Annotated in this window: 47 protein-coding genes, 1 tRNA gene and 1 other RNA gene (2 of these 49 cut by a window edge); 30 read left to right on the top strand and 19 right to left on the bottom strand. The window is 35.9% G+C overall.

What is annotated here, in order from left to right; genetic code table 11:
- Together ACFILN_RS02630 and ACFILN_RS02625 are read left to right on the top strand one after the other, a co-directional pair.
- On the top strand, window positions 1-337 hold the 3' end of the coding sequence (locus tag ACFILN_RS02630; protein ID WP_273790823.1) for a Gfo/Idh/MocA family protein. 620 nt of this gene lie to the left of the window's left edge; only the last 337 of its 957 coding nucleotides appear in the window; the start codon falls outside the window, past its left edge; its stop codon occupies window positions 335-337.
- 49 nt (window positions 338-386) lie between these two features.
- Window positions 387-1,505: a DegT/DnrJ/EryC1/StrS family aminotransferase gene (locus ACFILN_RS02625; RefSeq protein WP_375660761.1), complete on the top strand. Its 1,119-nt coding sequence runs from the start codon at window positions 387-389 to the stop codon at window positions 1,503-1,505.
- Between the two features lie 325 nt (window positions 1,506-1,830).
- Here ACFILN_RS02625 and ACFILN_RS02620 read toward each other — a convergent pair whose 3' ends face one another.
- Genes ACFILN_RS02620 through ACFILN_RS02610 form a run of 3 tightly spaced genes read right to left on the bottom strand, consistent with a single transcriptional unit; the run spans window position 1,831 to window position 3,097 of the window.
- On the bottom strand, window positions 1,831-2,097 hold the full coding sequence (locus ACFILN_RS02620; protein WP_375631198.1) for a hypothetical protein: 267 nt from the start codon (window positions 2,095-2,097) through the stop codon (window positions 1,831-1,833).
- A complete protein-coding gene (locus ACFILN_RS02615) occupies window positions 2,087-2,473 on the bottom strand; it encodes a hypothetical protein (RefSeq protein ID WP_375631197.1) in 387 nt (128 codons plus the stop codon). Before ACFILN_RS02615 ends, ACFILN_RS02620 begins: the two co-directional genes overlap by 11 nt.
- A 27-nt stretch (window positions 2,474-2,500) precedes the next feature.
- The gene (locus ACFILN_RS02610; RefSeq protein WP_273790821.1) at window positions 2,501-3,097 is read right to left on the bottom strand and encodes a DUF1134 domain-containing protein; all 597 of its coding nucleotides are present in this window, start codon (window positions 3,095-3,097) and stop codon (window positions 2,501-2,503) included.
- A 213-nt stretch (window positions 3,098-3,310) separates the two neighbouring features.
- Between ACFILN_RS02610 and chpT the strand changes: the two genes are divergently transcribed.
- The gene (gene chpT / locus ACFILN_RS02605; protein WP_273790820.1) at window positions 3,311-3,949 is read left to right on the top strand and encodes a histidine phosphotransferase ChpT; all 639 of its coding nucleotides are present in this window, start codon (window positions 3,311-3,313) and stop codon (window positions 3,947-3,949) included.
- Between the two features lie 223 nt (window positions 3,950-4,172).
- Here chpT and ctrA read toward each other — a convergent pair whose 3' ends face one another.
- Entirely contained in the window at window positions 4,173-4,874 is a 702-nt protein-coding gene (gene ctrA, locus ACFILN_RS02600; RefSeq protein ID WP_273790819.1) for a response regulator transcription factor CtrA, read from the bottom strand.
- 564 nt (window positions 4,875-5,438) lie between these two features.
- Between ctrA and ACFILN_RS02595 the strand changes: the two genes are divergently transcribed.
- On the top strand, window positions 5,439-5,825 hold the full coding sequence (locus ACFILN_RS02595; RefSeq protein WP_273790818.1) for a flagellar export protein FliJ: 387 nt from the start codon (window positions 5,439-5,441) through the stop codon (window positions 5,823-5,825).
- A gap of 146 nt (window positions 5,826-5,971) precedes the next feature.
- Here ACFILN_RS02595 and ACFILN_RS02590 read toward each other — a convergent pair whose 3' ends face one another.
- Window positions 5,972-6,247 (bottom strand): DUF1153 domain-containing protein, encoded by a 276-nt coding sequence (locus ACFILN_RS02590; RefSeq protein WP_273790817.1) that lies wholly within the window; start codon window positions 6,245-6,247, stop codon window positions 5,972-5,974.
- A 391-nt stretch (window positions 6,248-6,638) separates the two neighbouring features.
- Here ACFILN_RS02590 and mnmA point away from each other — a divergent pair, with 391 nt between their 5' ends.
- Window positions 6,639-7,862 (top strand): tRNA 2-thiouridine(34) synthase MnmA, encoded by a 1,224-nt coding sequence (gene mnmA, locus ACFILN_RS02585; protein ID WP_375621388.1) that lies wholly within the window; start codon window positions 6,639-6,641, stop codon window positions 7,860-7,862.
- A 279-nt stretch (window positions 7,863-8,141) separates the two neighbouring features.
- On the opposite strand, the gene ACFILN_RS02580 is transcribed toward mnmA, so the two are convergent.
- On the bottom strand, window positions 8,142-8,951 hold the full coding sequence (locus tag ACFILN_RS02580) for a TrmH family RNA methyltransferase (protein ID WP_375637667.1): 810 nt from the start codon (window positions 8,949-8,951) through the stop codon (window positions 8,142-8,144).
- A 767-nt stretch (window positions 8,952-9,718) separates the two neighbouring features.
- On the opposite strand from ACFILN_RS02580, the gene ACFILN_RS02575 reads away from it, so the two are divergent.
- A complete protein-coding gene (locus tag ACFILN_RS02575) occupies window positions 9,719-10,627 on the top strand; it encodes a cation diffusion facilitator family transporter (RefSeq protein WP_375631194.1) in 909 nt (302 codons plus the stop codon).
- A gap of 1,293 nt (window positions 10,628-11,920) precedes the next feature.
- Here the strand turns inward: ACFILN_RS02575 and ACFILN_RS02570 are convergent.
- Entirely contained in the window at window positions 11,921-12,760 is an 840-nt protein-coding gene (locus ACFILN_RS02570; protein ID WP_375670788.1) for a DUF1460 domain-containing protein, read from the bottom strand.
- A gap of 768 nt (window positions 12,761-13,528) precedes the next feature.
- On the opposite strand from ACFILN_RS02570, the gene ACFILN_RS02565 reads away from it, so the two are divergent.
- Entirely contained in the window at window positions 13,529-14,749 is a 1,221-nt protein-coding gene (locus tag ACFILN_RS02565) for an MFS transporter (RefSeq protein WP_273790812.1), read from the top strand.
- A gap of 854 nt (window positions 14,750-15,603) precedes the next feature.
- On the opposite strand, the gene carA is transcribed toward ACFILN_RS02565, so the two are convergent.
- Window positions 15,604-16,800: a glutamine-hydrolyzing carbamoyl-phosphate synthase small subunit gene (gene carA / locus ACFILN_RS02560; RefSeq protein WP_375631192.1), complete on the bottom strand. Its 1,197-nt coding sequence runs from the start codon at window positions 16,798-16,800 to the stop codon at window positions 15,604-15,606.
- A gap of 258 nt (window positions 16,801-17,058) precedes the next feature.
- Here carA and ACFILN_RS02555 point away from each other — a divergent pair, with 258 nt between their 5' ends.
- The gene (locus tag ACFILN_RS02555) at window positions 17,059-17,511 is read left to right on the top strand and encodes a GatB/YqeY domain-containing protein (protein ID WP_273790810.1); all 453 of its coding nucleotides are present in this window, start codon (window positions 17,059-17,061) and stop codon (window positions 17,509-17,511) included.
- Window positions 17,512-18,184: 673 nt separating this feature from the next.
- Here the strand turns inward: ACFILN_RS02555 and ubiC are convergent.
- The 4 genes from ubiC to ACFILN_RS02535 all read right to left on the bottom strand — a co-directional run bounded on the left by ubiC (window position 18,185) and on the right by ACFILN_RS02535 (window position 23,870).
- Window positions 18,185-18,691 (bottom strand): chorismate lyase, encoded by a 507-nt coding sequence (ubiC, locus tag ACFILN_RS02550; RefSeq protein WP_375660014.1) that lies wholly within the window; start codon window positions 18,689-18,691, stop codon window positions 18,185-18,187.
- A gap of 1,091 nt (window positions 18,692-19,782) precedes the next feature.
- Entirely contained in the window at window positions 19,783-20,034 is a 252-nt protein-coding gene (locus tag ACFILN_RS02545; protein WP_273790808.1) for a GlsB/YeaQ/YmgE family stress response membrane protein, read from the bottom strand.
- Between the two features lie 856 nt (window positions 20,035-20,890).
- Window positions 20,891-22,582: a Na/Pi cotransporter family protein gene (locus tag ACFILN_RS02540; protein ID WP_375670786.1), complete on the bottom strand. Its 1,692-nt coding sequence runs from the start codon at window positions 22,580-22,582 to the stop codon at window positions 20,891-20,893.
- Between the two features lie 70 nt (window positions 22,583-22,652).
- On the bottom strand, window positions 22,653-23,870 hold the full coding sequence (locus ACFILN_RS02535; protein WP_375631190.1) for a mechanosensitive ion channel family protein: 1,218 nt from the start codon (window positions 23,868-23,870) through the stop codon (window positions 22,653-22,655).
- 135 nt (window positions 23,871-24,005) lie between these two features.
- Here ACFILN_RS02535 and dnaG point away from each other — a divergent pair, with 135 nt between their 5' ends.
- From dnaG to ACFILN_RS02520, 3 genes are all read left to right on the top strand, one after another.
- The gene (dnaG, locus tag ACFILN_RS02530) at window positions 24,006-25,943 is read left to right on the top strand and encodes a DNA primase (RefSeq protein ID WP_375637664.1); all 1,938 of its coding nucleotides are present in this window, start codon (window positions 24,006-24,008) and stop codon (window positions 25,941-25,943) included.
- 390 nt (window positions 25,944-26,333) lie between these two features.
- On the top strand, window positions 26,334-28,349 hold the full coding sequence (gene rpoD / locus ACFILN_RS02525; protein WP_375637663.1) for an RNA polymerase sigma factor RpoD: 2,016 nt from the start codon (window positions 26,334-26,336) through the stop codon (window positions 28,347-28,349).
- A 610-nt stretch (window positions 28,350-28,959) separates the two neighbouring features.
- On the top strand, window positions 28,960-29,421 hold the full coding sequence (locus tag ACFILN_RS02520) for a YcgN family cysteine cluster protein (RefSeq protein WP_273790803.1): 462 nt from the start codon (window positions 28,960-28,962) through the stop codon (window positions 29,419-29,421).
- Between the two features lie 27 nt (window positions 29,422-29,448).
- Here ACFILN_RS02520 and ACFILN_RS02515 read toward each other — a convergent pair whose 3' ends face one another.
- Window positions 29,449-30,192: an SIMPL domain-containing protein gene (locus tag ACFILN_RS02515; RefSeq protein ID WP_273790802.1), complete on the bottom strand. Its 744-nt coding sequence runs from the start codon at window positions 30,190-30,192 to the stop codon at window positions 29,449-29,451.
- A 170-nt stretch (window positions 30,193-30,362) separates the two neighbouring features.
- Here ACFILN_RS02515 and ACFILN_RS02510 point away from each other — a divergent pair.
- Window positions 30,363-30,439, top strand: a tRNA-Ile gene (locus ACFILN_RS02510).
- Window positions 30,440-32,161: 1,722 nt separating this feature from the next.
- On the top strand, window positions 32,162-32,344 hold the full coding sequence (locus tag ACFILN_RS02505; RefSeq protein WP_273790801.1) for a hypothetical protein: 183 nt from the start codon (window positions 32,162-32,164) through the stop codon (window positions 32,342-32,344).
- Here the strand turns inward: ACFILN_RS02505 and ACFILN_RS02500 are convergent.
- Window positions 32,268-32,582: a helix-turn-helix domain-containing protein gene (locus ACFILN_RS02500; RefSeq protein WP_007347852.1), complete on the bottom strand. Its 315-nt coding sequence runs from the start codon at window positions 32,580-32,582 to the stop codon at window positions 32,268-32,270. The genes ACFILN_RS02505 and ACFILN_RS02500 overlap by 77 nt on opposite strands.
- 755 nt (window positions 32,583-33,337) lie before the next feature.
- Here ACFILN_RS02500 and ACFILN_RS02495 point away from each other — a divergent pair.
- The 3 genes from ACFILN_RS02495 to ACFILN_RS02485 all read left to right on the top strand — a co-directional run bounded on the left by ACFILN_RS02495 (window position 33,338) and on the right by ACFILN_RS02485 (window position 34,424).
- Window positions 33,338-33,622, top strand: a complete 285-nt coding sequence (locus tag ACFILN_RS02495) for a hypothetical protein (RefSeq protein ID WP_375645318.1) — start codon at window positions 33,338-33,340, stop codon at window positions 33,620-33,622.
- Window positions 33,623-33,889: 267 nt separating this feature from the next.
- Window positions 33,890-34,201 carry a hypothetical protein gene (locus ACFILN_RS02490; protein ID WP_273790799.1) on the top strand — a complete coding sequence of 104 codons (312 nt, stop codon included), beginning with the start codon at window positions 33,890-33,892 and terminating at the stop codon, window positions 34,199-34,201.
- Between the two features lie 52 nt (window positions 34,202-34,253).
- The gene (locus ACFILN_RS02485; RefSeq protein WP_375631186.1) at window positions 34,254-34,424 is read left to right on the top strand and encodes a hypothetical protein; all 171 of its coding nucleotides are present in this window, start codon (window positions 34,254-34,256) and stop codon (window positions 34,422-34,424) included.
- A 531-nt stretch (window positions 34,425-34,955) separates the two neighbouring features.
- Here the strand turns inward: ACFILN_RS02485 and ACFILN_RS02480 are convergent.
- Both ACFILN_RS02480 and ACFILN_RS02475 read right to left on the bottom strand, forming a co-directional pair.
- The gene (locus ACFILN_RS02480) at window positions 34,956-35,135 is read right to left on the bottom strand and encodes a DUF1508 domain-containing protein (RefSeq protein WP_273790798.1); all 180 of its coding nucleotides are present in this window, start codon (window positions 35,133-35,135) and stop codon (window positions 34,956-34,958) included.
- A gap of 389 nt (window positions 35,136-35,524) precedes the next feature.
- Window positions 35,525-36,064, bottom strand: a complete 540-nt coding sequence (locus tag ACFILN_RS02475; protein ID WP_273790797.1) for a helix-turn-helix transcriptional regulator — start codon at window positions 36,062-36,064, stop codon at window positions 35,525-35,527.
- Between the two features lie 360 nt (window positions 36,065-36,424).
- On the opposite strand from ACFILN_RS02475, the gene ACFILN_RS02470 reads away from it, so the two are divergent.
- Complete coding sequence (locus ACFILN_RS02470; RefSeq protein WP_375658186.1) at window positions 36,425-37,477, top strand: DUF475 domain-containing protein; 1,053 nt, start codon at window positions 36,425-36,427, stop codon at window positions 37,475-37,477.
- A gap of 441 nt (window positions 37,478-37,918) precedes the next feature.
- Here ACFILN_RS02470 and pncA read toward each other — a convergent pair whose 3' ends face one another.
- Both pncA and ACFILN_RS02460 read right to left on the bottom strand, forming a co-directional pair.
- Complete coding sequence (gene pncA / locus ACFILN_RS02465) at window positions 37,919-38,527, bottom strand: bifunctional nicotinamidase/pyrazinamidase (RefSeq protein ID WP_273790795.1); 609 nt, start codon at window positions 38,525-38,527, stop codon at window positions 37,919-37,921.
- A gap of 46 nt (window positions 38,528-38,573) precedes the next feature.
- On the bottom strand, window positions 38,574-39,110 hold the full coding sequence (locus ACFILN_RS02460; protein WP_375666928.1) for a hypothetical protein: 537 nt from the start codon (window positions 39,108-39,110) through the stop codon (window positions 38,574-38,576).
- A 161-nt stretch (window positions 39,111-39,271) separates the two neighbouring features.
- On the opposite strand from ACFILN_RS02460, the gene ettA reads away from it, so the two are divergent.
- From ettA to ACFILN_RS02445, 3 genes are all read left to right on the top strand, one after another.
- Window positions 39,272-40,921: an energy-dependent translational throttle protein EttA gene (ettA, locus tag ACFILN_RS02455; protein WP_273790793.1), complete on the top strand. Its 1,650-nt coding sequence runs from the start codon at window positions 39,272-39,274 to the stop codon at window positions 40,919-40,921.
- A 672-nt stretch (window positions 40,922-41,593) separates the two neighbouring features.
- A complete protein-coding gene (locus ACFILN_RS02450) occupies window positions 41,594-42,532 on the top strand; it encodes an ArsR/SmtB family transcription factor (RefSeq protein ID WP_375637661.1) in 939 nt (312 codons plus the stop codon).
- Between the two features lie 2,608 nt (window positions 42,533-45,140).
- On the top strand, window positions 45,141-45,518 hold the full coding sequence (locus ACFILN_RS02445) for a hypothetical protein (RefSeq protein ID WP_375631184.1): 378 nt from the start codon (window positions 45,141-45,143) through the stop codon (window positions 45,516-45,518).
- Window positions 45,519-45,624: 106 nt separating this feature from the next.
- On the opposite strand, the gene ACFILN_RS02440 is transcribed toward ACFILN_RS02445, so the two are convergent.
- Entirely contained in the window at window positions 45,625-45,780 is a 156-nt protein-coding gene (locus ACFILN_RS02440) for a hypothetical protein (RefSeq protein WP_375670784.1), read from the bottom strand.
- Between the two features lie 1,095 nt (window positions 45,781-46,875).
- On the opposite strand from ACFILN_RS02440, the gene ACFILN_RS02435 reads away from it, so the two are divergent.
- From ACFILN_RS02435 to ACFILN_RS02390, 10 genes are all read left to right on the top strand, one after another.
- Complete coding sequence (locus tag ACFILN_RS02435) at window positions 46,876-47,385, top strand: lytic transglycosylase domain-containing protein (protein WP_273790789.1); 510 nt, start codon at window positions 46,876-46,878, stop codon at window positions 47,383-47,385.
- 83 nt (window positions 47,386-47,468) lie between these two features.
- An RNA gene (gene rnpB, locus ACFILN_RS02430) (RNase P RNA component class A) lies at window positions 47,469-47,859 on the top strand.
- A 264-nt stretch (window positions 47,860-48,123) separates the two neighbouring features.
- On the top strand, window positions 48,124-49,122 hold the full coding sequence (gene rsmH, locus ACFILN_RS02425; RefSeq protein WP_375643449.1) for a 16S rRNA (cytosine(1402)-N(4))-methyltransferase RsmH: 999 nt from the start codon (window positions 48,124-48,126) through the stop codon (window positions 49,120-49,122).
- Complete coding sequence (locus ACFILN_RS02420; RefSeq protein WP_375670782.1) at window positions 49,119-49,523, top strand: hypothetical protein; 405 nt, start codon at window positions 49,119-49,121, stop codon at window positions 49,521-49,523. Before rsmH ends, ACFILN_RS02420 begins: the two co-directional genes overlap by 4 nt.
- Window positions 49,523-51,265: a peptidoglycan D,D-transpeptidase FtsI family protein gene (locus ACFILN_RS02415; RefSeq protein ID WP_375670780.1), complete on the top strand. Its 1,743-nt coding sequence runs from the start codon at window positions 49,523-49,525 to the stop codon at window positions 51,263-51,265. The genes ACFILN_RS02420 and ACFILN_RS02415 overlap by 1 nt, the downstream gene beginning before the upstream one ends.
- A 23-nt stretch (window positions 51,266-51,288) precedes the next feature.
- Window positions 51,289-52,740 carry a UDP-N-acetylmuramoyl-L-alanyl-D-glutamate--2,6-diaminopimelate ligase gene (locus tag ACFILN_RS02410; RefSeq protein WP_375631181.1) on the top strand — a complete coding sequence of 484 codons (1,452 nt, stop codon included), beginning with the start codon at window positions 51,289-51,291 and terminating at the stop codon, window positions 52,738-52,740.
- Window positions 52,737-54,158 carry a UDP-N-acetylmuramoyl-tripeptide--D-alanyl-D-alanine ligase gene (gene murF / locus ACFILN_RS02405; protein WP_375631180.1) on the top strand — a complete coding sequence of 474 codons (1,422 nt, stop codon included), beginning with the start codon at window positions 52,737-52,739 and terminating at the stop codon, window positions 54,156-54,158. Before ACFILN_RS02410 ends, murF begins: the two co-directional genes overlap by 4 nt.
- A 21-nt stretch (window positions 54,159-54,179) precedes the next feature.
- Window positions 54,180-55,250, top strand: a complete 1,071-nt coding sequence (mraY, locus tag ACFILN_RS02400; RefSeq protein ID WP_273790783.1) for a phospho-N-acetylmuramoyl-pentapeptide-transferase — start codon at window positions 54,180-54,182, stop codon at window positions 55,248-55,250.
- A gap of 4 nt (window positions 55,251-55,254) precedes the next feature.
- Complete coding sequence (gene murD, locus ACFILN_RS02395) at window positions 55,255-56,649, top strand: UDP-N-acetylmuramoyl-L-alanine--D-glutamate ligase (RefSeq protein ID WP_375637657.1); 1,395 nt, start codon at window positions 55,255-55,257, stop codon at window positions 56,647-56,649.
- A gap of 145 nt (window positions 56,650-56,794) precedes the next feature.
- Window positions 56,795-57,671: the 5' portion of an FtsW/RodA/SpoVE family cell cycle protein gene (locus ACFILN_RS02390; protein WP_273790781.1), read on the top strand. It continues 278 nt past the right edge of the window; only the first 877 of its 1,155 coding nucleotides appear in the window; the start codon lies at window positions 56,795-56,797; its stop codon lies beyond the right edge, outside the window.

The following is a 57,671-nucleotide window of genomic DNA, read 5'->3' as shown; positions in this document are numbered from 1 at the left end:
TGTGCGTAGTCATCTTTTTACTTCACGCTTAAGTTCTTATCGTGAGAGGCGTTTAATTGTTGTTGGAACAAAGGCTATACTCGTTTTTGATGATATGGAACCGTGGAGTCGTAAATTGGCAATGCACCATTTTGCTGTTTGGAAAGAAAATCAAGAGTGGGCTTTTAGCATGGATGAGCTGAATTATATTGATGTTTGTGAAGACTTGCCGCTTACTTGCGAATTACGGCATTTCCTTCATTGTATTGAAACGCGTCAATCACCTCGTACAAATGGTGATGATGCTATTGCTGTTTTACGGATTTTAACAGCTGCTGATGTCAATTATGATAGATAAAAGAGATAGGTAGCGCTTTTGCATTCTTGTGATGATCAATGGAGTTAATATGCAATTCATCGACCTTGGGGCGCAGCGTGCGCGTATTGAAGATAAAATTAATTCTGCAATTGCGCATGTAGTCGCTAGTGGTAAGTATATTTTGGGGCCAAAAGTAACAGAATTTGAAGAGAAATTGGCAGAATATCTTGGCGTTAAACATGTGATTGCATGTGCTAATGGAACAGATGCTTTGAAGATGCCTCTTATGGCTAAAAATATTGGTCTAGGGGATGCTGTTTTTTGTCCTAGTTTTACATTTTCAGCAACGGCTGAAGTGGTTGCTTTGGTGGGGGCTGAACCTGTTTTTGTCGATGTTTTACCTGATACATTCAATATTGATGTTGAAAAACTTTCTCACGCTATCGAAATGATAAAAAAAGAAGGACGTCTAAAGCCAAAGGCTATTATTGCTGTTGATTTATTTGGGCTTTCTGCTGACTATGTGCAAATTGCTCAAGTGGCTGCCAAGGAAAATCTTTTTGTAATTGAAGATGCTGCTCAATCTATGGGGGGGAGAAGCGGTAATACTATGTGTGGTGCTTTTGGTGATGTGGCTGCTACAAGTTTTTATCCTGCAAAACCATTAGGATGTTATGGCGATGGAGGCGCTATGATGACCAATGATGATCATTTTGCAAAACTTTTACGCTCTATTTTGTTTCATGGTAAAGGTGAAACGCAATATGACAATGTACGTATTGGTATGAATTCGCGCCTAGATAGCATTCAGGCTGCAATTTTACTAGAAAAGTTTGTGATCTTTGAAGATGAAATGGAAAAGCGTGTAGAAATTGCTCAACGCTATTCCAATGGCTTAAGAGATATTGTTACAGTTCCAGAAATAGGAGAAAATATTCGTTCTGCTTATGCACAATATACGATTAAGGTAAAAGAACGGGATAAATTAAAAGATTTTTTACAAAAAAATTCTATTCCTACAATGATTTATTATAAAACTCCTTTACATCAACAGCCAGCTTATAAACACTTCCCTTATGTAAAAGATTCCCTTTCTGTTTCAGAATCTTTAGGAGAGTGCGTTTTAAGTTTACCAATGCATCCTTACTTGACACAAACGGATCAGGATATGATTATCCAAAAAATAAGAGATTTTTATCACTCTTGAGAGCGTGTTTTTATCCTTAAAATTATGGTCAAATCTCTATTGGTGATCCATCTTAGAAGGTATTTTTTGTTAGAGTGTGTGACCAATGTCTTTGGTATTATTTGCTTTCTAGAACCTATGAAATGTTGTTCTTTAGAGCGGTGATATGATTAGAAAGTGAATCTGCTAGACAAGAAGATATTTTTTAACAGAACGGTATAGGCTAAAAAACTTTGTTCTTTAGCTTAGCAGAAAAGTCACGTTTAATAAAAAGGATTTGGGTTATGAAAGTTACAATGAACCTTTGTTGATTTTACTCTTCATTTAAGGTGTTTTAAAAGATAACTTATTTAACAGGGCTTTGGGAGAGAAAAGTTATTTTTTTGCGAATACGTGAGGCTAGGTCATTTTTGTTTTTTGATTTTTGAATCAATGTGTTGATGGGTGATGTATTCCCCTCTTGTAGCGCTATTTGAGCTGCCAATGTTGCTGCAAGTTCTTTTGTTTCTTCACGGAGTTCTTCCAGCAATTGGTGGTTAGCAGTCGGGTCAAGCTCATGAGTTTGGATTTTTTGTAAGCGTTGCTGATAGAGTGCGATTTTTTCACGCATCATTTTTCTTTCCTTTGAAAGTGTGTAGTGTGGCGATATTTTGTTTGATTGCTATCGCTTCTTTGGTGAGAGTATCTTTTGTGGGGAGGCATAGCCGATAAAATTGTTCTGTTACTTGGCTCAGTTGTATTTTTTGTTGGGCATATTTTTTTTGCAAAAATTCATACTTTTGTTGGTTGTTTGCTAATTCTACAGCATGTTGTGCACGAAGAAAATCGTGATTTGCTTCTATTTCCGCGAGTGATAATGGCATTTTCGCACAAACATCTTTATACGCAAAATGAACGGCTTTCCGCCAAATAAAAGGAGATAAAAGCACCAGTAACCAAGAAGTGAAAGCAACTCCGAGTATAAAAAAAAGAAATGATTGAATAAGCATAATATCCCTTTTCAAATAAGAATACGTTTAAAACGGATTCCATGTCGGTTTAGGTGTTAATTTTAAATATCCTACATTGATACCAAGGCGTGCGCCGACTCCTGTACGTATTGGGATTAACAAGGTATTATGGTATTTTAGGACATGAAAACCAACACCTGCAATTAAATAGGCCGAACCTGAAATACCACCATAGCGTCTCCATAAATTATTTATGCCATTAAGATTGTAAACTAAGATCATTAAACGGGAGCCTTGGCCGCCAAAATCCCATCCTACTGAGGGACCTTGCCAAAAAACTTTATGTTGACCATAGCTTTTGGTAAAAACCCTTCCTTCGCCATAGGTTAATCCAGCAAAAAAGGCACCAGAAGCTTCTTCTCCTAAAATATAGGCATTGGGATAACCGTATTTTGAAAAAATATTTTGAATTGCAACAGCCAAACCACTGGCTGTTTTTCCAAAAAAAATATGACCAGAATCAATAATTTCTTGGAGTGAATAATGAGGCTCGTTTTGCTCTATTGGTTTTAGTTGAGCATGTGTGGTGTTTATGGTGATGAATAAAAGGAAGATTAAAGATATAATATTTTTGTACCAGTATTTGAGCAGAGAGAGAGCCATGGAGTTTTCTCCTTTTATTAGTGATAAACAAAAAGATAATATTAGAATTTTCATGCTATTCAAATAAAAAATAAGATATAAGGTTATTTAAATTCTTGAATTTATTTCTGATTTTTTAGCATGATTGTTAATATTTCCTATTATGCATCAGATGTTAAGAGTTTTTCTTTAAAATAAAGTTTGTTTTTTTGAATCTAGGAGTTTTCAATCATTATGACGTTAGATATTTCTTTGAAGCCTATGGATCTTGCTGCTTTGCTTTGTAGTCGTATTTGCCATGATTTGATTTCACCTGTGGGGGCTATTCAAAATGCAATGGAGCTTTATGATGAAGGAGGAGCTGAAGAAGATGCTTTACAATTGGTGCGTTTATCCGTTGCAAGTGCTGCTGCACGTCTACAATTTGCGCGATTGGCTTTTGGTTTTGCTGGTGCAAGTGGAGGACAAATAGATACACGGGCTGCAGAGCAGGTTGCTCAACAATATATGAAAGAAGAAAAAGCAACATTAAAATGGCAAGCTTCTTCTTTATTGTTAGAAAAAGATGAAGTTAAACTTTTGCTTAATTTATTATTGATTGCAAATGCAACAGTTTCTCGTGGTGGTGAAATTGTTGTTATGATTTTGCAAGAAGAAAATAAACGTTCTTTTCGATTTGAGGTTTTCGGTAGAACTCTCCGTATACCCCCTCATTTTCTTGCGTTATTCCGTGGAGAAGTTCAAGAAGAGCTTGTTGATGCACATGTCATCCAATTTTATTACACAATGTTACTTGCTCAGATGACAGAGATGAAAATAAATATTGATGAAAGTGATGGTTGTATTGTTTTAGAAAGTATAAAAAAGCTTTGAATAAGAGAGAAGCGCTTAAGCTGTGTTGGGAAAAGTGGCTTCGATTGAATTTATGAGCGATAAGGTTATATGTGTAAATTTGGTGTGGTTACTTCTTAAGCTTTAAGCGCTTTCTATATGAGATTTTTGGTGTGCGAGTTTTCTACTTTTAACAGAGAAAAGATCTCGGGAAAAAATCTCGGCCCGCTACACTCCGAGATTTTACAATGTGCATGTTCACTGCTTAAGCGGTTTTTCGTACGTTCTCTTCAACTGGATCACGTAATACATAACCACGTCCCCAAACTGTATCAATGTAATTTACACTAGAAGAGACTGCTTCCAATTTTTTCCGCAATTTACAGATAAAAACATCGATAATCTTTAGTTCTGGTTCATCCATTCCACCATAGAGATGATTGAGAAACATTTCCTTGGTAAGGGTGGTACCTTTGCGTAAAGAGAGAAGCTCTAACATTTGGTACTCTTTACCGGTTAAATGAACAGGGCGCCCTGCAACTTCGACAGTTTTTGTGTCAAGGTTAACGGTGAGATCTCCGGTAACAATAACCGATTGTGCATGTCCTTTAGAACGACGAACAACTGCATGGATACGTGCAATGAGCTCATCTTTATGAAAAGGCTTCGTCATATAGTCGTCTGCTCCAAAGCCAAAACCACGAACCTTGTCTTCAATGGCATTCATACCAGAAAGGATTAAGACAGGAGTTTTTATTTTTGCCAATCTTAGAGTCCGCAAGACATCATACCCTGACATGTCAGGCAAATTCAGATCAAGCAAAATGATATCATAATCATAGAGTTTTCCTAAATCGATACCTTCTTCACCCAGATCAGTGATATAAACATTAAAGTTAGCCGACTTTAACATCAACTCAATGCTTTGAGTAACTGCTCTATCATCTTCAATTAATAATACGCGCATTTTAGATCCCTCACTTTGCTCCTTCACGAATCATAAGGAGCATTTCTATTTTATATCAGTTAGCAAAACCACTGTTATAAAAACAATTCATTAAATCAAACACTTATGACAAAGTGTTTATGAACATTTCAGTAGTACGCGTAACAATCACTACTAAATTCCCCACTATCCATGATAGTGGTTAACAAAATATTTTTATTTTTGAAAGAGGCTACAAAATTATTTTAGAAAAATCCCATATTTTTTAACATAATAAACAAAGAAGGGCTTTTTCTATAAACTTTAACTTAAAAAAAATTGTAAAAGAGCGTTATAAATTACTTTTTTACAATTTCAGTGTTTATTTACTGAGCTTTAAACCTCTTCATTTATAATGGGGGGAAAAGTTAAAGAAATAGTTATTGCTCTTTAAAGCAGATTGTATTTTCAGATGCTTTAATGCAAGGCAAAAATTATTATAATTTCAAGTTAATAGACTGTTTTTGTCGGATAGACATATAACTAAAAGATATTTATTGGGTGTGAATGCGAGTTTTGAGTTGGCGCAATCAAGGAGTAGTGAGTATGAAGCCACGAGAAAATATGGTGCGATTGAGGATGTTTCAAGTGCGTGGAAAGCGCCGTGAAATTGCACAGCTTGAGATGATGATCGCAGAATTTGAACGAATGGTGTTAGAGTTGGAAGCACAGATTACTCATGAAGAACGTAAATCTGGAAACAATGATGTTCACCATTTTGCTTATTCTGCTTTTGCGCGTGCAGCGCGGCAAAGACGTGATAATCTGATCAATTCAATTCGTGATTTAGAACTTCAAAAAACAAACGCTGAAATTGCTCTCCATGAAGCTAATACAGAGCTGCAACGTGCACAGCTTTTGGAAGCACGAGAAAAGAAGATTGTTGCGGATGATAAGGATATTTTGATTCAATCTAATTCAATGGTTGGCTAATGCAATGGTTGGCTAATAAAAGCAATTATTGAAGAATCCATTCTTTCAGGTTTATCTTTTGGATATAGTATAAAACAGCCAAACTTTTATCAAGTTTGGCTGTTTTATAGATTGCTTTATGTTATCAAATCGTAATCAATGGCAACTTAATGCCTGTAGTGTTGAATCTTGGTCGTTCGTAATCCCGCTAAACCGTGTTCATCGATTAAACTTTGCCATGAAAGAAATTCTTCTACAGTCAAAGTATAACGGTGGCACGCTTCGTCAAGACTTAACAATCCACCTCTGACAGCCGCAACAACTTCAGCTTTGCGACGAATCACCCAGCGCCGTGTTGTTTGCGGCGGTAGGTCGGCAATTGTAAGCGGACTTCCATCTGGCCCAATAACATATTTCATTTGTGTTTTTATCAAGTTGCTCATTCGTATCCTCTACCTTTAGTCAAGGACTTGATTCGTTTATAGAGCATGAAATTTAAAAAAGAGCTAAAAGCGCTGAAAGAAAAAATTAATAAAGTGATTGGGTATGTAAAAAGAAGCTCAAGTTGAAGTGTGTAGAAGAGATTCTTGCAATATTTTACCGGATTTTTCAAAAGAGCAAAAAAGGATTTCTCCTAAACGATTGCCATTATGCCTTATTTCCATCATTCTTTTTTTGTTTGCAGCAGCTCTTAAGAAAATAATGCCTATGGTTGTGGAAAGGATAAAAAAATAATATAAAGACAATCAATCGTGTAAAAGTGCTGAAGAGCGTGCATCAGAATGTCAACATATGGGTAGCCATTAAACAGAGCATTAAATAGAGAATGAATACATGTTTTTAAACAGTCTTGATTTACCAGGACAACCTGAGGATTCTCGCATTGTTGTTGCGATGTCGGGGGGGGTTGATTCATCGGTTGTTGCAGGTCTTTTGAAAAAGGAAGGGTATAATGTTATTGGCATTACGTTGCAGCTTTATGATCATGGGGAAGCAACGCATCGGGTGGGGGCGTGTTGTGCAGGACAAGATATTGAGGATGCACGCCGCGTTGCAGAAACACTAGGAATTCCTCATTATGTTCTTGATTATGAAAAGCGCTTTCGCGAAGCTGTTATTGATCCTTTTGCAGAAAGTTATGCTCATGGAGAGACCCCAGTACCATGTATTGCATGTAATCAAACGGTTAAGTTTGCTGATTTATTAGCAACGGCACGCGAATTGGGGGCAGATGCTTTGGCTACGGGACATTATATTCGTTCGCGTTCCAACGGAGCGCATCGAGCACTCTTTCGTCCTCTCGATAATGATCGTGATCAGAGTTATTTTCTCTTTGCAACGACACAAGAACAGATTGATTATTTGCGTTTTCCACTTGGTGACCTTCCAAAAGCCCGCGTTCGTGAAATGGCAGCAGAAATGGGCTTTGTGGTTGCCAATAAGCATGATAGTCAGGATATTTGTTTTGTTCCACAAGGAAAATATTCAGATGTTATCGCAAAACTGCGTCCAGAAGCAGCTAATCCTGGCGTTATTGTCCATATTGATGGAAAGATTTTAGGTAAACATTCGGGAATTGTTAATTATACGGTTGGTCAACGTCGTGGTATTGGGGTATCAACGGGTGAAGCGCTTTATGTGGTTTATCTCGATGTGGAAAATGCACGTGTTATTGTTGGACCGCGTGAAATGTTAGAAACGCATAAGCTTTTTTTACGTGATGTGAATTGGCTTGGTGATGAGTCGTTAGATAATTTCCCTTCTCAAGGTATTGAGGTGGCTGTAAAGGTGCGTTCAACGCGTCCTCCTCACCTTGCGCGCTTACATTATAAAGAAGGTATTTTTTCCGTTGATTTATTGGAATGTGAAAATGGTGTGGCACCAGGGCAAGCTTGCGTTCTTTATGATGGAAATGGTCATGAGGCGCGTATTCTTGGGGGAGGATTTGTAACACATTCAGAACGTGCAGCTGATACTGAAATGATGTTGAAGCGCGTTTTATGCAATCTCGAAACAAAAGATCCTGTTTCCTCAGAACTAAAAACAACAGCTTTATAAAGCATAGTAAATTGATTTATAATGATATTTTTTAATCTTAAACTTGAATGAGAGACTTCCGGAAGATTTTTTCATTGAAAGTTTGTTTTATGATTGAATCCATCAAAATTATATCTTTTGCACGTCATAAGTGGGTTAGGGTGTGGAAAGTGATGATAAAGAAAATGTAAAAATGTTTTTTATCAATGCTTTCAAAGGCTAGGGAACGGCAATATTATTGGAGACTGATAGATAACATACAACATTGGGTATGTTTTATAACTTGAAGTGTTATCATCTTTAGTGGTCAAAGTTGGTAAAATGAGCAAGTGCAATACCTGAGGCTGTGGCAACATTAAGGCTGTCAAAACCGTCAGTCATGGGAATACGTAAGGTGTTTGATTGTTGTAGTATATGGGGTGGTAAGCCATCGCCTTCTGTTCCAAAAATAAGTGCCATTCTTTTGGTTTTGTTGGCTTGCTTGAGAGTGTGTGAGGCAGAAGGGGAGAGTGCATAAAGATGAAAGTTTTCATCGTTTAGAGCAGCTATAATGTCATTTATATCAGCGTCTTGCGTATAGGGTACTTTTAAAGCAGCACCGGCAGACACTCTTATTGATTTGCGATAAAGTGGATCGCATGAGGTTTTGTCGACAATAATGCCATTACTGGCAAAGGCTGCTGCATTACGAAAAATTGATCCCATATTATCGTGATTCGAGATACCACATAAAACAAGAATCAAAGCTTTTTCTGGAAGATGTTGTAAAAAACTTTGTAAGGATGGCAGTATTTTGCGTTTACCAATACCCAGAACACCACGATGAACATGGAAGCCGGTGATATTATCCATAACTTTTTGTGGAACGCAATAAATGGGACATAGAGGCTGTGTTTTTTCTAAAAGCGGTAGAAGTCCAGAGAGACGGTTTGCTACGATGAGCAGTGAGATGGCAGAAAACTCTTTCGAATGTAGTAATGCGGACAATGTTACTTTGCCTTCAGCAATAAATTGATGTTGCCGTCCAACAAGATCTTTTTCACGGATATTATGATAGGCTTTTAGGCGTGGATCATCTGTTTCATTGATTGTTGTGATATTCAAATGCATGCGAGATTTTTAGTGCTTTTTTCTTATGATTTCCAGATGTTAGAATTTGTTTTATTTAAAAAAAAGAGATAAAAAAACATTATTTTAAAACTTATGGTAGAATTTGTATTGACAATATGCAACCATAGGTATAATGTAAAAATACTGATACGGAATCATATATTTTTTCTCGTATCGGGTGCAGTGTCTTGGGTCCCCGCTATTTCCCAAGTTCTGTATGCCCTTAATTTCTAAGGGAAAAGAATCTGGGTCCCCAATGCCCAGATTCTTTTTTTTTGAGGGTAATCATTGTTCTTCTTTTTATATCTAAATTTTTTAGTAAATCATATTTTAAAATCCAGTTGACCTGTAAAGTTACCGTAGAGTGCTAAGATATTTTTTCTAAGGTGCAACGATGGCTTATAAATGGGGTATAATGCACATCATAAGACTGAAAAATAATGCATGATCATGATAGATTTGAGCAAAAAAAGTTTTTCGTTTATGAGAAGTGAGATGGCTTTAAGTTATTCAGAAAACGATTAATAATGAAGGTTATGTGTTTGATTGCTCTTGGGAAAGCTCTTTTTTCTATTATTTTCTCTCTTCTTTATTTATTGGTGCTGTTCGTGTAACTGAGCAGTTTTTACGATAATAATGGTGAGCTGAGGCGTTTATTGTATGATGAAGCTTCTGTAATATTGAGGAAAGATCGTCGTTATGCCAAAAGTATAATGATATGGTTGAAAATATTAATTCCCTATTTCGTGAAGAAAAGGATGAGGTTCATGGATGTAAAAATCAATATACAAAGCTTGACTTTATACTCTATTTTTATTGCGTGTATTGTTTTTGCTTTGAAATATTGGACATATCACATCACAGGTTCGGTTGCACTTTATTCTGATGCATTGGAATCAATTGTTAATATCCTTGCGTCATTGGCAGCATGGTGGGCTGTTAAAGTGAGTATGAAGCCAGCAGATCATGATCATCCCTTTGGGCATCATAAAGCGGAATATTTTTCCGCAATTCTTGAAGGGGTACTCATTATTATTGCCGCAATTGTTATTTTAAGAGAAGCATGGATAGCTCTTTCTACCGTTAAATTGTTGCAGAAACCTGGAATATGGCTTGTTATTCATCTTATTGCAACTGTCATAAATTGTATGTGGGGAATGGTTCTTATTTGGCAGGGAAAACTCCATCGCTCACCGGCTCTTAAAGCTGATGGAGTGCATTTTATAACAGATGTTTTTACTTCGCTTGCAATTTTAATTGGTTTGATTGCCGGTTTTGTCGGAGGATGGGGAGCTTTAGATCCAATTTTAGCGATAATCGTTGCCGTTAATATTCTCTTACAGGGCTGGAAGGTGATTAGAAATGCTGTTCAGGGATTAATGGACGTTGGTGTTGAATTGAATGAAAGCATGCGGATTCGGGAACTGATTTCTGCAAATGCATCGGGTGCGCTTGAGGTCCATGATTTACGGACGCGTGTTGCTGGAAGGGTTACTTTTATAGAGTTTCATTTGGTTGTGCCTGCTGTAATGCAGGTAGGAGAAGCACATAAAATTTGTGATAAAATCGAAGCTGTTCTTCAAAAAGAATTTGATAATGTGCGTATTTCTATTCATGTCGAGCCTGAAGATGAGGCAAAATTGCCTCCCGGTACAACGGTAATCCCTTTTATATAAAAAGATTTTTCAAATTGTCTGTTATGTTAGACTGTTTTTTTATGATAGGGTGATTCATACCTCTCGAAAATACAATGATGCTCTTTTGTTGATTTAATTTTTGCATCAATCAAGTATACAAGGTTAAACAGAGTATTTAAGGCAAGATTTATTCTATTTCGTTAAAACACTGTCATTTAAGGTGTGGTGAGATAAGGCATATAAAATTTGATCTATTAAGTGTTTTTAGAGTATGGAGTAAATATTCAAAATAGGACTTGCCGGTGTATTCTTTTGTAAGTGAATCTCATGAAATGGTTAGCAGCTTAAATCCATTTAAGAAAACGGATCGTTTACAGACTGTCGGGAGTAGATGTTTCGTTTCTTAGGGCGAGGAGGAGTGAAGCCTTCGTAATAAGTTTAATGAGATTTAATTATAAATTTTGTATAAAAGTTATGAATAGGGTTTTAAAGTTTGTGACCATAGATTAATCGTCATTATTGTTGCTAATAAATGTGTTGTTTTATCGATACAATGTGTTCTGTTTAGAGTGTTCTTTATTGCATGAAGGATGGGGGACTCATTAAAAGATGAAAAAACAAAAATCATGCTCATAACTCTACTCTTTAAAGGATATTATTGTCGTTACTGTAGAAAATTGTAAAGCTGAACTAAAGAATGATGCTAAAGATAGAAACTGTTTTTTAATTGATGCCTTCATATTTTCATTCCAATCTGGCATCAAAATTTTACAAGGACTCGTACAGTACTGGTGCATCCTAATCATAATATGCTGCTATATCAGGGCTATTTTAATTTATAGATAATAACAAAAAGCAAAGACTTTATAAGGAAAAAAAAGCTATAAAGTCAAAAATTTATATGCAATAAATTAGAGAGGTAGATCGAATTTTTATAGAATACTTTATGAAACAACCACCAAACATATCTGGCTTTACTTTTACTTATTTTTACAAACGTTCGTTTGTGTCTTTTGCGTTATATTCGTAAAGATCAGATTAGCGGTAATCTAAAGATAACTCTTGGTTGAGAATATGAAAGGAAAGCGTGATACTATAATAGAGTTTTTTCTGTCTTTATCGTTCAACCAGTAAAAGTGATTACAAATCCGTAATTTCTCCAAAAATGATTTTGTCATACTTATAAACAAAGTTAGATCAAAACGACTTTTTTCTCTTAAAACTGTAAACAAATATATTGTATCCGTATAGCTTGAACGAAGTTAGATGTTTACCTGAATAACGACAGTATATATTTTAAGAATAGAGAAGATATTTCATATCGCTATGATGTTATTCAAGAGCTCTTAAAACAATGATTCCTGGTGTTTTTTCAACATAATTCATAAAAGGAGAATCAACGACTTTTTCGTTTTCTTTTCGTGAAGAAGCATTTCTTAACATTGGCCCTTTATCTGTCATGATAAAGAAGCCCACATGTGTTACATCCAATCCAGCAAGTTTCGTATAAATACCAATGAAATCACCAGACTGTAAACGACCTATAACCTCCTCATTAATAAAGTTACTTGGAATATACGTTATTGTGCGTTTCACAACTGGCAACCCAGGTAGATAGCTTCCACCATCAGCTTTTTTATTGAGATATTTTTCTATTTTTACCGCATGGGGACTTATTTCAGCGGTAATATCAGTGGCGAGTTTATATTCTCTATAAGCCCAATCCGTAAAAAAATGTTTCCGATTTAAAAAATGAACATTACCGTTAATATAACGCGTTTTTATGACGTTATTTATGAATTCTGTTTGGGATGTTGATTTGCGCAATGCTTCAACATAATCCAGATAAGTGAAGCAATCTAAGCCTCTAAAATCAATAATCAGTTTTTCTGGTGTATTTTCTGAGCCATGTAACATATTTGCTTGGTAAGGTGTCCCTAAAAAAGCTTCAGAAAGAAAGTCAATTAGTGCCCCTTTTTCCTGATAATTTGTTTCTGAACGTTTTTTGAGAAGAGCATTTAATTTATTTAGAGTATAGGGATCTAGGTTTACGTTGGTTGTTTGTTGTGTTTTTATTTTATTTTCTACAGTACTCTCTTGTGAATCAGAATCCTGAACATCACATCCTGTTACCCACATTAATATGAGAATTAATAGGGATATTTTTCGCATTTTATACACCATTTTGAATTAAAAATTCATGACGAACTATTTCTAAAAGTGCTATTTTTTAAATGCTTATCATGATCATCGTTAGATTTAATGCTAGCATACAATCATTAAGAGTATCAATGAATATAAAGATAAAATCATGGTTTTTAAGGTTACACAAATTGCAAACGATATGAATCTTTTCTAAGATTATAGAATTAAAGGATTTTTCTCTATAATATACTTATTTTTTAATCAAAATTATTGTCAAATAAATATTTTTAAAAATATGATGAGCTTTTTACGTTGTTAAGCTATTCTGGTGTTGCTGCTTTAACTTTATAGCATATTCTGAGGGTAAGAAAATTTTTTAAGAGCTTATCTTTTAAAAGGTTTCAATTACTATAGGATATCTAACGTATCCAATGGAATTGAGATTCCTGAAAACGGTGGGATGAGAGGGTAAAATGATGTCTGATAAAATTCATCGTAATGTCTCTAAAACTATTGGAAATACTCTGTGTTTCATGAAATTTTGTTCATGAGTTTGTCGCACAAATATTTTGTTCGTATAATGCAAAAAAAATTTTTATTCTTTGACAATGAGATAGCAACTAAAGATACACCAATTAAAACGTAATTTTACAGTTTTATCTTGACTCTTACTTAAATTTTTACTTTGTTATTATTTTGTATGTGAAAAGTATACGGTATAGAATACTTTTAAAAGGAAAAGGGAGTTAAAAGATAGCGGGGGAGTCATTGTATGCGTAAAATAGTGTGTATGTTATGCAAGACCAAATGCTCAATCCGAAATTTGTTCAGCGTGGGCTCATTTTAGTGTTCATCACTTTATTGTTAGATATTCTTTGTATTGCGATCATTTGTCCTGTTTTGCCTGAATATTTTTCTCAATTAACTGGAAAAGAGGTTAGTACATCTTTTGTAGAAAGAGGAAAATTACTTGCAGCTTATTCAGTGATGCAGTTTTTATTTGCTCCTGTTATTGGCAATCTCTCTGATCGTTATGGTCGTCGTCCTATTTTGCTTCTCTCTATTATCTGCTTTGCTCTTGATAATCTCATATGTGCTATAGCATGGAGCTATTCTATGTTATTTATCGGGCGTCTTTTGTCAGGGATAAGTGGCGCTAGTTTTGCAACTTGTACAGCTTATCTTGCGGATATATCTGATGATAAAACCCGTACACGCAATTTTGGTCTGTTAGGCATTGCATCCGCATTGGGGTTTATTTTAGGATCGTTTATTGGTGGTTTTTTAGGTCAGTTTGGTCCGCGTATTCCGTTTTATTTTGCTGTTGGTTTTTCACTCATTAATTTTATTTTTTCTTGGGTTATGCTTCCAGAAACCCTTTCTTTATGGAATAGGCGCTTTTTTGATATTAAGCGGGCAAATCCCTTAGGTGCTTTTTGGCATCTGAAACAATATCCGATGGTTCTTTGGGTGTTATTGGTCTTTTTTCTTTATTGGTTTGCGGAATCTGTATGGTTAAGCATTTGGGCGTTCATTGCAAAAGAACGCTATGATTGGAGTTCTTTTTCTATTGGACTCTCCTATAGTGTTTTTGGGATAGGCCAATTTATTGTAGTCGCTCTCTTTTTGCCTTATTTTTCTAAACGATGGAGTGATTGGCATATTGTTATAGTGGGGCTTTTGTTTGCCTCCGTTGCTATGCTGGGCTATACATTCGCGACGCAGGGGTGGATGGTTTATATGGTTTGTATGTGTACAATGCTTGAATATCTTGTTCATGCACCTATACGTGCGATTGCTTCAGCGCAGGTACCGACAAATGTACAAGGAGAACTGCAAGGAGCGATGACATCTGTTATTTCATTAAGTTTAACATTTGGTTCTGTTTTTTATGTGTTTCTTTTTGAATGTTTTACAGATAAAAATGCACTGTTTTATTTTTCAGGTGCTCCTTTTGTTGGAGGCTTTTTTCTTCTTGTCGTTGCGACAGTTATTTTTGCCTTGCGGGTACGTTAATTTGTTGAGAGAGGCCGGTACGTACTATTTTGCTAGAAGAATGCACAAGATAAACAAAATGTATCATTTTATAGGCAGAAAGTTTTTTGTGATATTTGTTTAACAAAGTGTTATATAAAATATCGATATCTCCTTTTCATTTAGTGCAAATAATTTTTTTATTTTGTGATATTGTTTGTATAGGGGAGTCCGTATTTTTTCTATTGCTTGCAAATTAATATCCAGTGCTAATGCAGCAGCATATTGAAAACAAAAGATTAAAACGTATCTGCGTTAGATGTATCAGTATTGTATGAACAATTCCAAATTTTATATGGCAAATTGGAAGTAAATATTGCTTATATTTGTTGGCATAACTTCTGGAATCGAAAGAAAACCTCATTTTGGAAGAATATAAAGTTGTAAAATTGAAAAGATGTTTTCTGTTTTGCTATTACTTTTTTATTCGGCTTTACAGTTTTCAAAACCATCTACGGCAATATCTTTTAAAAAGTAGAGATTTGTTGCATTGTCTCACACTTTAATTTCTTTATTCTTTAGGAGGAGTTATGCTTCTCATGCAAAATAGAATGCTTAAAATTGTATTTTCGAAGGTTAGACACTTTACTCTTTTTAAAAATAGTTTTTATCGATACACTTACCTTGCTTGGGGGGAGAAGCCAATGATTTTGATGGATACGACCTTAAGAGAAGAGGAAGGAGAAAAATTTAAGCTATTCAGTGTGCTCTTTTTAGTTTCAGAATGATAAATAATAATACAACTTCAATAAGTTGTAGGTATAAAAATAATATAATTGTGCGTAGGAAGATGATATAATTTAAAGGAGAGAAGTTAAAAGGTGAGGCTTTTTATTTTAAGATATTTTTTTATAATTCATAATGAGATCACAAAAATGCTGAAAGAGGTAGTGGCTATCTTGTGGTCCAGGAGAAGCTTCGGGGTGATATTGAACAGAAAAAACAGGTTTTCCAATGATTCGAATACCACAGTTTGAACCATCAAAGAGAGAAATATGTGTTTCTTGAACATGTTGTGGTAAAGAGGAAGAATCTACGGCAAAACCGTGATTCATCGATACAATCTCAACTTTTCCAGTGTTAAGGTCTTTAACTGGGTGGTTGGCACCATGATGTCCTTGGTGCATTTTCACGGTTTTTGCACCAACCGTAAGAGCGAGAAGTTGATGACCAAGACATATTCCAAAAATTGGCAAATTATGATCAATTAATGTTTTAATCGTTGGAATGGCATATTGAGCTGTAGCTGCGGGGTCTCCTGGTCCATTAGAAAGAAAAACGCCATCAGGGTTCATTGCCAGAATTTCTTTTGCAGTTGTGTGGGCAGGCACAACAGTAATGCGGGCTTTTTGTGTTGCCATAAGGCGAAGAATATTGCGCTTAATACCGTAGTCAATTGCAATGATATGAAGATTGTGCACATTGTTTGTACCGTATCCTTTATTCCAACTCCATGGTTTTTCATTCCATTGCATTGATGATTGAGATGTCACGTCTTTCGTAAGGTCAAGATTGACGAGACCGTGCCATTTTTGCGCACGTTTCTTTAAAGAAGGAATATCAAAGTTTCCATTAGCATCATGTGCAATGACAGCATTTTGTGCACCTTTTTCACGAATAAGAATTGTGAGTGCACGTGTATCAATACCACAAAGTGCAATAATTTTACGCGTTTTAAGCCATTGATGAAGATTTTCATTGGATCGATAATTTGAGGGATGTGTAATATCTGCTTTGAAAATAGCGCCAACAGCACCATGACAATTGAGAGGAGAGAGATCTTCAATATCTTCGCTATTTGCCCCTACATTTCCTATATGAGGAAAAGTAAAATTAACGATTTGTTGTGTGTATGACGGGTCGGTGAGGATTTCTTCATAGCCTGTGATGGCGGTGTTAAAACACACTTCAGCTTCAGCGATACCTGTAGCACCTGCTCCTTTGCCTTCAATAACGGTTCCATCTGCTAAGACTAAGAGGGCTGTCGGTTTTTTGATACTCCAAGGGTGGCTGGGTGAAGTTGCTTGTATCATAGTATGTATCCACAATTTATTCTCTGAAAGGTATAATGACCAACTTTACACAAAAATCATACCTTTAACAGATGCTGTGTATATTATTCTGGTAACGTTTCGCTTGAAATAGGCAGTATAAGTACATTCCATGAAGAGGTAAAGTCTTGTTTTAACTTTTCGAAGATCGAGTCCTTAATTATTTTTTTATCTTCCATTGCAAGATGGATAAAGATTGGTTAAAAGGCATATTCTTCTTGAACAAAATTGGATAAATTTATGTTGCGTAACCAGATTGATGGGGCTCTTAGGGCTGCTTTGAAAGTGCAAGATAGTGCGCGTCTTGCTACACTTCGTTTAATGAATGCTGCAGTTAGGGATCGTGATATTCTTTATTATGATGAGGGGAAGCTAGAAGTGGATGATCAGCAGATACAGTCTGTTTTCACTAAAATGCTTCAACAGCGTGAAGAATTGATGCGAGCCTATAAAGAGTCTGGTTGCTTGGAATTGGCAGAGAGAGGACAAGCAGAAATAGAAGTTATTCGTGAATTTCTTCCCTATCAACTTAAGGAGATGGAAGTAGAACAGGTTCTTTGTGAAGCTTTAGCACAAACAAAGGCTGAAAAATTACGCGATATAGGTAAGGTGATGGCGTGGCTTAAGGAACGGTATGCGGGGCAAATGAATTTTTCTAAAGTGTGCAATAGTCTTCGTAAAAAATTGCAATAGATCTTGTTAATTCAAGGGGATGGGAAAATATTTTTTATTGTGTGTCACCTTTATAAATCAGTAGGATGTTGATAAATATCATTTATTTTTTATATACATACTATTATCAAAAAATATTTTTTTGAAATAAACGAAACTTTTTTGGAGCTCATAGAGCAGTAAAACATCTTTTAAGTATTATATTTTCTGTTCTTCAAAGCTGTTAGATCATTAAAAAACAAAAAGGTTATAGAGTTTTTACTTTTAAAAAAAATCTATTATTTGCACTGTTAAAAATTTTAAAACAGGATGATTAAGTTAATCGATACAGATTTCCAATTTTGGGGAGTGTATTATTGTCTTTTTTGCTGTTTCAAAGCATTTGTTTGATAAAGAGTTACCATATTTAGAGTAGTGATTATTCGGTAAGAAATTTAAATATAGATGGTTTTATCAATATGGCGTGTATCTTTTTAATTCAAGTGCTGGTTTTAATGATAAGAAAATCAGAATTTTAGAACGTTTTTTCTAGGGGAGACATTTTTAAGCTGAGTTTATGAAATAAAAAGATATTTTGAAAAGAAGTCTTTGTTTTTAATGTGTTCTTGAGATAATTTTGAAATTCTTTTCTCTGATTAAATCCCTTATAAGCTATATGAAATCTATAAGTTATGCAGAATAAAATGAGTAACCTCTATTTGTGGGGATACAGTGGTGAATCTGTTAAAAATAGTTCAGTTAGCAACAATGGCTTACCCGTTAACCGCAAACGGGAACGGCGTGCCCATAGCGCACCTTGTTGACCAATATGAATGTAATCGCGGGTTAATTTGTCATTGTTAAATAAATAATGTCCTAGAGGTACAGTTCCCAAATGCATCAAGGCTTGATTGTGTAGGAGGGTTTCTTGTGGAATTACAGTGCGTCCAAGGAGCCAAGGTTTATTATCTCCCATTAATATGATTTCGCGTAGCCAATAACGCGCACTTTCGGGGAGATGCTCTGCTTCTTCTGTTAATTTATCTCGCGTAATAAAACATTCGCGTTGTGGTTGAACTTGGAGGCAGGTACAATATTTCTTTAATCGAAGCGTCATCGAGCCCGATTCCATGAGCCAATCGCGAACGCTTTCTGGTATTGGAGGATTTTGATCAGAGAACCACTTTAGAGGCGGTAAGATGGAATCTTCAAGATCAGACATCGTTTTACTCCACAGCTAAAGTCTTATTCCATATGTTATGTTGGGTTAAATAGATAGCTCTATTGTAATACAAGGAGAAGCAGCAAGATTTTAACAGGAAGATATCAAAGGGAAAGTCGATTGCAAAGGTCTTTAAAAGAAGATATGCGGGAAGTATATATTATAGGATTATTTTCATTAAAAAAGCAAAATAAGGTATTATGTTTTATCCAAGGCGCTTTCACAATGCGTTACGGAAATTTCTTTATCGCATGAGAGCAATGGGAAAAATGTTTCGTACTTTAAAATTCGTTTGTAACGCATATAAAGAAGAGCTAAAAATTCATCTATGCAAGATGATATAAAGAGGAAGTTTTAAGAGGAACAAAATTTTATTTTATACTTTAGAAAGTGAAGAGATATTCAAATCTTTTGAATTGAGATGTAAAGGGGATCGTATTCTTTATAATCAAGAAGTTTATATTAATGCATATATTTTTGAAAAATTTAAAATATATTATATTATTAAAATTGTTAAAAATTACTTCACATAACATAATGTGTAGTAATTCTATAATAAAGTTACATTAATATTATTTCATATTTATTTTATATACTATTTTATTTCATAGATTAGAAAAAATTCTTTATCATTTTGTTCTTACCGTCTCTCTTTATTTCTTAAGATGCAAAAAAGCTCTTCGAGTTTTCTTGGTAAAAAGGGTATTGTTGATAGAGTGTATAGGTATTAGCATTATACGGTAGAATTTTTAATCATCGTTAGTGATTTTTGTAACCTTATGAATTGTTATTACAGTGAGATATGCTGGATTTGCGCACGTGGTACAAAAATCAGTTCGTATTTCGTTAAAATAACGCAACATATCTCTCCTGATATGCGTAAGTTTATATAGGTATGAAATGGTGCGTTATAAAGTTCTTTACTGCATTTCGTTTTATAATACGGTGATGGTGTATGCCTAAAATCGCAGCTTAAGCATCTCACCATCATATCAAAATTGGTAACAACAAGTTACAAGGAAATATTTCAAACTCTGCTAGTTGTTTCCTAGTTTTGTATTGAATTCCAAAAGGTGTAAAAAATAAATACTCTATGATCGAATTTTTTGTCCTATCCATATAAGAATACAGGCTCCTATAAAACCTGAAATAAGATAGCCAAGCCAACCAGCAAAACTTACACCTAAAAGACTAAAAAGAAAGCTTGCTAGCGCAGCGCCAATAATCCCTAAGATAATATTTAACAATATTCCTGTTTGGCTTTTCATAATATACTGTGCGGCCCAACCTGCAATCCCGCCGATAACAATAGCTGCAATCCAGCCGATGTTTGCATTTTCCATGATACCCTCCTTTGCCTGAATTTAAATTGTAACTAGAGTAAACTTTGTAAAAATCAAGGTTTATTCCTTTTTTACCCAGTGGAAAGGATATTGCTTTTAGATATTTTACTTATTACTTTCCTTTATATTAAAATAATATTCACATTTGTATCATAATAATACTTAATAAGTATAAATATATAATACATTTTAATTTATAAACAAATTAATTAATTTAGAAATACGAATAAAATAAGAAAATATTAGTGAAAATGTTTTAATAACTCATAAAGTGTATTTATAAGCTTTTTAAAGCTCTCTCTTAAATTGAAAAAAACAACTGTGATTAAAGCAATAAGTAAAATGGATATTTAAAAGTTTGGAGCTTGCCAATTGATATCAATGATGTTGAAATTAAAACTGCTTTGTTGACACGTTATAGCGTGGCTGTATAGGTTTAACCTCTACAGATCTTGATATAAATATTGCATTTTTGTGGGGTTTTGCATTCCTTATAGAGCATTTCTGTTTTGCTGCTACTGTGAAGCGATCCCCTTTTTACAAGGCGAGTTTAGGTTGGAACTATCATACTCTTGACCTAATCTTTATGTGTTTAACAGTCTTGGCTTTGAGATGGTTAGGCATTTTTATGTCTTTCTTCAAGAGTTCTATTCTACATGCTGCTTTGTTTGTAATGTGCAAGCAAATGACTTTGAGCAATTCATCATGAATAGATTTTAAATGAAAGAAATTTACGATGAAGAAAGCTCATTTAAATTGTCAAATAATAAGATGTTTTGATTAAATCAATATCTTGACCATATTCAAAATTGAATAATCGATGTGATGTGTGTTTTATTCAAGTTATTTGAAAAGTTTAAGTTTTTTCTGTTTGTTCTTCAGCAGGGGTGCGTAGACGAGAACTTTGAAGAAGTCCCTGTTCTTCTAAAATGGGGTAGATCATTGAGGTCAAAAGAGAGTTGATTTGTTTGAGGTCGCGCACAGTGTCGAGATGAAGACTGGATGATTCTACATTTTTGAGATCCCCTTCACGCAGACGTTTAAAATGTTTTAAACTCATCTCTTTTTCTAAGTTTCGTAGTTGATCTTTTTTTTGTACCAATAGGTGTGCAGTATGTGTATCACGTGAGACGAGAACGTTAAATGCTATATGCGCGTTGGCTAGTACAATGGCGTGGAAACGAAGGAGATCACTCCAGCCCTCGCTGCTGAACTGTAAACCTTTTTGTTGTTTCTTTTTAACCAGCATCAGCATATTATGAATAATGATATCGCCTGCTTGGTCTAATTTTATACAGGCGCCTAGAAGTTCTTGCGTTTGAAAAGCTTCTTCGTCAGATAATTTTTGTCCCGCTAATCGTGCAAGATAAAGTTTGATGGCGATATGTTTTTTGTCCAATATGGTGTTGAGTTGGTTGAGTTCACGAATAATATTGGGATCAGGATTTTCATAAAGTCCCATGATTTTTTCTAGCATGATGTCTACAAGATCACAAATATGAATGACTTCACGCATGACATTTGAGAGAGCGAGAGTTGGGCGTTCAAGAACACTGTCATCAAGAGCCGTTTGATCGGATAAATTGAGCGTTTTGTTAGCTTGCATTTTTTTTGCACTTATATTCACGATCTGAGTGGTTAATTTTAAAACCCATTTTGAAAGTGGTATTCCAGCAAGGAGAATGAAAACATTAAAAATGATATGGGCGTTGATTACTTGAGTAGGGGCGTTATTGCCAAGCCATGTGATGGGAGGGTGAAAGGAGAGAAATAAGATAAGTATAAGGATTGAACCGGCCCCACGCATGAGTAAATTTCCTAAGGGAACGAGGCGGGTATTAGGAGAGGCGTTGCGCGTTAAAAGTGGTGCTATAAGAGAAGAGCCAAAGTTGACACCAAGAACCATGACAACACAGAGTTGCGTATGAATAAGATCGTAATTGGCAAAATTGACCAGCAAAATGATTCCTGCGATGGATGAATGTAAGAGGTAGGTTAAGCCAGCAGCCAACAAAAAAGAGGAAACAGGATCGGTTGAAAGATAACGAATGATGCTAGGCAAAATTTCGCTTTCACGTAAAGGTTCTGTCGCTGTACTTATCATCTCTAAAGATAAAATCAAAAGACCAATACCGATGACAATACGTCCTATTTGACGCCATTCACGTTTTTCTGTTGTCATGAAGATACAAGTGCCAATTAAAAGACACAAGGGCACAACAAGAGTGAGGTCATAGGTGAGAATTTTTACAACGATTGCTGACCCTAATTCTCCTCCACGTACAGCCATAAGTCCTGCTACTCCAGAGACAAAACCAGATTCAACGAAAGAACCAACGAGGAGCGTTATTGCTGTAGAGCTTTGTAAAATCATTGCTGTAAAAAGTCCAAAACTTACAGCAAACAATGGTTTTGAAATGACGTGGCACATTTTATATTTAAGTCTGTCACCATAGGCGCGTTCAATTCCTGTGCGCACCATGCGTGTGGCCCAGAGAAGTAAAGAAATAGCGCCGGTAAGATGAAGGAGTACCAATGAACCATTCATGATACTTTATTCTTTCTTTGTTGTTGTGAATGTGGTTACTTCAAAATTAATAAATTGAAGTTTATTGTTTTTATTTCACTTTTGCTTTTAATACTTGATTAAAATCATAACCGCTTGGATTTTGAAAAACCTTTAGACCAAAACAGGGCAGAATAGAATAAAGGTGATCAAAAATATCGCCTTGAATTTGTTCATAGTCTATCCAAACAGTGGTGTTCGTAAAGCAATAGATTTCTAAGGGTAAACCATTTTCTGTAGGAGGTAATTGCCTTGCCATATAGGTCATATTAGGGTTGATATTTAGATGCTGTTGTAGATAAGCAAAAACATAAGCACGAAAAGTTCCAATGTTGGTTAAACGGCGCGTATTGGCTAAGACATCATGATTTTTATCTAATTGAGCATTCCATTGATCAATTTCTGCTACTTTTTGCGTGAAATAATTTTCTAATAAATTAAATCGAGAAAGATATTTTTGTTCTTCTTCTGTGAGAAAATGGATACTTGATTGATCAATAAAAAGGGAGCGTTTGATGCGTCTGCCACCCGATTCTTGCATTCCACGCCAATTTTTAAAAGGGTCGGTCACAAGTTTACGGATAGGAACTGAGGTGATGGTGTTGTCGAAATTTTGAACTTTAACAGTATGCAAGGCAATTTCAATAACATCACCATCGGCACCGAGATTGGGGATTTCAATCCAATCTCCAACGCGAACCATATCAGTGGATGAAATTTGAATACCGGCAACGAGAGAAAGGAGCGTATCTTGAAAAATTAACATGAGAACCGCGGCCATTGCACCAAGACCGGAGAAGAGAATAAGAGGGGAGCGGTCAATCAATGTAGCAACCATTAAAATTGTTGCAACAGCAAAAAGTGCAATTTTAGCAATTTGAATATAACCTTTTATTGGTTTTAGTCGTGCTGTTGGTCGTTGTTCGTAAAGGATGTTAATGACATTGAGACAGGAAGAAATTGTCAGGACAACAAAAAAGATAATGAAGGCGTTGGCAACATTACCGATGACAGTGCTAAATGCATCGGGCAATGTTGGAATAAAATTAACACCAATTGAAAGAATAAAAGCTGAAGTGATATTTGCCATGTATTGAATAGCATTATTAATATCGATCGTTGTATTTTTGGGAAGAAAAGAAGAGAGTTTTTTTGCTCCGTGAATAAGTAATTTTCGTCCTAGAAAGTTCACTAAAAGGGCAGCTATAGTAAGAATAATAAGCCAAGAAATAGCCTCTAACCACGGATATTGAACAATAAATTCGATCACTTTTTTATTCTCCATTTCTAAAAATATATGCAGTTGAGGGTTTAAAATTTTACAACTGCTTAAGAGGAAGTATTGGAATTATGCTCTAAAGTCGTTAAATATGCAAAAAAGAATTTTCAAACTCTGTGAGAGATAATGCGTTTTCCGCCCGATTTCCTTAATGAACTGCGTACGAGACTCCCAATTTCAACAGTGATTGGGCAACGGGTGGATTTTGATCCTCGAAAAAGTAAGCCTTCACGGGGAGACTTTTGGTGTTGCTGTCCATTTCATGGTGAAAAAACGCCAAGTTTTCATTGTGATGATCATAAAGGGCGCTATTATTGTTTTGGTTGTGGTGTAAGTGGAGATATTTTTACCTTTTTGTGTGAGCTTGATGGATTGCACTTTTCAGAAAGTGTAGAGCGTTTGGCTGATTTTGCGGGAATGAAACTCCCTATTTTGGATTCACAAAGTCATAAACGTCAACTGGAAAAAGCTGACCTTTATGATGTGATGAAAATTGCTACAGATTTTTTCCAATATAATTTACGCGATAAAGAAGGTACGCAAGCACGTCGTTATCTGGATGCACGTGGTGTTACACCAGAGCTTGTAGAGCGTTTCCGCATTGGTTTTGCACCGGTAAGGCGTACAGCTTTGAAAGAAGCTTTGAGTGCACGGGGCATTTCAATAAAGCAAATGGAAGAATGTGGGCTTCTCTCAGTGCATGAGGAGAGCGCGGATTCTTATGACCGATTTAGAAATCGCATTATGTTTCCTATCGAAGATTTGCGCGGACGTGTGGTGGCTTTCGGAGGGCGTGCATTAGAGAAAGTGACACGAGCAAAATATCTCAATAGCCCTGAAACAGTGCTGTTTCATAAAGGAAATATACTTTATAACGCGGCAGCAGCTCGCAAAAATAGTCGCTTTGTTGGCGATGAAAAAATTCATTCACTTCTTGTTGTTGAGGGGTATATGGATGTCATTGCATTGACTAAAGCTGGTTTTGAAGGAGTCGTAGCGCCCTTAGGGACAGCATTAACGGAAGCGCAAATTGAGCTTTTATGGCAGATGGGGAAGGAGCCCATTTTGTGTTTTGATGGTGATGATGCTGGTTTAAAAGCTGCTTTTCGTGTTGCTGATCGTGTGTTGCCTCTTTTAAAGGCTGGGGTTTGTGTACGCTTTGTTTTGTTGCCACAAGGGAAAGATCCTGATGAAATTGTTTGTGCTGGTGGAGCACAGCTTTTTTCTTCTTTTTTGCAAAAGGCAATTCCTTTGAGTGAGCTTTTATGGTGGCGAGCTACCTATGGAAAGCATTTTGAAATTCCAGAGACACGAGCAGCGCTAGAAAAACAACTGAAACAACAAATTTTTACGATTAAGGATGAAGATGTCCGCCGTTATTATTTGCAAGATGTAAAAAAACGCCTTTTTGATTTTTTTCGTCCCTCTTTTTCGAAAAAAAAGGGGGGAGGGCGATATGATCAATCTTCACCAAATAGGACCTTTAAAGATCAAACCTTTTCTCTGTTAGCAAATTCTGAAATAGTACGAAATTCTTCGCAATCTATTCCTTTGCGTGAAGCAGTGATTTTACTCACTTTAGCTTACTATCCTGAGTTGTGGTATGAAAATTTTGAAATTCTTTCTGAGTTAGAATTAAAAAATACTCAATTGATAACTCTTCATCAAGCTATGTTGGAAATTCTTGGGGACCAACAGCTTCATGATAAAGAGACGATGGTTGCATTCTTAGAGAAAAGAGAACAAAAAGCTCTGTTAGAGCGTATGAAACATCTTGTGCAAAATATTGGTATGCGTATTATCCTTGGTGGAGCCCCTATAGAAGATGCACGTGCTATATTAAAACAAGCTGTCTACTTGCATCTTCAAGAACACCACCTACATAAGAGATTACAGGATATTGAAGAGCAACTTGTAGAAAATCCTAAGAGTGAGGTTTTTGATCTGCTTCGTGAGGTAAAAAATGAGCTGGAGCAGATGCAGGCAACAGAAGCGTTAATTGAAGGGTTTGGAAGTTGGTTGGATGAAAAAATAGACGGGAATACACGAGATACGATAAAATGATTCGCTTTTTTAATGCGAATCAGTCACTTAAATTTTAGATGAGGAACTTTATGTGGAGTGACATTTTTATAAAGATGACAATTAAATTTTAGAAAAAGCGGGTAAATTTTAGGAAAAGCGGGAAATTGGTTCTTACGATAGGGTACAGAGATTATCTCAGAAGGGCTGAGAGGTGTCGGGGAAACTTCTGGAGTTTTCCCGCGTTTTTGTCTGGATGTCGAGTTTGTCTGGATGTCAGGGCATATACAAAATGTATTCTTTCCAATAGTAATCTCTTAAAAGGAAGTATATATGAGTAACTATTGGTAGATTTTAGTGAGAACAAACAAACTGGTCACATGGAAACTATGGTTACATGGAAACTGTGAAGTGATCGAGTGGAGTTATGGTATGGCAACAAAGGTTAAACAGAAAGATAATGCAGAAGTAACAAGCCAAGCGAGTTTGGATAGTCCTCTTCTTGATTTTTCTGATGATGCCATCAAGAAAATGATTAAGCTTGCCAAAAAAAATGGTTACGTAACAATGGATGAACTCAATGCAGTTCTTCCTTCTGACGAGGTTACATCCGAACAAATTGAAGATATCTTGGCGATGTTCTCTGAGATGGGGGTTAATGTTGTGGATGATGAGGATGAAGTTGATTCTGAAAATTATGAAGAAGAAGTTACGGTAGAGGGTGGTGATTTAGTAGAAGCCTCTAGCCACGCAATTGCAACGACAACGAATAAACGCGAAGTAACAGATCGTACGGATGATCCGGTGCGTATGTATTTGCGTGAGATGGGAGCTGTTGAGCTTCTTTCGCGGGAAGGCGAAATTGCCATTGCTAAGCGTATTGAAGCAGGGCGTGAGACAATGATTGCGGGACTTTGTGAGAGTCCTTTGACTTTTCAGGCTCTTATTATCTGGCGTGATGAGTTAAAAGAGCAGCGTATTCTTCTTCGTGAAATTATTGATCTTGAAACGACTTATGCTGGTCCAGAAGCAAAGCAGGCTCCTATTATTGAGCGAAGTGAAGTTGATAAGACGGTAGAAGAAAAAATGTCTTCTGGTATACGTAATATGGGGGAGAGCGCAGGAGAGAGAAATATTGAAGACGATGATGAAGAAGACGATGACGATGTTAACTTATCGCTTGCTGCAATGGAAAATGAGCTTTGTCCTCAAGTTATGGAAACATTGGATTTTATTGCTCAAACCTATGTGAAATTACGAAAATTACAAGATCAGCATGTTGAAAGCAGTTTGGCAGAGCGTAAAGAGGGGGCCCTTACTTCTTCTCAGAAGAAGAAATATATTCAATTAAAGGGTGAGTTGATTCAAGCAGTAAAATCTCTTTCTTTAAACCAAAATCGTATTGAAGCTTTGGTTGAACAGCTTTATGACATCAATAAGAGATTGATTCATAATGAAGGTAAGCTGAAACGGATTGCCAATAGCTATGGCATTGGCCATGAGGACTTTTTAAAAGAATACCAAGGGCGTGAATTGGACGCAGATTGGATGAATTATATTGCTGCTTTGCCTACACCTGGTTGGAAAGAGTTTTCGGTGCGTGAAGCAAAAGAAATCCAAAAACTGCGAAGTGAGATACAAAATCTTGCGCAAGAAACGGCTATTTCGATTGGTGAATTTCGTCGGATTGTTATGCAGGTGCAGAAAGGTGAACGCGAATCAACTATTGCGAAAAAAGAGATGGTAGAATCTAATTTGCGTCTTGTTATTTCAATTGCAAAAAAATACACTAATCGTGGTTTGCAGTTTCTTGATCTTATTCAAGAAGGCAATATCGGTTTGATGAAGGCTGTGGATAAGTTTGAATATCGGCGCGGCTACAAGTTTTCAACTTATGCAACATGGTGGATTCGTCAGGCTATTACACGTTCAATTGCAGATCAGGCACGTACAATTCGTATCCCTGTTCATATGATTGAAACAATTAATAAAATCGTTCGTACCTCGCGTCAGATTCTCCATGAAATTGGACGAGAACCAACACCAGAAGAATTATCTAGCAAGCTTTCTATGCCGTTAGAAAAAGTACGAAAAGTTCTTAAAATTGCAAAAGAACCTATTTCTCTCGAAACGCCTGTTGGTGATGAAGATGATTCCCATTTGGGTGATTTTATTGAGGATAGGAATGCGTTATTACCAATTGATGCAGCTATCCAAGCTAATCTGCGAGATACGACAACACGCGTTCTTGCTTCATTAACACCGCGGGAAGAACGTGTTTTGCGGATGCGTTTTGGAATAGGGATGAATACAGATCACACGTTGGAAGAAGTAGGACAACAATTTTCAGTTACAAGAGAGCGTATTCGTCAGATTGAAGCAAAGGCACTTCGTAAATTGAAACATCCTAGCCGTTCACGAAAATTGCGCAGTTTTCTCGATTCTTAAATAAAGGAATTCTTGTGCATTTTAATAACTTCCTCTTTTTTCTTAATGAAGGGGGAGGTGCGTCATGTTGTACTTGGATACTTTCTTGAGAAAAACATGGGAAGAATTTGAATAATCTAGAAAGTTTGCGATGTTTAATGTTTTTCTTAGCTTTGGGGCTTTATACTTCTCTGTCTCAAAAGAATAGATATAGGGCAAAGGGTGTTTATGGAGTAGAGAGTAGGGGGGCTTTCAAGAAATGAACGATAAAAACATTACCTTGCGTATAGCGCAGCTCGTTTTTTAAGAAATGGGATCTATTAGGAATAAACTTATATTGCAACATACGGACTTTTTGATGAAAAATGTGTATTCTTTTGCGGGATTTTTCTATCATTTTAGGTGACGCATTTTATTCTTTGTCAGTTTATAAAGAGATTTTTCAATAGGTTATGTTCATTTATATGCGCTATTTTTGAATATTCTCTTTTTATTCAGATAGATTTTAAGAACATGGTTTAAAGTATACATTGAGTTGAATCTTTTTAAGAGACAGAAATAGATGAAATTATAGAAATTAAACGTTTTATTTTTATAGATCGTCTTAATTAAAAAAGGTGTGTCTGAGTTTATGAGTGGAGAACTCCCCTTTTGGAAAGTAAAAAAATTAGAAGAGATTTCCATTTCTGAGTGGGAGAGCCTTTGTGATGGCTGTGGCCGTTGTTGTCTCCATAAAGTTGAGGACGACGATACGGGTGACCTTTATGCAACCAGTATTGCTTGTCGTCTTTTAGATGGGGAAACTTGCAGGTGTCGAGATTATGCTCATCGTAAATCAATTGTACCAGATTGTATGTCGCTAGACATTACGACAGTTAAAACAGCGCGCTGGCTTCCAGAAAGTTGTGCTTATAGATTAATTTATGAGGGAAAAGATCTTCATTGGTGGCATCCATTAGTATCAGGAGATTGTCAGACGGTACATACAGCGCGTATTTCTGCACGCGGACAAATAGAGGTTTACGAAGACGAATTATTATCTGAGGAAGAATATCTTTATCACATTACTGGTCTTCTACGTGAAGGCCAGTAATGTAATTTTTATACAACTGTTTGTGACTTAATCGATCGCAAAGACTACAGTGACGCTCACGTTATAATTTAACTCACCACCTGCAAAATTTGTATTTGCGTAGCTTACATCTGCTGCTCTACTCATGAGACGTGGTGTTGGGTGATAGTAATCATCCTTTTCATTGATTTCAATAATTTTTCCTAATTTTAAATCGGCCGCTTGCGCTATCGTTTGCGCTTTTTCAATGGCTTCAGTAATGGCTTTTTTACGTGCTTCTTGATAAAATGGCTTTGTATCTGCGTTGGTAAAAGTAATGCCGTTAACTGAATTAACACCTAGTGACATCGCTTGATCAAAGATTTTACCAGCATTGGTAAGATCACGAATGCGTACGGTTAAAGAATTTGAAACATGATAGAGTTTTTCATTATTCTTTTTTTCGTGCTGTTTATCAGAGGTTGACTGATAAATGGATAAGCCTGATGTTTGCAAATCATTTGCTTGGATACCATTGTTTTTAAAAGCTTTTATAATATCATTGATGGATTGATTATTGGAAGCTAATGCCTTTTGGGCAGTTTTATCATAGGTAACAACGGCTAGATTAATAATTGCCATATCCGGTGCGGCTTGACTTTCTCCGATTGCTGTCACTGTAATTGTTGCATTTTTCATTTTATTTTCTTCAGCATAAGCACGTACAGTCAACGATGTGGTTAAGAGTGTAAATGCTAATATAACTGTTTTAACCAGAGAACCCTTCAGTGGTTGAATTTTCTTTTCTATCATATCTATACCTTTATATTTGTCAGTTAATTATTCTCTCATTTTTAAGAGTTTTTGTAAAGAAATTAGAGCACTGAAAAAAAAACCAATAGAAAAGAGAAAAAGATGGGTTATAATCTTTGTCAGCTCTTGTATCATAGGGCATTTTAGTTTAGAGAGAAACAACCTATGTGGGGCCTGTAGCTCAATTGGTTAGAGCCAGCGGCTCATAACCGCTTGGTTGGGGGTTCGAGTCCCTCCGGGCCCACCAATAGGGAAATATCCAATAGAAAAATGGATCGCTTATATAAAAGTTTTGAGATTCTACCTTTTTCGTTTTTTTTATTTATTTTCCTGTTTGTTCTAAAATCCTTTAGTCGTTGTTTGTTTCATTTTTTTTCTCTCAGTCACTTTAATATAAAGTGAGGGTATATTTTTTTAGTCTCATCAAAGAAGTTCTCTCATTTGCAACATTGTAGCATTTTGATTAACTGATATGTGTCGCTATTTACTTGCTTAATTCATATACTGTTTTGTACTTTTCCTGTGTGATGTGCTTCATAAAATAGAAGACTAAAAGCTTCATTAGATAAATTTATTTATACTTGTTCTGCAAATAAACAGATCTCAATAAAACAAATTTTAAAGATTGGACCTGTTCAGAACAAATGGCTCAAAAAACATTTAGTGTAAATTTGCTTTTTTCTAAGTGATGTTAATGTCTTTTAGACGTTCGAATAGCATCATCGTGATGAAAGGTTGTATATAAGAGAATGTGATCTATAGGCGTTCATATGTATCATGGGGTCAACGATGATAACATTTGTTGATATTTTCTTTTTCCCAAGAAAGGAGTTCTATTTGATTTTTGAGAAATATTGTTCATAGTGACGGAGGCGTGTTCTTTGAAAAGAATTTCATCAATTGTTCTTTGAAAAATCAATTGAGTGATTGTTTCTATCGCTTTGCATCATCCAGATTTTATTGTAATAAGCATTTTATTATTCTGTAAGAAATGTTTTCTATGATATTAAAAAAATCGTTAAAATGCCATTTTCTGTCTTTGTGTATTTTTTTCTTAATGTTCAAATTATAGAGTTTTCATGTGATCCGAATTATTATTGAAGAGCAGATGTCTTTTTTAATTTTACTCTCATAAGGGATTGGCAATATTGCGGTAAACCTACCACTTTTTTGTATTGCTAACCTTTTTCTCGTATTGATCGTGTAGAGAGTTTTATCTTTGTTATGAGTTTTCTCTCTTATGAAAAAGTATTGGCAGAGAGGGGGATTTTTTTGTAAAAGTACACTTCTTCTTCAAAATCATACTTTGAAAATATAATTCTTCATTTGCATAAGGGAATTTCTCTTGCATAAGGGAATTTCTCTCTTGTTGTAAATCTGTATACAATTTACGTACAAAGATTGTGCGTGGTGATTCGTTTTATTTTTTAAGAATATCATTTTTGCTCATGATAGAGACTTATATTAGTATTTACAAGGTGTGTTTAGAGGGGAGGTTACCTGTAAACGTGTTACAGAGTTTTAGGTAGTGTGGCTCTGTTTATAAGAATTTATTCCTATAACATTGTTATATTCTTGCTTTGCAATATTGTTTAAAAAACATAGATAGTGCTATGTAGCATAAAATTGTGATGTATTTTTTCAAAAAGCTTTTTCGTGTTCTCTTATATAGAGTTCAGGAGTGTCTTCAGGGATATTTTCACATTAGTTTTTATTGGTCCGAATCGCAAGATCTGCGTAACATTATTCGCGTTTTTGATAGATTATACCAATTTTCATAAGTAAGGTCTGGATCGTGTGATGCCTTTTGTTTCACCATGGTACATGACTAATAGAACTTCATCTGATTTTGTAAAATAAGTTTGTACACAATTGCTTCCATACTGCCTATTGCAAATATTTTTTTCTAAGGTATGAGATATATTTGAACGCTTTAGCGTTATATAGTTTGACTACATGGAGTATGACTATGAAGAATGATAAAAAATTTGAAACAACTTTATCTGATATTATTGTGAAATGGGAGTCTTTATCGACGTCTCAAAAGCAAGCGATATTGGATAAAGTAGAAAATTCTACAGATTCTGCTCATTCAACAGAACATTTAAGGCTTCAATCTTCTTTTTATCTCCAGACGAAATCAAAGTTATGAGTTTTAAATCTTCATCGGAGATGTTGAAACCAGTTATTACATATATGGCACTAGCATTTCCCAGTGTGTTCAAAATAGCCATGAGTTTATCTACAGAAGGCCTCTTTCCCCCATTTATCATTTGTTGGACGTAATTTTGTCCACAGCCTGCAGCTCTGCTTATTTCAATCATTGTTCGTCCGTCACTTTTTATCAATTCAACTAAGCGTTGGAACCAATCTTTTTCAGTCTTTGTCATTTTTAGACCTTTACATATTTACGCTATAGCGTTAATATTGCGTTGCGAATCCAGAATATATGATACAAGGAGCGTGAAAATATCCATGTGTAGCTCTTCGCTAAGGAAGCATATAGAGTTGTTTTTAACTAATAACAAAATGTCCCCATACACTTTCAGATTCGAATCAATAAAAATGGTTGCTTAGTTCCACGGTTGTGAAAAAGTAAATGTGTATACCAGAAAGGGCGATACACACTCGTATGTTTATGAGATTTCACTGTGATAGTATACGTAGCAGCATTATAAATCAAGATATACCCCAACATCAGAATTTGTAAAAAAATTCTGCGTTGAGGTAGTATGTGAATATAACGAAGCTTTAGAGCCTTAAGAGATAGGATAATGGCTGTAGAAAAAATGTAAATTCATAGGCAAAGAATACTGATTTCTCCTTTATTGTAATAAATTAGATCACTATCAGATGGTATATCGTATATATGCATTAAAAAATTGGGAAATATCAAAAAAGTGATCTTGGATATTTTATTAAATAGGAAGGTAATCTGATCCACAAAGGTGGTTGTTTGGTGGAATTATACATTCGATCAATGCCCTTATGGGGATGAGTGTGTTTTTATGATGCTGCGGTTTATAATGAAGTCTGTGTTTACAATGATATTGTTATTTATAACAATGCATTAACATATGGTTGTGTAGTCGTTCGTAAGAGTTTGCATGTTTATGAAAAATAAGAACTTTATCGTTATTTGAATATGAGTGGAGATGCATATGTTTACGCTAATGCGGTCTTTTTTGATCAAGTTTTGAATGTTCAATGTATTGAATTTTATGGTGATACTCGTGATTGTAGAAAGGCTCGAGTTTATAATGATGCTTTAGTTTATGGTGATGTAAAGATTTGTGGGAAGGCAAAATTTTACAGAAATGCTGTGCTTTATGACAGTGAAGATTTTTGTAATAATGAAAAACTTTCATATAGCCGCATTCCACATGGCGTAAAAAGGAAGATAGGAACGATTTGGGCAAGGCTTTTATGATTGCATTGCGTCGTTAGTTTTATTTGACGTTCCTTATTTTTTGTATTTTGTGTCAATAAATGTGTCGCAAATAATTGGTGTGAGTGTAGATTTAGCCGCTTTCAGAGATTTGTTTGCGCCATTGATCAATGCTTTAATGGAGAAAATAAGAATGCCGAGAGTGATTGTTCACACTTGGAACATGCAATTTATTGCATTCTTTTTTTGATTGAGGATGAAATAAATTGGTCAAGATGATCACTTGAGCGACAATTAAGGGAGATCCAAATGAGTGTAAACGAAATTTTATTGGGAGCAATGGTTGTTGTTTTGTTGTGCAGCGGGGTTATATTTCGGTTTTCTTTATATTATCGCAGTCAAGTGAAAATTTTAAAAGAGGAATCTAGAAGAATAAAGCATGAGTTTTTAAGAGATTCTATGAAGATGACTGAAGAACGAGATAGAGCTATTAGAGAGCAAAGTATGGTGATTAAAAGACGTGACCAAGCAATTGAAAAACTGAAAAAACAAATTAAGCAATATGAAAAAAATGAAAAGAAATATAAAAAAATGCTTAAATCTGAAGATGATAAAGAGTGATTGTATTCATATTTTGCATTAAAGGGTTTGAAAATGTGTTAGGAAGATTGGAATGACGAGAGAGATAAACTTTAATGAAGCCAATTATGGTGCTGATGGAGATATTGTATTAGAAGAGAATATTCAAGTTTACTCTGATTTTATGAAAACATTTAAGTTTATAAGACAGAGCGTCGTTGGTCATAAAATAAGAGTTTATGATGATAAACCAGTTTATAGGTAGGCTGGTTATTAAAAAGCGCGTCTATACAATCCAGCAATTTTATATTATTGCTGGAAACAATTTTGCACGTTCCTTTTAGATGTAAGGTATAAATGCTACGATAGTTTCAGCTAATAGGTATAAAAAATTGCATGATAATAGGAAGAAAGAAATATTTGCTTTTTATGAAGATGAAATGGGTAAGTCAGTTATGATTATCAGATACAGAAGAGGAATATGAACGTAAAAGATATTAATATCTTGTAGAGTAATTATATTTCTCATTGATGTTTATCTTCTCTTCATGTGCGTTTATTTTTTATGAAAAATACAAGACTTAAGAGATTTTCTTTTTGATAAAGGCTATAGAGATTTGTGTGTGATTGAAAATAAACACATAATCTGTAAGAATATGACTGTTATTTGTAAGCGTCAGAAATAATACAAAAAACGCCCTCTCATTGAGGGAAAAACAATCACTGTTCATTTGTCACAAAAATAACTCAACATACCATTATACAAAATAAACGCTTGTTTTAATGGTAAAGAACGTTAGGATTGTAGTTCTCTAATAAGAGCCTTATGTGTAACTTCTTTTATTTGCTCAATATTGATTAGGATATCTTGTTTTGTTGGATAGCCTTTACTAGAAAAAGCAATTTTTTGTGCATCTCCTGAGATTAAACGCCAGTACCATTGATTGTGAACTCCTTGAAACACCTCAAAATACATGTTTCTCACCTCATAAAATAGCTGATAATTTTCAGGATAAATATTTAACTAATCCGTTTGTAAACATTAATGTATGTCTCTATAGGAAGTCGTCAATATATTCCCCTTAAATTTTCTGACTTAAAAAATAATTTCTATGAGAGCTATTATTCTTTTAACAAGAAAAAATTTCTTGTCAATAAGATATGAATGAGAATTTTATACTATAAAATTATTTTTTTAAGTTAAAGACACTATACTTTCACTTACAACGCAAATATTTTTATTGTCGTTACAGAAACAAAATTTATAAATTATACAAAATTCCACCAGCACGGATAAAGTAAAAACACTTTCCTCCATACTGGTAGAGTTTAATCATTTCTTGTTTTTTCTTTTGAAATAGACGTTTATTGATTAGCTATAACCTCTTTTTGGGATACGCTTCGAATGAGTAAATCAATGAATAAGCTAAGGGTGTAAGAATTGGCCATTTTAGCTTTCATATCGATAAGAGAGGTTGTAGTTTTAGGGTTAAAACTATTTGATAAACCTTGTCTTGACAAATATTGCTGCAATTTTTCATAAGAACTGTCGATTTTTTCTTGATTTAGTTTTTCGTTACGATCACTATCGGCAAGTGTTTCTTCCAGTCCCTCGATTTTTTTAATAAAATAATTCCAGTCAAAATCACCTTTTGTATATTCGGTGTCAAACATTTTTCCTTGTCCAGTTAAAAGCCAATTAATATTGACACCATATAACGTGCGGTATGTTTGTAAGACACTAAGATTGGGTTCTCTCTCTCCACGCTCATAAAAAGCAATGGAATTTTTTGTCATGCTAAAACTTTTAGCTAAGGTTTCACGTGATGGATCGCCTAAAGCAAGACGTACATAACGTAAACGTTTTCCAAATATGGTTTTTGATTCAGTTTCAGGACGTGCCACGAATTATCTCCCTCGGTAAATCATCATGGTATAAATCATTAAATAATAAAAGCACACTATGTATTAATATTCTATGATATAATGTCAATATTATAGCTTTAATTTCTTTTTATTTTTTTATTTTCGTGGATAGAAAGCAATCTTTCACTTATTGTATTGACAATTGATATTCACTTCAAAACAAAATTCCTTGTTTGCTACATTTGTCTCTTGCTTTTTTTGAGAGAATTTTCATGTAACTTTACCATATATATTCTATACACCTCTGCATTAATAGATGCAACTTTAAAGAGATGCAAACTTTGGATTTGTACTGGGTGTGCTTTAGATGAAGTAGAAAATAAACTTTGAGGAATGATCATGGCCCTATTACGCTATTTTGGGTTTGCTTTTTTTTTCACGATTATTGGTGTCTTTTTAGGAGGGGTTATTGGTTGGTTTGAGACGGAAAGTATTACTGGTTTTCTTAAATATTTTTTTATTTGCGTTGTTTTAGGAATTTTGGAAATTTCTTTATCTTTTGATAATTCTATTATCAATGCGCGTGTTCTTAGTAGAATGAGTCCATTGTGGCGTCGTCGTTTTCTTATATGGGGCATTTTGATAGCTGTATTTGGGATGCGAATTGTTTTTCCATTATTGGTGGTTGTCGTTGCTGTTGGGATTAATCCAATTGCGGCAGTCAAATTAGCGATATGGGAACCACATCGATATGCTGAAGTTTTAACCGATGCGCATATGGGGATTGCTGCTTTTGGAGGAACTTTCCTTATGATGGTTGGCTTAAAATATTTTTTTGATTCTGAAAAAGAGGTGCATTGGCTTAATGTTATAGAGAGACCTGCTCAAAAGTTTGGGGCGCTTGTTGGAATTGATATTGCAATTGTTTTGATTTTGATCTTATTTGTTTCAGGTCAGATTGACGCAGAAAATAAAATAACTTTTTTATTGGCAGCCCTTTATGGACTTTTGACCTTTATCGGTGTTGAAGTTGTTGGTCATCTCTTGGATACTCCTCAAAAGACTTTAACAACAGTAGCTCACGGGGGAGTAGGGGCGTTTCTTTATTTAGAAGTTCTTGATGCTAGTTTTTCTTTCGATGGCGTGGTTGGTGCTTTTGCCTTTTCACACAACCTTTTTATTATTGCGATAGGTCTTGGTATCGGTGCATTTTACGTTCGTTCTATGACAATTATGTTGGTTGAATCGGGAACATTATTGCATTATCGTTATTTAGAGCATGGTGCTTTTTATGCAATTCTAGTTCTTGCAGTGATTATGTATCTGCAAACGATTATATCGGTTCCTGAAGTTTTAACAGGACTTGTGGGAATCTGTATTATTGGAATGGCATTATATTCTTCGATTCGTTTTAAGAATCGTCAATTGTATAAACATGTTGTGTCTAAGTGATGGAGATTTTCACGCTTTTGTTGATCGCATATCTTTGAATAAAAAGAGGTCTTTCATGCAAAATAAAATACTATTTTATTGCTTATTTGCGTTTTTTTAAAGTTGAGTTCATTGCATGATACTACCCATGAAGGGAATAATGTACAATCTCTAGGATACTTTTTGACCTAAATATAAGACAGAAAGTTGATGTTATACTTTTTACCAGCTTTCAATATTATGACAAGCTCTTACATTTAATGGGGCATAAGAAGCATTCTTACTGTTTTCTTGAATGATTTATTCATACATTGATTCTCTTTGTAACGTGTAAGAGAATGTTTTTGAAACAGGTTTGAAATGAGAAAATTTACGATATTCTGGACTCTTACTTAAATATGTGTAAAATAATTTATCCTTTATAAATCAGTGTATTATAATGGTAGATTAGAGAAGGATATTTTAAGAGACCATTAAAAGTTCTATACCAGCTTCGTTCATCGTTTTAAGCATAGTGTTTAGTGATCCGTTTACATCAATACCAGCACAGGCATTTAATGAAACACTGACTTTAAAACCGCATTGCATAGCGTGAAGAGCAGAAAATCCGACACAAAAATCAGTTGCTAAGCCACACATAATGAGCTTAGTAAAACCATGTTCTTTGAGATAAACTTGTAAACCTGTTGGTGTTTTTTGATCATTTTCAAGAAAAGCAGAATAGCTATCCATTTTTTGATTATAGCCTTTTCTAAGGATAAGTTGTGCCTTTTCTACTCTAAGAGATGGATGGAATTCTGCTCCTTGTGTTCCTCGTATACAATGATCAGGCCAAAGTATTTGAGGACCATAGTCAAGAATGACTGTATCATAGGGCTTTTTTTCAGGATAGCAGGAAGCAAAGCTGCAATGGTTTTTGGGATGCCAGTCTTGGGTTAAGATAACGTGGTCAAAATGATTTATGAGATTATTGACGGCGGGTAAAATAGCATCACCTTGTGGTACGGCAAGTGCTCCACCTAGTAAGAAGTCATTTTGAACATCAATGACGATTAAGGCTTTTTTTTCCATAAATATATTCCTATACGAGATGAGCTTTTATCGTATTTTTAAAAAGCTATATATCGTCTTGAAGTTTTGAAATGATGTGCTGGATATTGATATTATTTTTATAATTATCAAGCCAAAAGAGGGGGATGGATAAGTTTTTACAATTGGTTTTATAGTTTTTTACGAATTGTAACCACGTACCAATGGGAAGTGCACTGTATTCATTTGTTGCTACGTGTTGATGCAAAGCTTTCATGATCATTGGGCTTGGGACGTCAGATCCCATAAGGCGGCGGTCGTTTTGTAAACGTAATTTAAGCCATATCAAGGCAAGGGGTGAGGTCCATTGCTTTCCGTAGCAAAAAATCGATGAAAAAAGAGAAGGATTTTTTACTGTGTAATATAAAGCCCATAAAGCGAGAAAAGAAGGCGCATAGAGAATTGCTTTTCTTTGTGGTACCATATTACATTGATAAGTTGGTTTAATACGATAAAAATACAATGTTATATCTGGTATGGAAAAGAGAGGTAATGTTTGATAACAGGTTTCAGGTACAGCTAAAAAGATCTGCTTTTTGCTTTTTAGGGAGATGTTTTTTTGCATTCAGGACCATACTGGGGCTTGTGAGATTAGAAAAAATGTACCAATATAAAGCGAAAAGCTTTTGATACGATGTAAGTGCTATTTACTGTACAGTTTCAAAAAGCAAAAGCAGTTTTTTCAAAATCCTAATCTTTAATATCGCACAATATAAAGAGAAATTTATGGCACGTCAATTTATCTATCATATGGCTGGGCTTAACAAGTCTTACGGCAATAAAAAAGTTCTAGAAAATATTCATTTGTCTTTTTATCCAGATGCAAAGATCGGTATTTTAGGGCCAAATGGTGCGGGGAAGTCAACTATTTTACGTATTATGGCTGGGCTAGATAAGGAATATACGGGAGAAGCATGGATTTCTGAAGGAGCACGCTGTGGTTATCTACCACAAGAACCTTTGCTTGATGCGAGCAAAGATGTGCGTGGCAATGTAATGGAAGGTGTTGCAGATAAACAGGAAATTCTTGAGCGTTATAACGAATTGATGATGAATTATAGCGAGGAAACGGCTGATGAAAGTGCACAGCTTCAGGACATTATTGACAGTCAAAATCTTTGGGATTTAGAAAGTCAAGTGGAAATGGCTATGGCTGCTCTTGGTTGTCCGCCAGCCGATGGGGATGTAACAAAACTTTCGGGTGGTGAGAAGCGGCGTGTTGCACTTTGTAAATTGCTTTTGTCAAAACCTGATTTATTACTTTTGGATGAACCGACAAACCATTTAGATGCTGAAACGACGGCTTGGCTTGAGAGGCATCTACGTGAATATCCAGGGGCTGTGCTTTTGATAACCCATGATCGTTATTTTCTCGACAATGTAACGGGTTGGATTTTAGAGTTAGATCGCGGTAGAGGTATTCCTTATGAGGGGAACTATTCTGCTTATTTGGGGGCTAAAGCCAAGCGTTTGGCTCAAGAAGGCCGTGAAGAGGCAGCGCGTCAACGTGCTTTATCACGTGAGCAAGAATGGATCGCTTCTAGTCCAAAGGGGCGACAAGCAAAGTCAAAAGCTCGGATTAAGGCTTATGATGAGTTGGTTCAAGCAGCCCGTGAGCGCCGTCCTGGAGAGGCACAAATTATTATTCCTATTGGAGAAAGATTAGGACAGGTTGTTATTGAGGTTGATAATCTCTCTAAAGCTTATGGTGAACGTGTATTGATTGATTCTCTTTCTTTTAAACTTCCTGCTGGTGGCATTGTCGGCGTTATTGGGGCCAATGGTATGGGAAAGTCGACCTTGTTTAAAATGTTGACGGGACAGGAACAGCCCGATTCAGGTCAAATACGTATCGGTGAAACAGTTCACATGAGTTATGTGGATCAGAGTCGCGATTCTTTGGTGGGGGATAAAACTGTTTGGGAGGAAATTTCTGGTGGAAATGACATTATTAAATTAGGTAAATATGAGATGAATAGCCGCGCTTATTGCGGGGCTTTTAATTTCAAGGGGGCAGATCAGCAGCAGAAGGTGGCAAATTTATCAGGAGGGCAGCGCAATCGCGTACATTTGGCGAAACTTCTAAAAGAGGGGGGGAATGTGCTTCTTCTTGATGAACCGACAAATGATCTTGATACTGAAACATTAGGTGCATTGGAAGATGCATTGGAAAATTTTGCTGGTTGTGCAGTTATCATATCGCATGATCGTATGTTTCTTGATCGATTGGCAACACATATTTTAGCCTTTGAAGGTGATGGTCATGTAGAATGGTTTGAAGGTAATTTTGCTGAATATGAGGCTGATAAAGTTCGTCGTCTTGGGGCGGAATCTCTTAATCCTAAGCATGCAAATTATAAACCTCTTACACGCTAGAAATTTTTTTCTTATCTCAACTTTGTTGGAATAATAGTGTACTTTATTGCGTTTGTTATTTCATAAATAAAGTGTGTGTACTCTGTGTAAGTTTTTATTCATTAAACAAAGAGTAAGAGACACTTTATGAAATTATGACCTAAATAGGGTTATTCTACTCATGATATATAACCGGTTATTGCTTGTAAAATTGCAATGAAAAGGAGGGGATGAAGAGTATAGTACTATTTCTACGAATGCTCTGGTCATTGAGCATTATTATCTTTACTTAATAAAAATGCAAGCTGGCACTATCATGTTATTTATTTTTCTCAATGGTATGCAGTTCTTGTTTTGAGGTGGGTATAAAAGATATTTTTATCCATATGTCCCCTCCGTTTATGAGCTGTAAGAGAATGATTTGGATTGATTTATCATGAATAGATTTGAAATGAGAAAAATTTACGGTATTCCGGTTTTTTATTCAAGTTAAAAATGAATGAATTATTATTATAAATCAATGCATTCTCATTATAACGAGCTGCAGGGAGATAAGATCTGTTCGTTTTTTACATTAGCCTATTTTTTTCATAGTATGATAAAATAGAGAGAACAAAATAGATGAGAATATGCGTTGTATGCTTGACTTTTTTCCTATAAACAAATGTTTATAGGAATGTTTAGGGGATAATTATGCAAAAAAGTGCAAGTTTAGATGCAATGATTGTGCTGCTGAAAGCGGTCGCAGAAGTAAGCCATTTACGTGTTCTTACGCTCTTGCGTCATGAAGATTTAACAATTCCTGATTTTATTTTTATTCTTGATCAGTCGCAAGCGTGTATATCACGATATTTACGTTTCTTGTACGAAGCTCGATTGATTGAGCGTTATCAGAAGGGAGATAGCCTTTATTTTAAGCTTTGTCATGATTTTTGGGGTAAAGACATTGTGATGGGTGTTCTTTCGGCTTTGCCAAAGCATGATGTGTTGTTAGCGCATGATTTAGAACGTTTGAAGGATGTCAAAAAGCAGCGTCAAAAAACGAGGAAGAAGCATTTCTTACAAAATGTGTTGCAATGGGATGTATTACGGTCATCCTATATGGCAGATCATGGTGTGGAAAACGCTTTACTTGAAATCATTGGCGATAAGCCATTTCAGACGATGCTGAATATTGGAATAGGTGGAGACTCTGTCTTAAAATTGTTTTCTAACCTTTATACGCATGCGGTTCAAGTTGTGCTTGATAGCAATGTTTTTCACTTGTCTGTTGGAGATACAACTTTTGATTTAGTTATTCTTCATTGGGTTTTACATTTTCTTGAAAATCCTGAAATATTTCTTCATGAAATATCAAGTGTTTTGCGTCCTCATGGCCGTTTATTGATTGTGGATTTTGGTTATCATGAAATTGAGCCTTCATATTCCGATCAAGCGCATATGCGTCTTGGATTTTCGGCTTTACAAATAGAACAATGGCTTAAAAATGCGGGACTTGTTCTAGAACAAACGGTTTGTCTTACTCCTATACAAAATGAAAACAGTGAGGAGGGTATGGTTACGCTTTGGCTTGCTCGTGATCCGCGTTTATTGGTTGACGATATCAAAGATAAACAAGTAGATTTTGCATAAATCGTGTTTGTTAACGTGCTTTATTCTCTGATTTTTCTCAAGGAATAGCGTAGAGATAAAACTTTATTCAATCATTGATAAGCTATTGTTTTTTACATTTGTATTATGTTTTTATATGGGAGTATTGGTGTTTTATAGCGGCGTGTAGGCTGTATAATGAAAGCACCTTCTATAGAGTTAAGCCTATGAGGATCATTATTTAAGGTGTTCTTGATATCATATTTATGTTATTAGCCAATATATTGATTTTAAAAGATCATTGATTTTTTTAGACTCAATGAGAGGTTTGAATACAGGAATATTTTTTCATTTCAAATTTCCTGTTTCAGAATCCAAAAGAGTCTGTTTGTCTGTTACAAAAGAAGGTATTTATCTTAATGATAACGTTTGTAAAAAAAATACATCTTTGCGGCTGCAATATTATATTGTGCCGCACAATATAATATAGTGATGGCTCATACCTTCATAAATGTCAAAGGTGGTGTGCCCAATAGATCTTAAAATATTTCTTTAAAACAGGTTCTTAGATAAGAAATGCCTTGGAACTTTTAGTGAGGAGTGCAAAAAGATGCTCTAAAAAGACGAAAAAGTAAAAAGGTGAGGCAATGCATGATTTTCATTATTTAAAATACAGCGTTATGAGCGTGTTTGAAAGTCGTAAAGGCAAATGAAAGGGATGGTAAAGATGGCAATAGTTTTATCTTTGGGCTTTTATGTTTCTTCCAAAATGAATGATGGCTTTTTTTAAGATTTCTCAACCAGACGTAAATATTTTTACTCTAATTGGGCGTATAAAAGCTGGGATTTTTCACATGGCTCTCATTTGCTCTAATCTTTATCTCAAACATATTGCTATGTTTAGAGCAGGTGTTGATTTACAAGTAATAGAAAAAGTAAAAGCTTGGTAGATGACGCCATAAAATTACTCATAAATTGGTAATGGATTGGAGTGATATTCTGAATTTTAAAAACATTTTGTACAACAACGGTTATAATAACGCATCTGGCTTTACGTTTATTTCTTCCTATAAGCATTCATATATGGTGTTCATCTATGTGTTTTGCATTATATTCATAAAAATAAGATCGGCGATGATCTATGGATAGTCCGTGGCTGAAAGTAGGAAAGAAAAGCGTGATATTACACTAAAGTTTCGTATCTCTTTATCATTGAGAAGTTATGAAGGTTATTAAATAAGTCCATTGTTCTTGCCAAACGTATTTTCTTTCTTTTTATGTTTGCCGCTCATCTTATGACGCAGTCCGTGGGTATAGCGTAAAATTGATAGGGCACCATCGTCTTTAGTTTAAGTGAAAGTTGTAAGCCGGCATTATCGTTTTATGTTTTTTATCCATACGCTTCTTCTTGTTTGTGATGTGCGATAGTATGGCTATTCATTGATTCAATAGACGAAGATTGAAAATAAGGGAACCTTACGTTCTTGAGATCTCTCATGTAAATTGTAAATGATGAGTTATGATTGTAAATCAATGAATTGTTTACGTTAGAAGAACAGACTATACAATTTTTTATCACAGAAACTACTGTGTGTATTATTTTACGGGATCATTTAAATGATAGAGATTAAGAGAAAATGTCTGCATTGATTTCGGTTTGTTATGTTAAAATGCGTTAGAGACTGTTGGTTATTGTAAAATGATTTATCGTTATTTGGAATGACGATGGGGCGTGATTCGAAACAAATACCTTCAGAGTTCTCATTTTTTCATAAGATTAAGCAGTTTAAATTCTTCATTGATTGTTACATGAGGGATGTAACAATATTTTAATGATCATTTACAGAAATTTTTTATAAAAATAGATAAGATTTTATTTCTCTAATTTATTGTTTTATATGAATAATTCATAGATTTCTTGCAAGAAGATGTTTTTCATTTTTTACGGTTATTTGTGTAAGATTTTAAAAATCTACGTTTTTCTTTTTGTGGTGATTGCTGTTGGAAAAATGATTCTACTTTTACGTAGTTTGATTTTTATAGGGTGGATACGTAGAAATTACTGTTTTTTTTAAATTATGATCATCAGAGTTATGAAAGAAACTATTTAAAAGTTATAATGATCGTAGATTCTAATTGGTGCTTCTAGAAATAAAATTGCTTCAAATTGGGTCATTTTGAACTTTTTTTGCCTAAATTTAAACATTTTTAAATAATTTATAATTCTTTTATGTTTTTTTGCGTAGAAGATGATAAGAATTTCTTGTTGTTTAAAAAATTTTATTCCATAGCAAGAATATTGCATCGGCTATCTTAGTGGTTGATGTAAGAGGACAATCGGGGAACCTCCTCCCCCCCCCCCCCGCGTGGATCCCCTAGATTGTCTGGCCTGACTGAGGATTTCCTCAGTCAGGCTTTTTGTAATTATTTTAGGAAATGTAAAGTGTTATTAGGGGGGGAAGTGTAAGATCTGTTATTGTTTCGCCTATAGTACCTAAATACATAGAGGGGCGGGTCTTATTGGGCGGAGAGTGTTAGCGTATTCATTTTTAATAATTTGATTTTTCTTTATTGAGGCATTGTTGAATGCTATAAGGGGAATCATAAAAGGAATCTATGTTTGTATTCTGTGATCTTTAGGTAAGAGATAATGGGATCTTTTTCGCATCGTATTATTTTTATTTTATTCGTATTTTTTATTTTTGGCGCTGTCTTTTTTGCTTCTCGAAGTGGTGTTGTTTATCAGTTTTTTTCCGGTCGTTCTTCTTTTTCTTCTCAGAAGCTTGATGTAACAGAGGAGGAGTTGTTAGAGAGATTGTCCGTGTCTTTTCCAGATATTATCAAGCATCTTTCTAAGATGGACCCTCAACAGCAAGAGTTGTTTATTGCGCAGCTGCGTCGTGATGTAATTGCGCTTGCTGCTAAAAGTGGTCAGAGTCGTGAGCAGGCTCAAAAATCTGGTGAAACTGTTGCTATGGCTCTCTCAAAAGCGATTTCTCGTCCTTCCATTGCTAATGCTTATTTTTAGCTATTTTTTAATTGCGCTTTTGGGTTTTAAAGGAGAAAGAGCTTTTCGTGAAGTTTTGAAAAGTGTGAGGAGATAATCAATTTGTAAGATAATTAACAAATTTATCTTACTCAAAAGGTATGCAGTCGGAGTATAACGGTAATGTTGCAATCATTACAGGAGAGATAGAAAATCTATCAAGGGTATTGGTCAAGTTAATTGCATTATCAATCGCTACAATGACAAAAGCAGTATTGACTATAATAAAATACGTTAATCGCATTTTATATGCCAGTTATTTTTTTATTTGATATGAGAAAATAAAAATTTTTTAAAGGATTTAAGCTTTCTTTGTTCTACGGATTTTAGGATATTTATCCACTTGTATGATTTCTGAAATGAGGTGCAAGGCTGATAATGTGATAGTCTGTGACAAAGAAAAAATATTTGAATGAAGATGAGAGGTCTATTTTTATTTAAAAAGGCTTTGGGGGTATTGAGTTTTCTAACATTTTTCAAAAAAACAGACACGAGTAATTGTTAAGCTTTATTGTAGAGACAAAGACGGATATAACTTTTTTAGTATATTGTTTTATAATGATAAATTATCATTATTATATTGAATAAGAATCTTAAGAATTGTAAAATTTTCTCATTTTAAATTTATTCATGGTGAAAAAATCAAAATTAGTTTCTAGTACACTACCAGTGGGAGGACTGTGTGGATAACAGCTCTTTTAAAAAGGAATTAAAAAGCTTCTTTGAGACATCTTGAGAGCTAAAAGTCTGTTGCAATATTTTGAATTGGTAAAGAGTATGATGGTTTTAGTATATTTATGAATTTTTTATGTGCGATAATGGGGGATTTGTTTTGTGATTTGTTGAGGTTTTATCGGATATAAAGAGTGCTGTGGGTGTTTTAACCAGAGAGAAGCGTTGATAGCGGTTTATATTTTTATGAAACTTTCTTGATATTGAGCATCTCCGGTAAAAAGATGCTCTTGTCTCTCTTACTTTGTGGGATTGATCCCAATAAAAAAATTAATAATCTTATGTAAAAAATATTACATCTAGTTAAGATGCTATTTTTTTAATATAAAAATTAAGTGATACAATAGCGATAGCAGCAATTTATAGATTATATCATTTTATTTAATACGCTATAAGATTAACCATAGTTTCTTTATTTTTTTATTTTATGATATAGAGAAATCTATGATTTGTGAATAAAGAGATATTCTTTTGTTACATGATTTTATCTTGAAATTGTCTTACTCTTTCCTTTTTCAAGCCGTTCTTTTGCTTTCTTTTTTTGTATAATACGTTTGCAAATTACTTGCGGCTAGAATTTGAGAATGTTTGAGTGAAGAGAAAGAAAATGCAATTTTTGAAAATCTTGTTAAATACAGCGTGTGCTGTATTTTTTGTATTTGACATAAGTTGGACTCATAGTGTCTTAAATGTTGCGGAATCAGGAGAAGCCTCAGTGATTGTTGCTCCTAAGATTCCTGATCGCCCTTATGAGTTTCTTATTCAGAAACTTGCGAATAAATATAATGTTCCCGTTAATTTAGCACATGCTGTTGTAAAAGTTGAAAGTAATTATAAGGCAGGTATAAAGGGGGCTGCTGGCGAAATAGGTTTGATGCAAATTAAACCCTCTACGGCACGAGGGTTGGGCTTTAGTGGTTCTGTACAGGATTTGTACGATCCTGCGACCAATCTTGAATATGGTATGCGTTATTTGGCACGGGCGTATAAACTCAGTGGTGGAAGTACGTGTGGTACAATCCTTAAATATAACGCAGGTCATGCTGCAAAAAAAATGAATTCCATTTCGGCGAAATATTGCGCAAAAGTGAAAACTTATCTGGCTTCATTAAAATAAAAACATCTGTTGAGAGAGGTTTGTCATAAAATATTTTAAGATGCTATTTTCATTGAGCAGAAAATGTTTTATAAATTAATGCGTCAGTCGGCTGGGCAGCCGCGCTTGTCTGATGCTGAAATATGGCAGGTGAGGAAAGTCCGGGCTCCATGGAAAGACGGTGCCGGGTAACACCCGGCGGGGGTGACCCTAGGGAAAGTGCCACAGAAAGTAAACCGCCTATTTTTATAGGTAAGGGTGAAAGGGTGGAGTAAGAGCCCACCGCGCATTCAGTAATGAATGTGGCAAGGTAAACCCCACCGGGAGCAAGACCAAATAGAAATGACGTGCAAAATTTAATTTGCAGCCGATTTCCGGGCGAGTCATTCGGGTAGGTTGCACGAGGCGGATGGTAACATCCGTCCCAGATGAATGGTTGCCATGTAAAGTGTAAGCTTTACTCTACAGAACCCGGCTTATAGGCCGACTGATATTTCATGATGATACGCGATATTTTATAAGATCGATTATATATGATCTTTTATGGAGTCTATGTGTTTGAAATGGACACTTGAGCAAAGAGTGTTTTAAAAAATTATAACATTTCTTTAAGTATAATGCGTTAGGATCTGTTTTGGGATAACTTTAGTTTTTTCGTTCATTGTGATTAATATGAAAGTTGAAGGCTAGGTTATTCTAAGATCAGTTGCCATGAGAGAGCTGTTGATTTGAGACAGCATAACTTCAAGACGGATTATTTTGATAAAGCAGGATCAAAGAGCTGAACGCCATATTCCAGTGTTGTTGCAGCCAGTTTTGACTGGGCTTATGCCATTGGTTGGAGCAAAAGTAATTGATGGTACCTTTGGTGCTGGTGGTTACACGCGCGCTTTGTTAAAGGCAGGGGCACAGGTGATCGCTCTTGATCGTGATCCTCATGCTATCAGTGCAGGACAATCGCTTGTTGAAGAATTTTTTCCACGTCTTCGTTTGGTCCATATGGCATTTTCACAGCTCGATCGTGTCGTTGAAGAGAAGGTGGATGCAGTTATTTTGGATATTGGTGTCTCTTCAATGCAGCTGGATGAAGCAGAAAGAGGTTTTTCTTTTCAAAAAGATGGTCCATTGGACATGCGAATGGCTCAGACTGGTTTTACAGCCAGCGATGTTGTCAATCATTTAAAAGCAAGGGATTTGGCACGTATTTTTAAGATATTAGGAGAAGAGCGTTATGCGGGGCGAATTGCACGGATGATTGAAAAGCGTCGTGTTGTACAGCCTTTTTTGCGTACAGGTGATTTGGCGTATGCTATCGAAGCGTTGATAGGACGTAAACCGGGAGATCGTATTCATCCAGCAACACGTGTATTTCAGGCTCTTCGTATCTATGTTAATGATGAAATTGGTGAATTGGCATGTGGTTTATTTGCTGCTGAACGCGTTTTAAAAGCTGGAGGCCGTTTGGGGGTTGTCAGTTTTCATTCTCTTGAAGATCGTATGGTCAAAAGATTTTTTTCGGCTCGTTCTGGAGAATGTATGAGATCACGCTATCTGCCTGAAATGAAGGCTGCTCCAGCAACATTTTTTCCTTTGTTTAAAGGTGGGATCACGGCAACTAAAGAGGAGTTACAGAAAAATCCTCGTTCACGTTCTGCGAGGTTGCGTATTGGTGTACGGACTGAAGCAGAGGCTCTTGCAGCAGATATGAAATTATTTGGTTTAGCAGAGATTGCCAGTTTTGAAGGCAGCAAAAAATGACAGTTTTTCGTACATTTGATATGATTTTAGTGTTGATTATGATTTGTATGGCAGGACTTACTTATAAGGTAAAATATGATGTTCAAAAACGAATGAACGAAGTTCTTCATCTTGAGCATGAAATTGCTGCAGCAAAAAATACGGTAAGTTTGCTTCATGCTGAGTGGGCTGTGATGATAAGGCCTTCACGCATGCAAAAACTTGCGAAACGTTATCAGAAAGAACTTGGGTTAGAGGTTATACAGCCGCGTCAAATCGTGGAGTTTAAAGACATTCCGGTACAGGTACATGATCAAATTGAAGAAGTGATTAAAAAAAATATCTTGGAAGATAATCAGGATATTTTGACAAATAATCGAGCTTCTCAGATCAATAGCGTTGTCCAAAAAGGCGCGCAGTAATGAAATCGACTTTTTTATTCTCACAGAAGAAAAAGCGCTTAAAGAATTCGTTGAATAATCATAATGTTTCTGTTCGTCGTCCCTATTCTAGTCGTCCACGTTTGCTTTTTTCGTTGTTCTGCTTTTTAATTTTATATGGAATCATGGGGGCTTGCCTTATTTCTTATGGGTTGGAAGGTGGACAGATTGAAGAAGCAAAGGGGCCAGGAGTTCTTCAATTGATGGCACGGCCTGATATCGTTGATCGTAATGGTCGTTTATTGGCAACAGATATTAAAACTTATTCACTTTTTGCTGAGCCACGACGTATTATTGATGTGGATGAAACAATTGAATTGCTCTCAACAGTTTTGCCTGATCTTAATTGGCAGGAAACCTATAAGCGCTTAAAAAGAAAATCTGGTTTTTCTTGGATACAGCGTGGGTTAACACCAATGCAGAAGACGCAAATTATGGCTCTTGGTATACCAGGAATTGGTTTTCGGACTGAAATTCGTCGTTTTTATCCTGATGGACCTGTAACTTCCCATATTCTCGGTATGGTGAATGTTGATAATCAGGGCATTGCAGGTATGGAAAAATACATTGATGATGCGGGGCTGAGTGCTTTGCGTGCCGCTGGTCTTGCCATGGAAGAATCATTAAAACAAGTTCAGCTTTCGATTGATGTGCGTGTTCAGTCAATTGTTCATGATGAACTTATTCAGGCTATGAAGCGTTATAAGGCAATTGCTGCAGGAGCTGTTATTTTAAATATACATACGGGGGAAGTTATGGCTTTGGCATCACTACCAGACTTTGATCCTGGAAATCCTGTTGAAGCTTTAAAAAGTGATCGTCTCAATCGGATGACGGCAGGAGCTTTTGAAATGGGATCGATCATTAAAAGTTTTACGACCGCTATGGCTCTTGATTCCGATATTTTTCATTTAAACAGTATTATTGATGCTTCAAAGCCAATAAAAGCAAGTAGTGGCTATACTATTCATGATTTTCATGGAAAAAATCGACCCTTAACGTTATGGGAGGTTTTTATTTATTCTTCTAATATTGGTTCTGCTAAAGAGGCGTTGGCGATAGGGATTGATAAACATCGTGGTTTTTTGCAAAAACTTGGATTACTGGATCGTCTCACAACAGAGTTGCCTGAAGTTGCCCACCCTATTGTGCCAAATCATTGGAAGGATATCCATTCTATGACGATTTCTTTTGGGCATGGTATGGCAACAACACCCTTGCAAACAGCTGTCGGGGCTGCTGCTTTAATGAATGGTGGTTGGTTAATTGCTCCGACATTTTTAAAACGGCCAAAAGAACAAACTTTGCACCATGCAAAACGGGTTTTGCAGGCTAAAACAAGTCAAAATATGCGTTACCTTTATAAATTAAATAGTGATATTGGTTCTGGACGTAATGCAAAAGTTGAAGGTTATCGTGTAGGTGGTAAGACAGGAACAGCTGAAAAAGTTGAAAATGGAAAATATTCTAAAACAAAAAATTTTAATAGTTTTCTTGCTGCTTTTCCTATTGAGGATCCTGCTTATGTTGTTTTAACAATTATTGATGAACCAAAGCCTGCTGAGGGACAGCGTTCAGCAACAGCGGGGATGAATGCTGGACCAATGCTTGCTAATATTGTTCGTCGCACAGCTAGTTTTCTTGGTGTAAAACCCGATTTTAAAAAAGAATATGAGCCTCTTTTAAGTAAAAAGAGCAATTCAAGTTTCGTTAAACAACGGTAAAATGAATATAAAGGTGCGTTATCATGTTGTTGGGAACAGTTTTTACAGAATGCGTTGAAGATGAAAGTCTTTCTTCAATAGAAATAACAGGAATAAGTGCGGATTCTCGACAAGTTTTGCCAGGCTATGTTTTTGTTGCTGTTCAAGGAAAAAAAAGTGATGGAAGACACTATATAGATGATGCGATAAAGCGTGGTGCACGAGCAATCGTTACAGATTGTCATGCTGTTCTTGAGGATTTATCTGTTCCCATTTTACGTGTTTCTAATGTTCGTCATAGTTTAGCGTTGGCAGCTGCACGTTTTTACGGTTCTCAGCCTGAAACGGTCGTTGCTGTGACTGGTACAAGTGGTAAAACATCTGTTGTCTCTTTTCTTCGGCAAATTTGGACTTATGTTGGATTTTGTGCTGCGAGTATAGGAACGGTTGGTGTTGTTTCTCCTAAACGGAATGTTTATGGTTCTCTCACAACACCTGATCCGGTCGTCTTGCACCGTCTTCTTTATGAAATTTCTCATGAAGGTGTGACACATGCAGCTCTTGAAGCTTCTTCGCATGGGCTTGATCAAGGGCGACTTGATGGAGTCCGTTTAACGGCTGGTGCCTTCACCAATTTAGGGCGAGATCACATGGATTATCACACGGGGGTAGAGGATTATTTGCGGGCTAAAATGAGGTTATTTGATACACTTTTGCCTGTATCTGCTCCTGCTTTGATTTTTGCTGATGATGTCTATTCACAAAAGGTTATTGATGTTGTCACACAAGCGCGTCGCCGTGTTTTGACAATTGGTCGTAAGGGGCAATTTATCACGATTAATCGTGTTGAACATCAACGCTCAAAACAGTGTATTGAGTGTCGTGTGGAAAACAATATTTATACATTTGTTTTGCCTTTAGCTGGAGATTTTCAGGTAGCCAATGCGCTTATGGCAGCGGGGTTAGCAATTGCAACGGGTGCTTCACCTCGTAAGGTTTTTTCTGCGCTTGAAACTTTGCAGGGGGCACCTGGGCGATTAGAGTTTGTGGGAAAGACAGAAAATAATGCGCTTGTTTATATTGATTATGCCCATAAACCAGAAGCTTTGGAGCAGGTTTTGCTTTCTGTTCGTCCCTTTACGCAAGGGCGCTTGATCGTTGTTTTTGGTTGTGGAGGAGATCGTGATCAAGGAAAAAGACCTTTGATGGGAAAAATTGCGGCGGATAAAGCGGACATTGTTATTGTAACGGATGATAATCCTCGCACAGAAATGCCAGAAAAAATACGCAAGGATATTTTACAGGCGGTGCCAACAGCAATAGAGATAGCAGATCGTGGTGAGGCTATTTCTTACGCGGTGGAGCTTTTGAAAGTTGGTGACACATTAATCATTGCTGGAAAAGGTCATGAGGATGGCCAAATTATAGGGCAGACAACTTATCCTTTTTCAGATCGTCTGAAAGCGATAGAAGCTTTAGAGGACCGAAAGAAATGACAGCTTTATGGGATAAGCAAGCACTTGTTGCTGCAATTAATGGTGTTGTAATGGGAAGCATGCCAGAAACTTTTTCTGGGGTTTCCATTGATAGCCGTACTCTTGCGGAAGGGGATGTTTTTTTCTGCATTAAGGGGCATCATCTTGATGGTCATGATTTTGCTGCGCAAGCTTATGAACGAGGTGCAGGCGTTCTTATCGTTGCGGAACACCGTTTGAGGGATATGAAAAAGATATCGGCTCCACTCATTGTCGTTCCTGATGTTTTGCAAGCCTTAGAACAACTTGCACAAGCTGCACGCAAACGTTCAAGAGCTAAGATTATCGCGGTAACAGGATCAGTGGGAAAAACAACGACAAAAGAAGCTTTGAAACAAGCTCTTGCAACTGCTGGGAATGTTCATGCGAATCTCGCTTCTTTAAACAATTGCTGGGGGGTTCCACTCACTTTAGCGCGGATGCCTATGGAGAGTGATTATGGTATCTTTGAAATTGGTATGAATCATAGAGATGAAATTCGCCCTCTGGTCAAACTGGTTTGTCCGCATGTTGCTCTCATTACGCATATTTGTGCAGGACATATGGGTTTTTTCAAAGATCTTGAAGAAATAGCAAAGGCAAAAGCTGAAATTTTTGAAGGATTAGATGAAAAAGGAATTGCCATTTTAAATGCGGATAGTGATTTTTTTTCTTATCTCGTTCAAAAAGCAAAGAAATGCGGTGTAAAGAAGATCTTAAGCTTTGGTGAGACTAAAGATGCTGATTATCAAGCGCGAGGTATACGTCTTCTAACTGATAGTACTTCTATGATTGTGCGTATTGGGGGGCGGGATAGGGAGGTTCAAATTGGTGCTCCAGGACGCCATATTGTGCAAAATAGTTTAGGGGTTATTGCTGCTTGTGATGCTATGGGGGTTGAGTTAGAGCCTGTTTTTCTTTCTTTTCGCCATTTTTCTTCTCAAAAGGGGCGAGGTGTTCGTTATCAATTGTCTTTATCAAATGGGGGTGAATTTTATCTCATTGATGAAAGCTATAATGCAAATCCTGCTTCTATGCGTGCTGCACTTGAGCTTCTTGCTACAGGACCTGTAGGGAAAGAGGGGCGGCGAATTGCTATTTTAGGGGATATGCTAGAATTAGGGGAGTATAGTGAAAAGCTTCATCGTGATTTAATAAAACCAATACGTCTTTCCGGTGCTAATCCGGTTTTTCTATTTGGTGAGGCGATGAAATCTTTAGTCAGTGATTTGTCTACTGGTGTTAAGGTTCATTATGCTGAAAATATTGAGAAAATTTTACCGCTTCTTTTAGCAGAAATTTCTTCTGGGGATCTGCTTATGGTTAAATCATCCAATAGCCTTTGTTCATCAAATATTGTGACTGCATTGCTTGATCGCTATAAAGCGGTTTCTTCATAGTTTTAAGAGGTTTTTTGTACAATGATGCTGTTTTTTTCTTCGTTTAGTGATTGGCTTCCAGGTGTGAATGTATTTCGTTATATTACTTTTCGCACGATAGCGGCTATGCTTACTTCGGGACTTATCGTCTTTTTGTTTGGACCTAGCATCATTGCTTCTCTTAAATTGCGGCAGGGTAAGGGACAACCGATTCGTGCTGATGGTCCTCAAACACATTTTAAAAAGGCTGGAACACCTACAATGGGTGGATTGATGATTTTAACCGGCATTGTGGTATCGGCATTTTTGTGGTGTAATTTATCGAATATTTACTTTTGGGTATCGCTATTGGTTATGCTTTCTTTTGGGGCAATTGGATTTTATGACGATTATCTTAAGGTCACAAAACAAACAGACAAAGGATTTTCTGGGAAAGCACGGTTAAGCTTAGAGTTTTGTGTTGCCGCAATTGCGGCTTTTGTTATTCTGAAAATTGGCTCATCTGGATTCGCTTTGCCTTTTTTAAAAGATTATCTTATCAATTTGGGCTGGTTTTTTATTCCTTTTTCTGCGTTTGTCATTGTCGCGACGGGTAATGCGGTTAATTTAACGGATGGACTCGATGGGCTTGCTATTGTTCCTGTGATGGTTGCAGCTTTATCTTTTGCTCTGATTGCTTATCTTTCTGGTAATATGAATTTTGCTGATTATCTCCAAATCCATTATGTATCGGGTACAGGTGAATTGGCTGTTTTATTGGGAGCTGTTGTTGGGGCAGGGCTTGGTTTTTTATGGTTTAATGCACCACCTGCAGCTATTTTTATGGGAGATACTGGTTCATTGGCTCTTGGAGGACTCTTAGGGACTGTTGCGGTTGCTACGAAACACGAAATTGTTTTGGTTCTTATTGGTGGGCTTTTTGTTGTGGAAGCTTTTTCGGTCGTTATTCAGGTTGGTTATTTCAAATTAACAAGAAAACGCGTGTTTCTTATGGCACCGATACATCACCATTTTGAGAAAAAAGGCTGGACTGAAAGCCAAGTCGTGATACGCTTTTGGATTATTTCGATTGTTCTCGCTCTCATAGGTCTTTCAACACTTAAATTGCGGTGAGAATGTGATTTCTGTTGCGTGTTATAAAGGTCAAAAAGTTGCTCTGTTTGGATTGGGACAGTCTGGACTAGCAACGGCACAAGCATTGATGTGTGGTGGTGCAGAAGTGGTGGCGTGGGATGATAGTCCTTCAAGCGTGCAAATGGCTTTTCGGCACAATATTCCAACACGAGATCTCCGTTATGAAGATTGGTCAGAATTTGTTGCATTGATTGTAGCTCCTGGAGTTCCTTTAAGTTATCCTCAACCCCATTGGGTTGTTGAAAAAGCACGAAAAAAAAATATAGAAATTATCGGTGATATTGAATTATTTGTTCGGGCGCGCCATCAATTTTTACAGCATTATGGTTTTTGTGACAAAGACGTTCCTTTCATTGCGATTACGGGGACGAATGGGAAGTCAACCACAACATCTTTACTTGCGCATTTGTTGGAAAAAATGGGCTATGATGTGCAGATGGGGGGAAATATTGGAAAGGCAATATTGACGCTTAAGCCCTTTGTTAAAAAACGTATCTATGTGATTGAATGTTCATCATTTCAAATTGATCTTACTCCCTCTCTTCAGCCGACCATTGGACTTTTATTAAATCTCACACCTGATCATATTGATCGACATGGAAGTTTTGCCTGTTATGTGCAAACCAAAAGGCATCTGATTGCTCAGGCTTCTCAGGCTTTTATTTCAGTTGATGATGCAGCTTGCCGGGTTTTATATCAACAGTTACTTCATGAGGGGAAGCAAATTGAGGCAATTTCCAAGGATCATTTTGTTGAAAATGGTTTTTATGCAGATGGGACCAAGCTCTTTTCTGTTCGTCAAGGACAGCGTCATATGCTTGCAGATCTTGCTCCTATGGCGGTGTTACGTGGGAGGCATAATGCGCAAAATGCCCTTATGGCATTAGCAACGTTGCAGGCTTTAAAAATAACCGATCCTTCTATGGACAAGCATTTAGCAAGTTATAAAGGGTTGGATCATCGTATGCAACAGGTGCGTAAAATGGGGGCGGTTTTGTTTATCAATGACAGCAAGGCGACTAATGCAGATGCAACAGCTCCTGCGCTTTCCACCTTTAATGATATTTTTTGGATTGTTGGGGGACAGGCAAAAAAGGGAGGAATAGAGTCTCTTAGAGAATTTTTTCCTAAAATTCGTAAAGCCTATTTGATTGGGAGCGCGGCGGAAGAATTTGCTCGCACTATTGGATCTTCTTTTCCCTTTTCTATGAGCTTAACTTTGAAAAATGCGGTGCGTGAAGCAGCTGTTGACGCAATAGGCTGTAAGGCAAAAGAGGTGACGGTTCTTTTGTCACCTGCTTGTGCAAGTTATGACCAATTTAAAAATTATGAAATGCGAGGCGAAGCATTTGTCTCTTTTGTGATGCAGTTACAATAAAAAAAGCATCAATTATAAAAAATATTTTTGCGTTAAGACTCCAGAATCTTTTTTTGTGTAATTTAGTTTTTAAAGTGTTTGTTAAACAGGCTGGGAACTCATATCACTTTGAGACAATTTATAAAATGGATAAGGTGTGTATATCATGGTGACGCGTGCAGATAGAGATCCAATTGCTAATTGGTGGTGGACGATTGATCGCTCTATCTTTGCAGCTTGTTTAATTTTAATGGGAATTGGCATTATGCTGTCTTTTGCTGCCAGCCCCATTATTACAAAAAAAATCGGAATTGCTGATAGTTTTTATTTTGTTCGGTGGCATATTATTTTCAGCATTTTAGCATTTTTTACGATGGTTACCATTTCTTTTTTTTCGCTTTCTAATATTCGTCGTTTATGTGCTCTTTTGCTCATTGTAACGCTTGCTCTTATGGTTGCAACCTTATTTTTTGGTCCAGAGTTAAAGGGAGCACGGCGATGGATTCAGCTATTTGGTTTTTCTGTACAGGCTTCAGAGTTTATGAAGCCAGCTTTTGTGGTTATGTCCGCTTGGCTTTTTTCGGAACAGATACGCAAGAGGGGAATTCTAGGTTATACGTTAGCGATTGTACTTTATGGCATTTGTTGTGTGCTTCTGGTTTTGCAGCCTGATATTGGACAAACAGTTTTAATAAGTGCAACATGGGGGGGGCTGTTTTTTATTGCTGGTGTACCTCTTACTATTATTTTTCTCTTTCTCATTTTAGGCGTTGTAGGAATTATTTTAGCTTATTTTTTTCTGCATCATGTGCGCGAGCGGATCAATGGTTTTTTGACAGGTGAAGGAGATACTTTTCAAGTGGATGTAGGACGTGAGGCTATTTTGAATGGTGGTTGGTTTGGGCAAGGTCCTGGGGAGGGAACAGTAAAACGTATCATTCCTGATAGCCATACAGATTTTGTATTTTCCGTTGCTGCTGAAGAATATGGTATTATTCTTTGTTTATTAATTATGATGCTGTTTGGCTTTATCGTTATGCGTT

The organism is Bartonella sp. CL434QHHD (assembly GCF_042195145.1).
GTDB lineage: Bacteria > Pseudomonadota > Alphaproteobacteria > Rhizobiales > Rhizobiaceae > Bartonella.
Note: the sequence above shows the minus strand (reverse complement) of the source record. Positions and strands in the feature narration are given on the sequence as shown.

What these genes read in the sequence shown, in the direction of transcription:
- ACFILN_RS02440 (WP_375670784.1), bottom strand. Translation starts at nt 45,780, where the DNA reads ATGCGATTAACGTATTTTATTATAGTCAATACTGCTTTTGTCATTGTA.
- ACFILN_RS02625 (WP_375660761.1), top strand. Translation starts at nt 387, where the DNA reads ATGCAATTCATCGACCTTGGGGCGCAGCGTGCGCGTATTGAAGATAAA.
- ACFILN_RS02420 (WP_375670782.1), top strand. Translation starts at nt 49,119, where the DNA reads ATGACAGTTTTTCGTACATTTGATATGATTTTAGTGTTGATTATGATT.
- carA (WP_375631192.1), bottom strand. Translation starts at nt 16,800, where the DNA reads ATGATACAAGCAACTTCACCCAGCCACCCTTGGAGTATCAAAAAACCG.
- ACFILN_RS02580 (WP_375637667.1), bottom strand. Translation starts at nt 8,951, where the DNA reads ATGCATTTGAATATCACAACAATCAATGAAACAGATGATCCACGCCTA.
- ACFILN_RS02435 (WP_273790789.1), top strand. Translation starts at nt 46,876, where the DNA reads ATGCAATTTTTGAAAATCTTGTTAAATACAGCGTGTGCTGTATTTTTT.
- ACFILN_RS02485 (WP_375631186.1), top strand. Translation starts at nt 34,254, where the DNA reads ATGACGAGAGAGATAAACTTTAATGAAGCCAATTATGGTGCTGATGGA.
- ACFILN_RS02620 (WP_375631198.1), bottom strand. Translation starts at nt 2,097, where the DNA reads ATGATGCGTGAAAAAATCGCACTCTATCAGCAACGCTTACAAAAAATC.
- ACFILN_RS02450 (WP_375637661.1), top strand. Translation starts at nt 41,594, where the DNA reads ATGCAAAAAAGTGCAAGTTTAGATGCAATGATTGTGCTGCTGAAAGCG.
- chpT (WP_273790820.1), top strand. Translation starts at nt 3,311, where the DNA reads ATGACGTTAGATATTTCTTTGAAGCCTATGGATCTTGCTGCTTTGCTT.
- ACFILN_RS02575 (WP_375631194.1), top strand. Translation starts at nt 9,719, where the DNA reads ATGGATGTAAAAATCAATATACAAAGCTTGACTTTATACTCTATTTTT.
- ACFILN_RS02590 (WP_273790817.1), bottom strand. Translation starts at nt 6,247, where the DNA reads ATGAGCAACTTGATAAAAACACAAATGAAATATGTTATTGGGCCAGAT.
- ACFILN_RS02595 (WP_273790818.1), top strand. Translation starts at nt 5,439, where the DNA reads ATGAAGCCACGAGAAAATATGGTGCGATTGAGGATGTTTCAAGTGCGT.
- ACFILN_RS02570 (WP_375670788.1), bottom strand. Translation starts at nt 12,760, where the DNA reads ATGCGAAAAATATCCCTATTAATTCTCATATTAATGTGGGTAACAGGA.
- ACFILN_RS02610 (WP_273790821.1), bottom strand. Translation starts at nt 3,097, where the DNA reads ATGGCTCTCTCTCTGCTCAAATACTGGTACAAAAATATTATATCTTTA.
- ACFILN_RS02555 (WP_273790810.1), top strand. Translation starts at nt 17,059, where the DNA reads ATGTTGCGTAACCAGATTGATGGGGCTCTTAGGGCTGCTTTGAAAGTG.
- ubiC (WP_375660014.1), bottom strand. Translation starts at nt 18,691, where the DNA reads ATGTCTGATCTTGAAGATTCCATCTTACCGCCTCTAAAGTGGTTCTCT.
- murF (WP_375631180.1), top strand. Translation starts at nt 52,737, where the DNA reads ATGACAGCTTTATGGGATAAGCAAGCACTTGTTGCTGCAATTAATGGT.
- rpoD (WP_375637663.1), top strand. Translation starts at nt 26,334, where the DNA reads ATGGCAACAAAGGTTAAACAGAAAGATAATGCAGAAGTAACAAGCCAA.
- ACFILN_RS02565 (WP_273790812.1), top strand. Translation starts at nt 13,529, where the DNA reads ATGCAAGACCAAATGCTCAATCCGAAATTTGTTCAGCGTGGGCTCATT.
- mnmA (WP_375621388.1), top strand. Translation starts at nt 6,639, where the DNA reads ATGTTTTTAAACAGTCTTGATTTACCAGGACAACCTGAGGATTCTCGC.
- ACFILN_RS02460 (WP_375666928.1), bottom strand. Translation starts at nt 39,110, where the DNA reads ATGCAAAAAAACATCTCCCTAAAAAGCAAAAAGCAGATCTTTTTAGCT.
- ACFILN_RS02490 (WP_273790799.1), top strand. Translation starts at nt 33,890, where the DNA reads ATGAGTGTAAACGAAATTTTATTGGGAGCAATGGTTGTTGTTTTGTTG.
- ettA (WP_273790793.1), top strand. Translation starts at nt 39,272, where the DNA reads ATGGCACGTCAATTTATCTATCATATGGCTGGGCTTAACAAGTCTTAC.
- ACFILN_RS02545 (WP_273790808.1), bottom strand. Translation starts at nt 20,034, where the DNA reads ATGGAAAATGCAAACATCGGCTGGATTGCAGCTATTGTTATCGGCGGG.
- ACFILN_RS02415 (WP_375670780.1), top strand. Translation starts at nt 49,523, where the DNA reads ATGAAATCGACTTTTTTATTCTCACAGAAGAAAAAGCGCTTAAAGAAT.
- ACFILN_RS02615 (WP_375631197.1), bottom strand. Translation starts at nt 2,473, where the DNA reads ATGCTTATTCAATCATTTCTTTTTTTTATACTCGGAGTTGCTTTCACT.
- ACFILN_RS02505 (WP_273790801.1), top strand. Translation starts at nt 32,162, where the DNA reads ATGAAGAATGATAAAAAATTTGAAACAACTTTATCTGATATTATTGTG.
- ACFILN_RS02410 (WP_375631181.1), top strand. Translation starts at nt 51,289, where the DNA reads ATGTTGTTGGGAACAGTTTTTACAGAATGCGTTGAAGATGAAAGTCTT.
- ACFILN_RS02520 (WP_273790803.1), top strand. Translation starts at nt 28,960, where the DNA reads ATGAGTGGAGAACTCCCCTTTTGGAAAGTAAAAAAATTAGAAGAGATT.
- ACFILN_RS02445 (WP_375631184.1), top strand. Translation starts at nt 45,141, where the DNA reads ATGGGATCTTTTTCGCATCGTATTATTTTTATTTTATTCGTATTTTTT.
- ctrA (WP_273790819.1), bottom strand. Translation starts at nt 4,874, where the DNA reads ATGCGCGTATTATTAATTGAAGATGATAGAGCAGTTACTCAAAGCATT.
- pncA (WP_273790795.1), bottom strand. Translation starts at nt 38,527, where the DNA reads ATGGAAAAAAAAGCCTTAATCGTCATTGATGTTCAAAATGACTTCTTA.
- ACFILN_RS02515 (WP_273790802.1), bottom strand. Translation starts at nt 30,192, where the DNA reads ATGATAGAAAAGAAAATTCAACCACTGAAGGGTTCTCTGGTTAAAACA.
- ACFILN_RS02500 (WP_007347852.1), bottom strand. Translation starts at nt 32,582, where the DNA reads ATGACAAAGACTGAAAAAGATTGGTTCCAACGCTTAGTTGAATTGATA.
- ACFILN_RS02470 (WP_375658186.1), top strand. Translation starts at nt 36,425, where the DNA reads ATGGCCCTATTACGCTATTTTGGGTTTGCTTTTTTTTTCACGATTATT.
- ACFILN_RS02495 (WP_375645318.1), top strand. Translation starts at nt 33,338, where the DNA reads ATGAGTGGAGATGCATATGTTTACGCTAATGCGGTCTTTTTTGATCAA.
- dnaG (WP_375637664.1), top strand. Translation starts at nt 24,006, where the DNA reads ATGCGTTTTCCGCCCGATTTCCTTAATGAACTGCGTACGAGACTCCCA.
- ACFILN_RS02480 (WP_273790798.1), bottom strand. Translation starts at nt 35,135, where the DNA reads ATGTATTTTGAGGTGTTTCAAGGAGTTCACAATCAATGGTACTGGCGT.
- mraY (WP_273790783.1), top strand. Translation starts at nt 54,180, where the DNA reads ATGATGCTGTTTTTTTCTTCGTTTAGTGATTGGCTTCCAGGTGTGAAT.
- ACFILN_RS02540 (WP_375670786.1), bottom strand. Translation starts at nt 22,582, where the DNA reads ATGAATGGTTCATTGGTACTCCTTCATCTTACCGGCGCTATTTCTTTA.